This window comes from Rhodococcus sp. IEGM 1305 (assembly GCF_030058635.1).
GTDB classification, from domain to species: Bacteria; Actinomycetota; Actinomycetes; order Mycobacteriales; family Mycobacteriaceae; genus Rhodococcus_F; species Rhodococcus_F opacus_D.
Map to the genome: position 1 here is coordinate 57,672 of NZ_JASHKX010000022.1, position 54,426 is coordinate 112,097.

Here is a 54,426-nt window from a genome sequence, read left to right on the forward strand (position 1 = left end):
TTTGTTCTTCAGGTCGCGGTCGGCTTGCACTGCGTCGATCGTGTCATCCATCTCGGTACTCCGGTGGGTCGGCTGCATCGGTCGAGATCCAGCCTGGCCGGATGGTGGTGCCCCGAACAGGCACCCTCGGGGTAGGTTCCCGCCACCTCGGCTGTCAGTCCTGGTCGCGGAACTGCGCGGCGAGTTCGCTGCGCGAGCGGATGCCGAGCTTCGCGTAGACCCGGGTCAGGTGGTACTGCACGGTCTTGACGGACAGGAACAGTTCGCCCGCAGCCTCCTTGTTGCTGGCTCCGCCGGCGACGAGTTCGGTCACGGCCCGTTCCTGCGGAGTCAGTTCCTCGAGTGTGAACCGGCTGCGTTTGAGGTTGAGGCCGCCTGCCTTGAGTTCGCGGTCGCACCGCTGCACGTAGGAGGTGGCACCGAGCGCGAAATATCCCTCCCGGGCGGCCTGCATGACGGCGTCCGCTTCGCGCCGCTTGCCTGCCCGGCGCAAAGTCTGGCCGTACGCGAAGTTCACGCGTGCCCGATCGTAGGGGAGGGGAAGTGTGTCGAGGTGCGTCAACGCCGTCTCGAACACGTCCCGGGCGGCATCGATGTCGCCACGCGCGCCGGCGACGCGACCGCGGGCGTAACCGAGGCGAGCCATAGCCGACCGGTGCCCGCGCTCCACGGCGCGTTCCTCGTGCGGGATGAGGAACGCGTCCGCGTCGTCGACGCGACCGGCCATCACGAGAGCGTTCGCGTAGACGTCGGGCCACTGCCAGAAGCCGGGCTCGTCGATGCCCTCCCGCGGTTGCAGGCGGGTGAGAGGCTCGAGCGCCCTGATCACGGCGGCGTAGTCGGCCTGCACTTCGGCGCATTGGGCGCGGGCCAGGGAGGACGGAATGAACATCATCGGGTAGTCGTGCGAACTCGCCGCCGCGAGGCGGAGGTGTTCCTGCGCGGCGGGCCAGTTTCCGCGGAGCGCGTGTGTCTGCGCGCCGGTCCAGTGCACGAGGGGCCGGACGAGGTCGAGCGCGGCGTCCTCGAGTTGGTGTGCGGCACGGTCGACCGTGGCGATCGCGCCGCTCCAGTCACCGAGGGCGAATTGCGTTCGCGCCAGCCAGGCCTGCGCCCACAGCGAGATGCGGGTCGAGCCCATCCGGAAGGCCGTGGGGACGGCGCTCTCGAGTTCCTGACGCGCCGATTCGGGATCGTCCAGCGCCAGGTCGAGCCAGCCTCTGGCCATGTCGAAGCGCTGGGATTGGGCACCGAGGGCGATCTTCGCGGACAGCGTGTCGTAGGCGGCCCGTGCCTCCACGATCTGACCCGTGGCGGCGAGTCCGAGTCCCATGATTGCCGCGGATTCGACGGCCGACGGATCGCCAGGATCGACGAGAGCTACGGCCCGCCCGGCCCATTCGACGAGGTCCGGTCCGTGCCAGCGGACGAGTGAGTCCAGGACGCGGCGCTGGCAGATCAGCGCGGCGGTGGCCGGATCGGTATCCGGGTCGCATGCGGTCCACGACTGGGTGAGCAGCAGATCGGCTTCCGCGGGTCGTCCCCGGAGGATGGCGAGGTAGCCGAGTACGGCGTCGCGTAACGGACTTTCGGGGAAGCTCTCGATCTCCGGCGCGAACGCCAGTGCCTGGGGAAGGTTGCTGGCACCGACGAGGGCGTCGACGGCCCGGATGAGGCGTTGTTCGCGTTCGCCGCGGTCCGCGGTGAGGCGGCTCGACTTGATCAATGCGTCCGCGACAGCCGACCACGCCCCGACGGTTGCCCGCTGCGCAGAGTAGGTGTCCAGTTCGTCCGCGAGCACCGGATCGGCGAACGGCGCCGCGGCGGCGCGATGGTCCAGTCGCCTGCCCTCGTCCTCGACGATCCGTGCGGCATGATCGTGCAGGTCACGCAGCCGGATGGGCCCGAGGCTGCGGTAGACGGCGGCCCGGGTCAGCGGCGACGGGAAGGTCAGCACGGTCACGCCGCGATGCTCACCGACGGTGAGGAGGCCCGCCCGATGGATTTCGTCGAGCGCTTCCACCGGGTGCTCGATGCCCGCGAGCGCGGCGGCGTCGGCGAATCGAGGATTACCGGCGAGTACCGCCGCCGATTCGACGAGCGCCCGGGCAGGCGCCGAGCACCCCGACAGTTGTGACTGCACTTTCGCGGCGAACGTGCGGGGCACCGGGAGCACTGGCTGCCACTGGCTCCACGCGCTCGGGTCGACTTCCTGCAGAAGTTGCGTGAGGTGCCGTGGATTCCCCGCCGTGTGCTGAACGAGCTGGTGCGCCACCGGGGCCGGAAGGTCGAGATGCGCAAGGGTATTCGCAAGTCTTCGGGTGTCGGACGCATCGAGCGGACGGACCTGGATCCGATGCCGGCGATGCCGGTCGAGGAGGTCGAGGACTTCCGCGGGAACACCGTCGGGAGGTTCCGAGTTCGTGACGAGGACGATCATTGCCGGTCGGTCGAGCAGGTGCACGGCGGAGGTCAGCGCCTGCAGTGAGGCGAGGTCTGCCCAGTGCGCATCGTCGAGCACGAAGACGAACGGAACGTCACCAGCAGGCGGATCCACCGCAGCGACGAGTTCGCGGGCGACGTCGACGGGGTCCTCCGACGTCACGGCCGCCCCGAGGAGCTGTTCGGCGACGCCGAAGGGATGGCCGGACGCCCACGGGGCGCAGACCGCGGAGAACGCCGGCAGGTCGGGGTGTGCCGCGAGGAAGTGTTCCATCAGATTGGTCTTGCCGATGCCCGGCACGCCTTCGACGACCACGACGGCGGGCGCGTTCTCGCGCGCCTCACGCAGGATCGACTCTAGTTCGGCGAGTTCGCGGGAACGCCCGACGAGCTCGATGTTCCCTGGGGCACTCACACCACTCACCGTATCGCGACGCCTGATTTCGGCGTGTTCCTGGCGAAAACTGGGAACGCTTGTACCGTGAGGTTAGAAGCTGCTGGTCAGAACGACTACGAGTCGAAGGATTCGGTGCATTCATGACGACGGAGGTTAACTCCACGAAGCTGGAACGGGTGGCGATCCGCTTTGCCGGAGACTCCGGCGACGGCATGCAATTGACCGGCGACCGGTTCACGTCGGAGGCGGCGGCGTTCGGCAACGACCTCGCCACCCAGCCCAACTTCCCCGCCGAGATCCGGGCGCCTCAGGGCACCCTCCCGGGGGTGTCGTCGTTCCAGATCCAGATCGCGGACTACGACATCCTCACCGCCGGCGACCGCCCGGACGTTCTGGTCGCCATGAACCCGGCGGCGTTGAAGGCGAACCTGGACGATCTGCCGCGGGGCGGCATGATCATCGTGAACACGGACGAGTTCACCAAGCGGAATCTCGCGAAGGTCGGATACGCCACGAGCCCCCTCGACGACGACTCCCTCGAGGACTACGTGGTGCATCCGGTGGCGATGTCGACGTTGACGGTCAGCGCGGTCGAACCCGCCGGACTGAGCCGGAAGGACGGCGAGCGGGCGAAGAACATGTTCGCACTCGGACTGTTGTCGTGGATGTACAACCGTCCCACCCACAGCATCGAGCGGTTCCTGCAGACCAAGTTCGCAGCGAAGCCGCAGATCGCGGAGGGCAACCTCCTTGCGTTCAAGGCCGGATGGAATTACGGGGAGACGACGGAGAGTTTCGCGACCACCTACGAGGTGTCCGCGGCGACGCTCCCATCGGCCACGTACCGCCAGGTCACCGGGAACACGGCCCTGGCCTACGGGGTGGTGACGGCGGGACGGCTGGCGTCGCGGGACGTCTTCCTCGGCACCTATCCGATCACCCCGGCATCGGACATCCTGCACGAGCTGAGCAAGCACCGGAATCTCGGCGTCACCACGTTCCAGGCGGAGGACGAGATCGCCGGAATAGGCGCGGCGCTGGGCGCGTCGATCGGGGGCGCGCTCGGCGTGACGAGCACGTCCGGACCCGGACTGGCGTTGAAGAGCGAAGCCATCGGGCTGGCGGTGATGACGGAGGTCCCGCTGCTCGTCATCGACGTCCAGCGTGGTGGCCCGTCCACCGGTCTCCCCACGAAGACCGAACAGTCGGACCTGTTGCAGGCGATGTACGGACGCAACGGCGAGTCGCCGGTCGCGGTGATCGCACCGTGCTCACCCGCGGACTGCTTCGATGCCGCGGTCGACGCCGCCCGGATCGCGTTCACGTACCGCACACCGGTGCTGTTGCTGTCGGACGGCGCCATCGCGAACGGCAGCGAACCGTGGGCCATCCCGGACGTGTCCGAAATGGACCGGATCGACCCCGGCTGCGACACGGCACCACCGGTGGACGGCGAGTTCGCACCGTACGCCCGCGACCGGGAGACGCTCGCCCGTGCCATGGCGATACCGGGAACGCCCGGGCTCGAACACCGCATCGGCGGACTCGAGAAGGCCGACGGCAGCGGCGACATCTCCTACGATCCCGCCAACCACGACCTCATGGTGCGGTTGCGCCAGGCCAAGATCGACGGAATCGCCGTTCCCGACGCGGTCGTCGACGACCCCTCGGGTGAGGCCGACCTGCTGCTCGTCGGGTGGGGCAGCTCATACGGACCCATCGGTGAGGCCTGCCGTCGTGCTCGCCGTGAGGGCAAGAAGGTGGCCCACGTGCACGTGCGCAACCTCAACCCGCTGCCCGCCAATCTCGGTGCGGTGCTGCGCAGCTACGGGACCGTCGTCGCACCGGAGATGAATCTGGGCCAGCTCGCGATGATCCTCCGTGCGAGGTTCCTCGTGGACGTGCACTCGGTGACCAAGGTGCGGGGGCTCGCCTTCCTCGGCGACGAACTGCACGAGGTGATCGATTCCGCGCTGGCCGGAACGTTGCGTGAGCACGAGCTCGCGAAGACCGCCGACGCGCTCGCGTCGGCGACCTACCGATCGACCGGACCCCGGCAGGAGGAATCGGTGTGACACGGATGATCAGTCGTGTCGGTGCGGATCTGGGCCTGAGCGCCACCGCGCACGTGCCGAGGACCGACGAACCGCAGAAGGCCAAGGACTTCACGTCGGACCAGGAGGTCCGTTGGTGTCCGGGGTGCGGCGATTACGTCATCCTCGCCACGATCCGAAGTTTCCTGCCGGAGTTGGGACTCCGACGCGAGAATCTGATGTTCGTCTCCGGTATCGGATGCTCGAGCCGGTTCCCGTACTACCTGGACACGTACGGCCTGCACTCGATCCACGGTCGTGCGCCTGCCATCGCGACGGGTCTCGCGGTGACGCGCCCCGACCTGTCGGTGTGGGTGGTGACCGGCGACGGCGACGCACTGTCGATCGGGGGCAACCATCTCATCCACGCCCTGCGGAGAAACGTCAACATGACGATCCTGTTGTTCAACAACAGGATCTACGGGCTGACCAAGGGGCAGTACTCGCCGACGTCGGAGGTCGGCAAGGTCACCAAGTCGACGCCGCTGGGATCGGTGGACCACCCGTTCAACACGCTGTCCCTCGCGCTGGGAGCCGAGGCCACCTTCGCGGCCCGCGCCATGGACTCGGACCGCAAGGGGCTGACGGAGGTGCTGCGGCAGGCGGCGGCCCACCGCGGCACGTCGTTCGTGGAGATCTACCAGGACTGCCCGATCTTCAACGACGGCTCGTTCGACGTCCTACGCAAGGACGGTTCCGAGCAGCGCCTCATCCCGCTGACCCACGGCGAGCCGATCGTCTTCGGCGGAGCGGGCGAATACTGCGTCGTCCGATCGGGTTTCGGTCTGAAGGTGGTCGCGACCGCAGACGTCGACCTGGACGAGATCGTCGTGCACGACGCCCACACCGACGACCCCGACTACGCGTACGCACTGTCGAGGCTCTCAGACCAGGACCTCACCCACACCGTGACCGGTGTGTTCCGCAGCGTCACACGGGACACGTACGACGACATGGTGCGCCTGCAGAACGAGATCGCGCGGGAGAAGGACCCCGTCGACGACGGCTCGCTGCAGCGACTGCTGACCGGTCACGACACCTGGACGGTGGAGTAGGCGGCCGCAGGCGCGGCGCGGGTGACCCGTGCGCGCGGAACGAAGAACGTCACGATCCCGCCCAGGACGGCGATGCCCGCGAAGACGTAGAACGCCACCTGGCTGCTGATGCCGGCGCTGATCAGTGCGCCGCCGATCAGGGGGCCGAAGATGCCGCCCAGTCGGCCGAAACCGGCGCACCAGGCCACCCCGGCGCCGCGCGCGGACGTCGAGTAGTAGTTGGAGACGAAGCCGTAGATCAGGACCTGCGTGCCGATGGTGCCGACTCCGGCGACGGCGACGGACGCGAGGAGCACGGGCAGCGGGAAGCCGAGCGTCAGGAGGATCAGGGCCAGCGCGGCGAGACCGAACGTCGTGGCGACGACGCGTTGCGGTCCGATGCCGTCGGCGACCTTGGAGGCGATCAGACCGCCGAGGATCGCGCCGCCGTTGAGGACGAGCAGGAACGACAGCGAACCCTTCGCGTTGAAACCGGCGTCTTCCATGATCTTCGGAAGCCACGTGTTGAGGCCGTAGGTGAGCAGGAGGCCGGAGAAGCTCATCATTCCGAGAAGCGCAGTGCCCCAGGCGTAACGGTGGGTCGCGAGTGCGGCGAAGCCGACCTTCTCGACGGAGGCCCGTTCCGCGGCGATCTCGTCGGCGTCGGGCATCGGGATGCCCGTGCGTTCGGAGATGCGGCGTGCCTTGTCCTCGTGGCCGCGGGCGACGAGCCACTTCGGCGACTCGGGCAGTTTCACGAGAGCCAGCGGAAGCAGGATCACGATGGGCAGTGCGCCGATCCAGAAGAGGCCGCGCCAGCCGATCGTGTCGCGCAGAACGATCGCGAGGAGGGAGGCGAGCACCCCGCCGGCGGGGACGCCGCTGTAGACGATGGCGTTGTACAGGTTCCGCTTTCCGGGAGGTGCGAACTCCGCCACCATCGCACCGGCGGTGGCGACGAGGCCACCGACCCCGATGCCGGTGAAGAATCGCAGCAGGCCGAACATGGTGACGTTGGTGGCCAACGCGGCGAGCCCCATTCCGATGGAGAACCACGCGATGTTGACGAGCATCATCCGCCGCCGGCCCAGGTAGTCGCCCACAGCGCCGGCGGTGAGTGCGCCCACCATGACACCGATGAGCGCGTACGAGCCCAATGCACCGGCCTGCTGCGCGGAGATCTCGCCGAGCTGGCCGGGATCGTTCATCAACGTCGGGAGGATGGTGCCGTACACGACCAGGTCGTAGCCGTCGAAGATGATCGCGATCGTGGCGATCGCGACGACCCACGTGACGGCACTACGGTGTCTCGGACTCGCCCAGGTATCGGGGGTGGTGGATGGGTTCATGGTGATCTCCGCTCGGTGGGTGTGACGGGGAACCGTTTCGAGATCTGTGGGCTGCTAGCCGAGGTCGCCACCGGCGACGGGCAGTACCGTCCCGGTGATGTACGTGGCCTCGTCGGAGGCGAGGAAGACGATGGCCGCGGCCTGCTCGTCCAGCGTTCCGTACCGCTTCAGCAGGGACGAGTCGACGGTCTGGTCGACGATCTGCTGGTACCAGGCCTTTTCCTGATCGGTCTCCGCGCCGGGGCCGCGGGGAACGCGGCGAGCGGGCGCCTCGGTGCCGCCGGGTGCGGTGGCGACCACGCGGATTCCGTACTGTGCGGCTTCGAGAGCCAGGGAGGCGGTGAGGGCGTTGACGCCGCCCTTCGACGCCGCGTAGGGCACGCGGTTGACACCCCGCGTGGCCACCGAGGACACGTTGACGATGGTGCCCGACTGCTGCGCGATCAGGTGGGGGAGGACGGCGCGGCACGTCCACAGGGTCGGGAACAGCGACCGCTGCACCTCCGCCTGGATCTGCTCCGCCGTGTAGTGCTCGTACGGCTTGGCCCAGATGGTGCCGCCGACGTTGTTGATCAGCACGTCGAGCCGGCCGTGCTGCTGCCGCGCCTCGTCGATCGCCGCCTCGGCGTCGGCGAACTGTTCCAGATCGGCGGTGATGCTGTGCGCGTCGGTGCCGTTCTCGCGCAACCCCTTCGCGACGTCGTGGACGAGTTCGGCGCGGTCGATCAGGATCAGCGACGCACCCTCGGCCGCGAGTCGGGTCGCGACCGTCAGGCCGATGCCCTGCGCTGCGCCGGTGACCGCGACGACCTTGCCGTCGAAGCGATGCGGAGTGACGAGTCCACTCATGCGACGGCACTCCTCTCGATGGCGCGGCACATGGTGGCCTTCGCGTGCGCGCTGTGGCTGACGATCAGGTCGTGGGCGGCGGCCCGGTCGCCGTTCTCGAACGCGGTGACGATGTCGAGGTGGTCGTGCTGGATGTGTTCGTCCACCCAGTCCGCGGTGCGGAGCACCTTCGTCATGAGCTGCGTGACCTCCAGGCGGTTGTACGCCTCGAGCAGCACGTCGTTGGCGGTGCACCGGAACAGGAATTCGTGGAAGGCGGCGTTGGTGTCGGTGAAGGCGCCTGCGTCCGTGAGGTGGTCGTTCTCGATCGATTCGCAGGAGGTCTCGGCGAGGATCCGGTACTCGGACAGCTGTTCCTTCGTCATCCGGCCGATGGTCAGTTCCATCGCACCGAGTTCGAGCGCCATGCGGGCGTCGAACTGTGCGTCCGACTCGGACAGCGGCTGGTGTTCCTCACCGATCTCGTACTCGGGGGCCGCCTCGACGGCGTCGGCCGGCGGTGCGGACGCGTCGGCGCCACTCGGTGTCGCGGCGTTGTTGAACTTCTCGAAGTAGAAGTTCGCCGGCGTGACGCCCTCCGACTTCAGATGGTCGCGCACCGCCTCGACCATGGGAGGCGGACCGCACAGGTACACGTCCACATCGCCGTCGTTCAGGTGTGCGGGCTCGAACAGTCCGGTGACGTACCCCTTGTTCGGTGCACTGCTCTCCGGGTCGGACACGCAGTAGTCGAACGTGAACTGGGGCAGGGACTTCGTGTATTCCTCGAGCTTGTCCAGTTCCACCAGGTCCGCGTCGGACGAGACTCCGTAGACCAGGTGCACGGGGTGGTCGGCGGCGTCGGTGCGCATCTTGTCGAGGATCGACAGCAGCGGGGCCAGCCCGGTGCCGCCGGCCAGCAGCAGGGCGCGACGCTTCTGCTCACGCAGGAAGAAGCTTCCCATCGGGCCGGTGAACTCGAGCGTGTCGCCGACCTGTGCGCGGCTACGCAGGTACTCCGACATCAGGCCGCCGTCGGTGATCTTGACCAGGAACGACAGTTCCGTCGACGTGGGTCCGGTGCTGAACGAGTACGAGCGCGTCGCTTCGGTCCCGGGAACGGTGATGTTCACGTACTGGCCGGGGAGGAAAACCAGGTCGTCGCGGTTCGCGATCTCGATCGTGAACCCGATGGTCGTGTCGGAGAACTTACGGATCTCGGTGACCGTCGAGGTGAACGTGCCTGCGGCGGTCTTCGCGACGTCGGACGTCGTCGGGATCTGCAGCACCAGATCACTTTCCGGCATCATCTGGCACGGAAGGCAGTAGCCCTGCTCCGCCTCTTCGTCGGTGAGCGCTTCCTCGATGTAGTCGCCGCCGTCGTACGTGCCGGATTCGCAGAGCGACTTGCAGGTGCCGCACGCCCCGTCTCGACAGTCGAGGGGAATGTTGATGCGCGCGCGGTAGGACGCGTCGGCGACCGTCTCGTCGCCGTCACACTTGATGAAGCGGGTGATCCCGTCCTCGAAACTCAGTGCAACTTGGAAAGTCATGGAAAACAGCTCGATTCGCGAAGAATGGGGAAGAAATCAGATGTGGTAGATGTCGACCACGTGGTGGATGTAGTCGTTCTTGAGCACGACCTTCTTCTTCAGGATCAGAGGCTGCTCACCAGAGAAGTCGATGGTGTAGAACGAATTCCCGAAGTACGTGTCGACCGTGTTGTACCGGAAGTAGAGCGTGAACCAGTTGAACCGGACATCTACGACTTCGCCGCGACGGTCGGTGACCTCGACGTTCGAGATGTTGTGACCGGTGCGGGGTTCCGGAAGGCTCGTCGCGCTCGACCGGTCGGTCTTGATGCGGAACACCCGGTCCTCGATGCCACCACGATTGGCGTAGTAGATCAGTGAGATCTCGGTCATCGGGTCGGTGGTCAGGTCACCGTCGTCGGCCCACGCCGGCATCCAGAACTCGGAGTCGGGGTGATAGCACTCGATCCACTTCTCGAACTCGCGGTCGTCGAGGTAGCGGGCCTCACGGTAGAGGAACTGCTCGATGTCGTGCTGGGTGACAGTGCTTTCGGCTACTGCGGTCATGTTTCTCGTCTCCCTCAGCGGTTGTTCGCGGCAACGTCGGCGTCGAGCGCCTTGGTGAGCGCTTGCACCCAGTAGCCGTGCTGGATCGGGTAGAGGCCCTCGTCCTCGGTCTTCACACCACTGGAGATGGGATTGATGCCGATCTTCTTCGCACCCTCGTCGGGGCCCTGGAGTTGGTGGGTGACACCGCGGCTGAGGTCGTTGAACGGTGCGGCGCCGGCCTGGTACGTCTTCTGGCAGGAGCGGAACTCCTCGAGATCGTCCGGGGTGGCCATGCCGGTGGCGTTGAAGAAGTCCTCGTACTGGCGGATGCGGGCGGCGCGTGCCGTGCGGCTCTCACCCTTGGGGGCGATGCAGTAGATGGTGACCTCGGTCTTGTCGACGGAGATCGGACGGAAATGCCGGATCTGCGAACCGAACTGGTCCATCAGGTACACGTTCGGGTACAGGCACAGGTTGCGGGACACACCGATCATCCAATCGGCGCGGTCTTCGCCGTACTGGGCGACGAGTTCGTCACGGCGCTCGTTGAGGGGACGGTTGGCGGGGTCCGCCCACTTGGTCCACAGCAGCAGATGACCGTTGTCGAACGAGTAGTACCCGCCCTGCTGCTTCGACCACTTGCCGGCGTCCATCGCCTTCGTGGCGTTGGTGGACTCGCCGGACTCCCGACGTGACGTGGTCGCGGCGTAGTTCCAGTGGGTAGCGGACACGTGGTAGCCGTCGGCACCGTTCTCGGTCTGCAGCTTCCAGTTGCCGTCATAGGTGTAGGTGGACGCACCGCGCAGGACCTCGAGGCCGTCGGGCGACTGGTCGACGATCATGTCGATGATCTTCGTGGTGTCACCGAGGTGTTCCTCGAGCGGCGGGACGTCGGCGTTGAGGCTGCCGAACAGGAATCCGCGGTAGTTCTCGAACCGCGCGACCTTGGTGAGGTCGTGGGAGCCGTCCTTGTTGAACTGTTCCGGGTAGCCGGCCTCACGCGGGTCCTTGACCTTGAGAAGCTTGCCGGAGTTGTTGAACGTCCAGCCGTGGAATGGGCAGGTGAACGTGGTCCGGTTGTCCGTCTTGCGCCGGCAGAGCATGGCGCCGCGGTGGCTGCACGCGTTCACCAGGGCGTTGAGCTCACCCTCCTTGTTGCGGGAGATCACGATCGGCTGGCGGCCCATGTACGTGGTGAAGTAGTCGCCGACGTTCGGGATCTGGCTCTCGTGGGCCAGGTAGATCCAGTTGCCCTCGAAGATGTGCTTCATCTCGAGTTCGAACAGGTCCTCGTCCGTGAAAACGCTTCGTCGCACCTGGTAGCGACCGGTTTCCGCGTCCTCGACGAGCGCGTCGGCCAGCTTGGCGCGCACGCCGTCGGACGGCGCTGTGTACAGGGTTTCAGTCATGGGATCCTCCAAGATCTCCGGGGGGCTTGCGCCCTGCGAGGGCGCCCGGGTCCGGCAATGAATCCCACTCTTGCAGCCTGTGCGCTGCATCACACTAGGCATTTACCGAGTACTGACTAGGACGTGTTCGGCATGCGCACGCCGAGGCTCGGAGGGCCTCGGCGTGCGCACGCGGGCCGACTTCACACGGCTGGCGTGAACTTCTCCCGGAAGATGCGTCGCGGAGCCATACGCCGGCGCTTGAATGCCTTGACGCCGGCGTCGACCATCGCCGGCGGCCCGCACAGGTACCCGGAGTATCCGCGACAGGTGTCGAAGTCCTCCACGAACGCGTCCGTGACGTAACCGGACCGCCCGGACCACGACTGGTCGCTCAGACACGGCACGTACCGGAAGCCCGGGTGCGCCCGCTCCCACTCCTGGAACAGGTCGACATCGTAGAGGTCGGACTCCTCGCGCACGCCGTGATACAGGTGGATCGCGCGGTCCGGAGCCGACGTGAGTGCCTGGCGGACCATCGATTTCAGCGGGGCGAGCCCGGTTCCGCCGCCCAGCAGGATCATCGGACCCGCGTCCTCCGGATCGAGCCGGAAGTCCCCGAGCGGCCCCGCCATCTCGACGCGCTCGCCGACGGACAGCGTGCCGAAGACCCAACCGTCCGTCGCGACTCCGCCCGGCTGCCTGCGGATGTGGAACTCGAGCTGTTTCGACTCGCCCGGCGTGTTCGCCATCGAGTACTGGCGGCGGTGGTCGGTGCCGGGTACTCGCAGTTCGACGTACTGCCCCGCGGAGAATTCGAGCGGGCTGTCGAGCGTGACGAGAACCCGCCGCGTGTCACGGGCGACGTCCTCGATCGCGCTCACGGTGCCGACGACGTCTCGCAGTGCGTGGACGGTGCCCGCCGGTGCCGTGTCCAGGCGTTCCACCACCGTGTCACTGCACGGGGTCGCCTGGCAGGCCAGCGCAAACCCCTGCTCGCGTTCGGCCCGGGTCAGCGTGTGTTCGGGCGACAGGCCGTGGTCGACCTCCCCCGATACGACCCGCAGCTTGCACGTTCCGCACGTGCCCTGGTTGCAAGAGTTCGGCATCCACACGCTGCCCCGGAGGAAGGCGTCCAGAAGCGGCTGGTCGGGGCGGCATTCCACCCTGTCCGCGGAGACCGAGACGGTGAAGGTCACGGCTACACCTCCCACGTGGTCCGGAGGGCGGTCGGGCCGCGGAAACCCCAGCCCCAGAACTCCACGTCCGCGCCGGAGTCACGTTCGAGGTTCGGGATCGCCTCGAACAGTTCCTCCAGGCCGATGCGGCAGACGTGGTTCGCGAAGTAGATGCCCGCGCACGCGTGATTGCCGGAACCGAACGCCAGGTGGGGGAGCGGGGGACGCGTCATGTCGTAGTCGGAGGGGGCGTCGTAGACGGCGGCGTCGTGGTTGGCCGAACCGTAGGACAACAGGACCACGGATCCCTCGGGAAGGAACACGTCCCCGAGCGTGACGTCCTTGGTGCTGATGCGGGCGGTCGCCGACCAGATCGGGGAGGTCCAGCGCATTCCCTCGGAAATCGCCCGCGGAATCAGCGCGGGCTCGTCGATGACGGCCTCCAGTTGCTCGGGGCGGGTGAACAGGCCCACGAGCGTCGACGCCATGCCGTGGCCGGGTTCCTGCATCGCGCCCAGCAGGTACACGAAGAGCGTGGGGTAGATGTACTCGCGGTCGCGGACCTTCCCTTCGGGCATGCCGTCGTGCAGCCAGTGCGAGATGGCGCTGTCGTCGGGTTCGACGATCCACTTGTCGATGAGCGGATCGACGACGGCCCGGATCTCTGCCTTGGCCTCGTCGCCCTGCACGAATCCCTCCGGGTTCGTGAACTCGCCGTCCGCGTCCACCCCGGCATTGGTGAAGGAGTTCGACAGCCGGTGGAACCAGTCACGCAACGTGTCCGAGCTGACGTCGTTCAACCCCAGCAGGTCACCGAGTGCGCGCACGCTGACGGGTTCGCAGTACTGCGAGACCAGATCGGCCTTGCCGTCGTTCTCGAACTGCTCCACGTAGCGACGCGCGATGGGGCGGACGAGTCCGTCGACCCAGCGGTCCACCTCCGACGGTTGCAGTGCGGGGTCGACCATCGAGCGGAGGTCGCGGTGGATCTCGCCGTTGACGCCGATCACCGCAGGGTGACCGAACGTGCGGCCGCCGGCCTTGGTGATGATTCCCTCGAAGTCGGGGCTGTTGGCGATGGTGCGGCACAAGTCGGCGGTGGTCGCGACGAACGAGCCGAGGACCGGGACGTAGGCCAGCGGCGCCTCGGCACGCAGCCGCTCGTAGACGGGGTACGGGTTGCGCTCGAGTTCCGTCATCGTGATCTCGTCGATCCAAGAGAGGGTGGCGGTCATCTGAATCTCCTCATTCAAAGCAACTGCTCGGAAACAACTTTCGTTGTGTGAGCGGGGTGAGGAAGAAGGTAGGCCGTCGTACGAGGGTGGTCTAGCCACTCTGCGCGGTCTCTGGACCATCTGCGCGACTACTTGTGATTGCGGTCTCAGTTATCCTCGACTGGGCGTGACGACACGGTTTCAATGAGGTCGGAACGATTCTTCAGTGAGGCAGGTGCATGACGATGGCATCGACGATCACCGAAACCCAGGACTGGGATGCGGCGTCGAGGGCGGTGGCCGGTGCGTACTTTCCCCACACGTTGACCGACTTGTCGCCGAATGGAGCGATGAAGCTGTCGATGCGGACCGTCGACCTCGGCCCCGTCACTCTCGGGAGGTTGGGCTGGGGTGCCGACGTGTCGATCGAGTGCGACTATCCGGATGCGTACGAGATCAACATTCCGCTGTCCGGTTCGCTGGAGTCCTGTTCGCAGGGCGACACGGTGCTGTCGCGGCCCGGTCAGGCCACGGTCTTCCGGGCGGACGAGCCGACCTTGATCACCCGGTGGAGCGGCGACTGCTCGGTGCTCGGCGTCAAATTCGACAGCGCCTACCTCGAGCAGGAGGCTGACCGGATCCTCGGCTCCGACCTGCGGCCCGGGCTGCACCTACCGTCGCAGATCGATCTCACCGAGGCCCCGGGACACAGCTGGTTTCGTCTGGTGCGCTCATTGACCGCGCAACTGCGGGAGCCGGCCGACCTCCTGGCCAACCCGGTGGTCGGCCCACAGCTCGCCGGCGCGATCACCTCGGCGTTCGTCCTGGCCGTCACGCCCGACGAGGAGGTGCGCGGGGGCGCACCCCGACCGCGAATCGTCAAGCGAGTGCTCGACGGCCTCAACGACGACCCAGCCCGCGCCTGGACGGCAGCAGACATGGCCGAGTTGGCGGGTACCAGCGTCCGCCGGTTGCAGGAAGGGTTTCGCGAGTACGTCGGGCGCAGCCCGTCGGAATGCCTCCTCGACATCCGCCTGAGTCGCGCCGACGCCGACCTGAGGGCACTGGAACCCGGTGTCACGGTCTCCGAGGTCGCTGCCCGGTGGGGGTTCACCCATGCGGGCCGGTTCTCCGCCGCGTACCGCCGGCGGTACGGCAAATCCCCGTCAGAGCTGATTCGCTTCTGACGGGGATTGCGCGGCTGTGCGGTTACTTGTTGCCGAAGTACGAGACGTCGTCGTTGCCGATGAGGTCGGGGACCGTCCAGCCGTCGAGGTCGTATTCGGACAGGCACTGCTCGGCGAAGCCCTTCATGGAGGCGACGTCGCCACGGTTCTCGGCGGCGAACAGCAGTTCCGCCTTGACGTTTTCGTGGTTGCCGGAGTAGTTGCGCTCGTAGAGTTCGTGGCGGCCACCGAACTCGCTGCCGATCGAATCCCACAGGGCCTTCATGATCTTGACGCGTTCGACGGCGGTCATGCCGTCGGAGCCGCGGACGTACTTGTCCAGGTACGGCCGGACGTCGGGGCTCTTGAAGTCGCGGGCGCTCGAGGGCAGGTAGATCAGGCCGGACGCGACGTCCTGTTCGATGATCTCCTTGATGCGCGGGTAGCCCTGGATCATGAACATGCGGTACGTGAGGCCGTACTCGAGCTTCGGGATGACGGTGTCGCCGATCCACGGCTCGGGGTTGCGTGCCATCGATTCGGTGAGTGACCAGAACAGGTTTCGCCAGCCGATGACCTCACCGACGCGGGTCTGCACGCCGCGGAAACCGCCCGCGCCGGTGGCGTCGAGGGCCTTCATCAGCATGCCGGCGATGAAGTCGAGCTTCACGGCGAGACGGGTGCAGCCCTGGAAGGTGAAGCGGGGCAGGAATCCGGACTGCGGGAAGAAGCCGTTGATCTTGTCGACGTCGCCGTACATGAAGACGTTCTCCCACGGCACGAGCACCTTGTCGAAGATGAAGATGGTGTCGTTCTCGTCCATCCGGCTCGACAGCGGGTAGTCGAACGGGGTGCCCATCACGGCCGCGTTCTGGGTGAACGAGGACCGGCAGATCAGCTTCACGCCCGGTGCGTCCATCGGGACGGTGCAGATCAGGGCGAATTCCTTCTTCTTGATCGGCAGGCCGTAGTGGGCGATGAAGTTGTAGTTGGTGATGGCCGAGCCGGTGGCCACCACCTTGGCGCCGGAGACGATGAGGCCGGCGTCGGTTTCCTTCTCCACCTTCATGAACACGTCGCCGACCTCGTCGGGCGGGAGTTGCCGGTCGACCGGCGGGTTGATGATCGCGTGGTTCCAGTACAGGACCTTTTCCTGCGATTCCTTGTACCAGCGCTCGGCGTTGTCCTGGAACGGCGAGTACAGCTCCTTGTTGGCATGCAGGGTGCCGAGGAAGGAGGCCTTGTAGTCGGGCGACCGGCCCATCCAGCCGTACGTCATGCGCGCCCAGGTGGCGATGGCGTCGCGTTCCTTCAGCAGGTCGTCCGAGGACTTCGGCGCCTTGAAGAACGGCATCGTGACGCCGCCGTTGCCGGTGTCGGTGGGGGTGGTGACCTTGTCGACGTGTTCGCCCGTGTGCATCGAGTCGTAGAGGCGGGCGGTCATCCGGATGGGGTTGCGGAACGCCGGATGGGTGGTGACGTCCTCGACGCGCTCGCCGTGCAACCAGATCTCACGGTCGTCGCGCAGCGACTCGATGTACTCGTCACCGGTCATCGGCCGCGACGCGAAGTTGGCGGTGCGGTTGGCTTCGCAGTCTGCGGCCGGGTTGACCTTCGTCGGGTCGAGCGCGGTCTCGGGAGCGCTTTCGGTGGTGGTCATGGAATGTCCTTTCGGATCGGGCGGTCAGTTGACGGGCTGAAGATGGAACGGGGTGAAGGAGGTGGTGGAGTCGAACCAGCCGTTGTTCGGATCGTCCATCGATCCGTTCCATGCGGCCGACGCGGACGGTGAGCCGAGGTCGTGGAAAGTGCTCCGGTAGAACAGCAGCGGGTCCTTGCCGCTGGATTCGGCCGTGACGATCTCACCGATGAAGATGATGTGATCGCCACCGTCGTACTCGGCCCACGGCCGGCACGACAACGTGGCGGCGGCACCGCAGATGATGGGGGCGGTCGGCCCGTCGGCCCACACGGGTTCGGGGTTCTGCGGTCGCCCGGCGAAATGCATCGCGGTGTCCACCTGGTCGGCGGCGAGAATGTTGACGGCGAAGGGTGCCTTGCTCAAGTAGTTGCAGGCCTTGGACTTTCGGGTCAGGGTGATCTGGCACAGTCTCGGCTCGATCGAGACGGCGGTGAAGGCGGTGACCGTCGCTCCGTGCGGCAGGCCCTCGGAGTTGGCGCACGTGATGACCGTGACTCCGCTGGCAAACTGCCCGAAAATGTTCCGGAGTTCGCGTTGCTCCATGGTCGGAGCCTCCCTTCCTGTCCGGGGCGCTGATGAGGTACGGACGAAAGTACGACCGTGGGAACGGCGCGTCGATCCGCTGAGCGCGGAGGTGATCCGCTTTGCGCGGTGACTTGGATCACGCCGAAAATTGCAATCGAAGGTGTCCGTAGTCACACTGGTGCCATGCAGCCCGCGTCCAAGCTGATTCGCCCCGAAGATTGGGACGAAGCGTCGCACGTGGTGTCGGACGTGTACTTCCCGCACCGGCTGACCCCGCTGAACAGGTCGAACGCGGGCAATACCGTCGCGGAGGCGGTGGAACTCGGGCCTGTGAAGATCACCCACATCGGCTGGGGCGCGGACGTGTCGATCCAGTCGGACCACCCCGGCGCGTATGCGATCAACGTGCCGCTGTCGGGGCATCTGGAATCGGTGACCGGCAAGCACGAGGTGTCGTCCGTGCCCGGGGCGGGAACGATATGCCCGCCCGACACGACGACGCTCATCACCGACTGGAGCAAGGACTGCTCCATCATCGGCGTGCGCGTCGACCGCGACTACCTGCATCGTGAGATGGCGCGGATCCTGGCGCGGCCGGGACTGCGACTGCCCCCGCAGTTGGATCTGACCAGCGAGAACGGTGCCAGCTGGCTGGCTCTGGTGCGGTCGCTGCTCGACCAGATGCTGCGGTCGGACGGCATCTACACCAACCCCCTCGTCGCCGAGCAACTGTCGGGGGCGGTCACCACGGCACTGGTCCTGGCAGCGATCCCGGACGACGAGACGGCCGGTGCCGGTACCCGGCCGCGCATCGTCAAGCGCGTCATCGACGAGATCCACGCCGATCCCGCACGGGCGTGGACGGCGGCCGAGATGGCCGAGATCGCGGGTGTCGGGGTCCGCCGCCTGCAGGAGGGATTCCAGGAGTACGTCGGGGTGAGCCCCCGCGACTACCTGCTGGACGTCCGGCTCGAACGTGTCCACGACGACCTGCTGCGCGCGGACGGTTCACCGACGGTCGCCGAGGTCGCGATGCGCTGGGGTTTCACCCACACCGGTCGGTTCGCGGCGGCGTACCGCCGGAAGTACGGCGTGGCGCCCTCGGAAGCGCTCCGGGGCTGACGGTCCGGCGTCAGCTCACATAGGAGAAGATCGTCGCCATGCCAGCGGCAAGGTGATAGTCGTTGTGGCAGTGTGTGATCCACTGGCCAGGGTTGGTCGTGTCGACGTCGGCGGCGACGGTCTGCCCGGGGAGCACGATCACGGTGTCCTTCCGCGGTCCGGAGCCGTCCGACCGGGCGACGGCGAACGTGTGCCCGTGCAGGTGCATGGGGTGGAACATCATCGTGGGGTTCGTATAGACCAGCCGCACTCGCTGGTCCCGGTGGACGGTCAGCGGGGTGTGGGCGGGATAGGCCTTGCCGTTCACCGTCCACACGTACTGCTTCATGTCGCCGCCGAGCGACGCCTCCAGTGTGACACCCGGGTCGACGACGGGTAGCCGGACGGCGTCGGTGGCACGCAGGTCGGCCACGGTGAGTGGGGGAGCGCCCAGCTCACGGGGCGCCACGGCGGGATCGGGGGCTGCGCCGCCGCCGGTGCGCACCACCGCGAATGCCTGCGCGCCCTTCCCCTCGGCGACCGCGACCAGCGGGAACACCCCGTCCTGCAGGGTGACGACGGCGTCGTACCGCTCGCCCATGCCGATCAGCACCGAGTCGGTGTCGACCGGTTCGACGGGGAAACCGTCCGTGTCAGTGACGGTCAGCCGGTGGCCACCCAGCGCGACCCGGAACGCGGTGTCGTCGCCCGCGTTGATCAGCCGGATACGGGCGCGTTGCCCCGGCCGTGCCGTGAAGACGGCCGGATCGCCGGGGGGTTTCCCGTTCAGGAGGTACACCGGGTACCGGACGTCGCCGGAGTCACCGCCGAGCACGCGCGACGTCATCTCGGGCATGGACGTCATCCGCCCGCCGCGGAGTTCGTCGAAGACCTGCGACGGCGTGCGGTCGGTCAACCAGTCGGAGAGCACGACGACGAACTCGGCGTCGTAGTTCGCGGGAGCCCCGGGATCGTCGATGATCAGAGCCCCGTACAGCCCTCGGCCGCGCTGGAGATCGCCGTGCGTGTGGTACCAGTATGTGCCCGGGTCGGGCGGGATGAAGTCGTAGACGAACTCTGTGTCCGCCGGTATCGGAGCCTGCGTGACATCCGGGACCCCGTCCATGTCGTTGCGGATGGCCAGCCCGTGCCAGTGCACGGTGGTGGAATCCGGCAGCTGGTTGCGAAACCGCACCTGGACCCTGTCCCCGACGTTCGCCCGCAGGATCGGGCCCGGCAGTTGCGTGTTGTACAGCCACGCAGCAGTGCGTTTACCTGCGAGGTCGACATCGGACTGTGTCGCGGAGAGCTCGTAGGCGACCGGCCTCCCGCCGGGAAATCGCCGGGACTCGGCCTCGGCGAACGCGCGCACCTCCGGAGAGTCGGGTCCGATCGGGGCCTCGGTGTCGTCGGTTCGGGCGCAGGCCCCGGTGAGCCCGAGGAGTGCCGCTCCGGCTCCCCACTGCAGCACCCGCCGCCGGGACAACTGCACGTCGAGTGGACGGTTCCCAGGCATCCCCCCGCTCCTTCCGCGGGTAGACCGTTTCCCGTGACGCTACTCGGGCGGATTACGCCAGGGCGCCGATGCGCGCCCGGTCGCGGAGGGCGATGAGTTCGCGGGCGTGCGCCTCCAGCTTGCGGTCCTCGTCGGACTGCGGCACCCACTGCTGTACTGCCGTTGCGGCGCCGTCCTCGTCGACGGCGGCGACGACGGTGAGGCAGTGGGTGGTGAGGTTCATTTCCCGGGTGCGCGGGTCGCCGGATCGCACGTGCACCGAGATGTGCATGGTCTGCGCGCCGGTGTGCAGCAGGCGGGCATCGACCTCGACGACGTGCCCGATCTGGATCGGGCGGTAGAAACGCACCCCGCCGGCGTACACGGACACGCACGGCGTGCCGTTCCACGACGTGCCGCACAGGTAGGCGGCCTCGTCGATCCAGCGCATCACGGTTCCGCCGTGGGTCTTGCCGCCCCAGTTGACGTCGGTGGGCGCTGCGAGGAAGCGGGTGAGCGATTCCGGTGCGGTGCCCGCGTCGGTGTAGTTCTGCTTGCTCATCGCCTCTTCGATGTCGGCCCGCAGGCCGATGCGCATGACCGCCTCCTCGGACTCGGCGCGGTCGGTGGCGGTGACGGGCTGCCACGGCGGCACACTCGTCGGCTTACCGGAGTCGTCGACGGCGACGAAGATGATCAGGCAGTTGCTGGCCTCGGTGAACTGTCCGGTGCGCGGGTCGGCCGATGACACGGTGCACTGGATGTGCATGCTGGAGCGCCCGGTGTGGACGAGCCGGGCTTCGACCTCGACGAGGTGTCCCGACTCGATGGACCGGGTGAACTTGATGTTTCCCACGTAGGCGGTGACGCAGTAGCTTCCGCTCCAGCCGACCGCGCAGGCGTAGGCGGCCTTGTCGATCCATTCGAGGATCCGGCCACCCTGGACGGCCCCTCCGAGCGTCGCCACCTCGGTGGGTGCGGCCAGGAAGCGGAGGGTGATGCTGCGGGGAGGCGTGGTCATCGATGTGATCCTCGGGGATTCGACGTGGCCGGCACGAGGGCGCGAACCGGGGACGGCGAAACGTCGTTGTCCGCCGGTGGCGGGGAAATTATCCCACAGATGCACCGGGCCGACCCGTCCGCGATGTGAACGGGCCGAGGTTGACGAAAGCGTGTGACCACGCGCACACTCGACATCGACCGCACAGCGTTCTCAAAGTACGCACAGCGTACGAGAGTGATCGGATCAGGTGATGACCTCAACGTCGACGACGACCGCACCTCACGTGGACCAGGCAGGCCTCGACCACGTCGACCGGGAGTTCTACCTCCCCGCGCAGCGAGTGCTGCCGTGGAAGGCGAACCTCGCGGCACTTCCCGGCGAGCCGGGAACTCCGCTCCGCATCGCGGGGGTCGTGCGCTCACGCGCCGGCGAACCGCTGTCGGGGGCGGAACTCGAGATCTGGCACGCGGACGCCGGCGGCTGCTACTCCGGGTACTCCGTCGAGATTCTGCGCAACAACCTGCGCGGCATCGTCGTCACATGCGCCGGGGGCCGCTTCGACATCTCGACCGTGCAGCCGGCGCCGTGCGAATTCTCGAGCGCCCGAGGCGAAGCCGATGTCGGGCATGTCAACGTCGTCGTGCATGCGCGTGGCTTCCGGCCGCTCGAGACGCGCCTGGTGCCGACACCGGGCGCATCGCGAGAAGTGGACGCGTCCGCCGTCGAGTCGCTCGTCGACGTCGGGCTCGGCGGAGAGGTCTCCTGCGACTTCGTGCTCGACCCGATCTGACCGACGTGATGCCGTCAGCCGGCGAAGCCCATGTCCGTGCTCAGGGCGGCCGCGGCGGCGAGGACGCACGGAACGGCCTGTTCGCGGAACTGTGCCGGAGTGTTCCGCGCGGACGACGTGGAGCACGCGACCACGCCGACCACTGTGCCGCCGGCGTCGCGGACGGGGGCGGCCAGCGAGATCAGACCCTTCTCCAGCTCCTCGGACGTCAGGGCGAACCCCTGCTCGCGGACCTTGGCGAGTTCCCGTTCGAGTTCGGCTGCAGTGCCGATGGTTTCGGGCCCGAGTTTCTCGAATGTGGACTCGGCGACCACCCGCTCGACCACGTCGGCGGGAGCCCAGGCCAGGAGCGCGCGACCCATGGACGTGGCGTACGCGGGGACGCGGGTGCCGACGGAGACGTTGATGCTCATGATCCGGCGGACGGGAACGCGCGCCGCGTAGACCACGTCGGCGCCGTCGAGCACGCCGAGCGACGCGGACTCCTGGGTCTTCTCGGCCACCTCGAGCAGCCGGGGCATCGCGGCCTCGATCAGTGCGTGCGACTCCGAGTAGTGCTGTCCGATGCTGAGCACGCGGGGGGTGAGCGACCACCGGCCTCCCGAGCCGGCGACGTACCCCAGCTTCTGCAGGGTGAGCAGGATCCGGCGGACCGCGGGACGCGACAGTCCCGCTTCTGTGGCGAGTTCGGCGAGCGTCGGGTTCGGACGCTGCGCGTCGAATGCGAGGAGCACTGCGAACCCGCGCTCGATGCTCTGGATGTAATCGCGATCGCTCTCGGTCATTGCGGCCTCCACCAGCGATTCGTGTGCGTATTCGGACTTGGGGTTGACATTTCAATGTGACTGCGCGCACAGTAGTGGTGTACGCACAGCGTGATGTTAGTACGCATAGCGTACAGGATGCAAGACCCCTCGGCGCGTGAACACCCACCGCGTCGCCCAAAACTCGATATCAGCCCAATCCGATCCCCTCCCAGCCCAAGGAGAAACAGATGACCACCACCGAGAGCCCCACCGCCGCCGGATCCGGCTCCGCCGCCACCGACAAGTTCAAGGCCGAGCGCGTCACCGCCGACACCTCGCCGGAGCGGCTCGCGGCCATCGCCAAGGACGCGCTCGGCGCACTCAACGACGTGATCCTGAAGCACGGCGTCACCTACCCCGAGTACCGCGTGTTCAAGCAGTGGCTGATCGACGTCGGCGAGGGCGGCGAATGGCCGCTGTTCCTCGACGTGTTCATCGAGCACTCCGTCGAAGAAGTCCTCGCTCGCAGCCGCAAGGGCACCAAGGGCAGCATCGAGGGCCCGTACTACATCGAGAACGCCCCCGAGCTGCCGTCGAAGTGCACCCTGCCGATGCGGGAAGAGGACGAGAAGATCACCCCGCTCGTCTTCTCCGGCCAGGTCACCGATCTCGACGGCAACGGTCTCGCCGGCGCGAAGGTCGAACTGTGGCACGCCGACAACGACGGCTACTACTCGCAGTTCGCCCCGCACCTGCCCGAGTGGAACCTGCGCGGCACCATCATCGCCGACGAGAACGGCCGCTACGAGATCACCACGATCCAGCCGGCGCCCTACCAGATCCCGACCGACGGCCCGACCGGTCAGTTCATCGAGGCGCAGAACGGTCACCCGTGGCGTCCCGCGCACCTGCACCTCATCGTGTCGGCGCCGGGCAAGGAGTCGGTGACCACGCAGCTGTACTTCAAGGGCGGCGACTGGATCGACAGCGACGTCGCGTCGGCGACCAAGCCGGAACTCATCCTCGACCCGAAGACCGGTGACGACGGCAAGAACTACGTCACCTACAACTTCGTGCTCGACCCCGCGTGACCCGTTCCACCCGTAGAGAAAGTGATCCGATGACCGACCTGTCGATCGTCTCCGTCGAAACGACGATCCTCGATGTGCCGTTGGTGCGTCCCCACAAGTTCGCCACCACGTCGATGACGGCGCAGCCGCTACTGCTCGTCGCCGTCACGACCGCGGGCGGCGTGACCGGCTACGGCGAGGGCGTCGTCCCCGGCGGCCCGTGGTGGGGCGGCGAATCGGTGGAGACGATGCAGGCGATCGTCGAGAAGTACATCGGCCCGGTGCTGCTGGGCCGGGGTGTCGACGAGATCACCGGCATCATGCCGGACATCGAACGAGTCGTCGCCAATGCACGTTTCGCGAAGGCCGCCGTCGACGTCGCGTTGCACGACGCCTGGGCCCGCAGCCTGGGCGTGCCCGTGCACACGCTGCTCGGCGGCGCCTTCCGGAAGAGCGTCGACGTCACGTGGGCCCTCGGCGCCGCACCCGCCGAGGAGATCATCGAGGAGGCCCTCGGTCTCGTCGAGTCGAAGCGGCACTTCAGTTTCAAGCTGAAGATGGGTGCGCTCGATCCCGCCGTCGACACTGCCCGGGTGGTCCAGATCGCGCAGGCTCTGCGGGGCAAGGCCGGCGTCCGCATCGACGTCAACGCCCGCTGGGACAGGCTCACCGCGCTGAAGTACGTGCCCCGCCTCGTCGAAGGCGGCGTCGAACTGATCGAGCAGCCCACACCCGGTGAGCAACTCGAGGTCCTCGCCGAGCTCAACCGCCTCGTCCCCGTCCCGGTGATGGCGGACGAGAGCGTGCAGACTCCGCACGACGCCCTCGAGGTCGCACGCCGCGGCGCCGCGGACGTCATCGCCCTCAAGACCACCAAGTGCGGCGGCCTGAAGAAGAGCCGCGAGGTGGTCGCGATCGCCAAGGCAGCCGGAATCGCCTGCCACGGAGCCACGTCCATCGAAGGCCCGATCGGAACCGCGGCGTCCATCCACTTCGCGTGCGCGGAACCCGGCATCGACTTCGGCACCGAACTGTTCGGACCGCTGCTGTTCAGCGAGGAGTTGCTGCAGGAACCGATCCGCTACGCCGACGGCCAGGTGTTCCTGCCCGAAGGTCCCGGACTCGGAATCGAGCTCAACATGGACGCAGTCAAGACCTGGACCAGGAACTAAAGGAGCACACCACCCGATGGCACTCTTTCACGTCCGCATGGACGTCGCCATTCCCCGTGACCTCGACCCGACGGTCCGGGACGAGACCATCGCCAAGGAGAAGGCGTATTCGCAGGAGCTCCAACGCTCCGGCAAGTGGCCCGAGATCTGGCGGATCGTCGGCCAGTACAGCAACATCAGCATCTTCGACGTCGAGTCGGCCGACGAACTGCACGAGATCCTGTGGAACCTTCCACTGTTCCCGTACATGACGATCGAGATCATGCCGCTCACCAAGCACGGTTCCGACGTCAAGTAGGCGGCTTCGCCGCCCGTGCGCGGTGAGCGAGTCTCTGGACTCGTCAACCGCTCACGGGCGCGGAGCGCCTGCGAGCAGCTGGTCCACCGCGCGCACGCTGAGGACGTGGTCGAGCGCCATGGTGGCGCTGCCGACGACTCCCGACAGTTCCCCGTGCGTCCAGGGGAGGATCTGAAGCTGTTGGGTGGCAACGGCGATCGCGTTGCCGTAGAGGGTTTCGCGTAGCCCGGCGACGAACGTGTCGTAGGCCTGCGCCATGTCGCCGCCGACGATCACGACCTCCGGGTTGAGGAGGTTGATCGCGCCCGACAGCACTTCGCCGATCTGCCGTCCGCTCTCACGGATCATCCGCCGGGCCTCGGCGTCCCCGGCCAGGGCGAGGGTGATGACGTCGCGAATGTGGGTGACTTCGCGTCCCTGCTCCTGCAGATTGCGGACCAGCGCCCACCCGCCGGCCACGGCCTCGATACAACCCACATCACCGCAGCGGCACACCACACCTTGTGCCGCTGCGGTTTTCGTGTGCCCGATTTCGCCCGCCGCGCCGAGGGCGCCCCGCTGGAGCACACCACCGGACACGAGTCCGGCGCCCAGCCCGGTCGACGCCTTGATGAGCAGCATGTCGGCGAAGTCGCGGCGTTCTCCGCGCCGCTCCGCCAGCACCATGACGTTGGCGTCGTTGTCGACGAAGACGGGCGCGTCGGTGACGTCGGCGAGGAACGGCTGGAGGGGGACGCCGTCCCAGCCCGACATCATGGGGGAGTTCAGGCTGCACCCGCGTTCGGTGTCGACGGTCCCGGGGAGGCTGATCCCGATCCCGACCGTCCGTCCCGCGGTCTCGCCCAGACTCTCGCGCAGCGCGATGAGACGTTGCGCGATGACGGGCATCAGCTCGGCCGGGCTGGTGCCGATCTCCTGCTCCACGTCCTCGGCGACGATGACGTCGCCGGCGAGGTCGCAGATGGCCAGCTGGGTGCGGCTCCGGCCGATGGCCGCCGACAGCACGACACCGGCCTGTACGTGAAACGAGAGCTTCACCGGCGGGCGACCCCCGGTCGAGACGCCCTCCTCGCGCTCGACGACGAGCCCCGACGCCTGCAGCGAGGAGACCCGCGCCGCGACCGCGGTGCGGGAGAGGCCGGTGAGGGTGCCGATCTCGGTGCGCGTCGTTGCTTGCCCTGCGCGAATGAGGGCGAAGACGTCGCCACCCGTCGCCGGGGAGGTCGTCGAGCGAGGCGTCCGCATGCAGGCCATTCAACCAACCGGACACGCGTCTGACAACGTAAGCCCCTGATCTTTGTTCGCAGAAATACTTAAGTCTGTATTGATCGAAAGCCAAAGGTCGCCTACTGTCGTCTGTGACGGCCCACACATCCGGCTTTCAGAGGGAGATGACATGTCACCAGCGACCACCGTGGAACCGTGCGATTTCGTCGTGTTCGGCGGGACCGGCGACCTGGCGGTTCGTAAGCTGCTTCCTGCGCTCTACCTGCGCGACAGGGACGGCCAGCTGCCCGCAGAAACCCGCGTGATCGGTGCCTCGCGAGCCGGTCTCGACACCGACGGCTACCGCGACAAGGTGCGAGGAGAACTCGCGCGGTTCGTCTCCGGCGATCAGCTGGATTCGGACACCTGTGAGCGATTTCTCAATCGCCTCGAATACGTCTCCGTCGACGCCGCGGACCCCGCGAACTGGGCGGGCCTCAGCGAGTGCCTCGCCGCGCGGGAAGGTTCGATCCGGGTCTTCTACCTGGCCTGCGCTCCCAGTCTGTTCGGGCCGATCTGTGACAACCTCGCCCTGAACGGTCTCGCCGACGCACAGTCCCGCGTCGTGCTGGAGAAGCCGATCGGACACGACCTCGCCTCGGCCCGCGCCGTCAACGACGCGGTCGGCGCCGTGTTCGAGGAATCGCAGATCTTCCGCATCGACCACTACCTCGGCAAAGAGAGCGTCCAGAACCTTCTGGTCACGCGATTCGCCAACACGTTCCTCGAACCGCTGTGGAACTCCTCGTCGATCGACCACGTGCAGATCAACGTCGCCGAGTCGCTCGGAGTCGGCAGTCGCGGCGGCTACTACGAGTCGGCGGGTGCCCTGCGCGACATGCTGCAGAACCACCTCCTGCAGATGCTCTGCCTCGTCGCGATGGAACCGCCCACCTACGTCGACCGCGAGACCGTGCGAGACGAGAAGCTCAAGGTCCTCCAGGCCCTCAAGCCGATGAGCCCGAAGGACGTCGAAAGCTGCACCGTCGCAGGCCAGTACGGCCCCGGCCTGGCCGACGGGATCGCCGTCCCCGGATACCAGGAGGACGTCGAGAACCCGGAGAGCACCACCGAGACGTTTATCGCCGTCAAGGCCGAGATCCAGAACTGGCGTTGGGCCGGCGTTCCGTTCTACCTGCGCACCGGCAAGCGCATGGACCGGCGCTGCTCGGAGATCGTGGTGCAGTTCAAGCCCGTCCCGCACCCCATGTTCCCCGGCAGCGAGGGCCACAGCGAACCCAACCGCCTGGTGATCCAGTTGCAGCCCCACGAGGGCATGCGGCTGCACATGACGGCGAAGGAACCTGGCCCCGGCGGTATCCGACTCAAGCCGGTGTCGTTGGACCTCAACTACATCGAAACGTTCAAGCGTCCGTCACCCGACGCCTACGAGCGGCTGCTGATGGACGTGGTCCGGGGTAACCCGACCCTGTTCATGCGCCGCGACGAGGTCGAGGCCGCCTGGGAGTGGGTCGAGCAGATCCTCGTCGGCTGGGAGATGTCCGAGCGCGCCCCGCGCCGCTACCCGGCCGGCACCAACGGACCCACCGACGCGACCACCCTGATCGAGCGCGACGGCCGCGCCTGGCACGAAGGAGTCACCGCATGACCGACGCACCCACACCGACGGCCGACGTGCACCCCGTCCTCGCCGCCGTCACCGAACGCATCATCGAGCGCAGCAAACCCGAGCGCACGGTCTACCTCGACCGTATCCGGGCGGCGGGGGACCGCGGCCCGGCGCGCGGCAAGCTGGCCTGCGCGAACCTCGCACACGGCTTCGCCGCGTCCGGCCCGGCCGACAAGAAGGCGCTGCGCAGCTTCGTCAAGCCCAATATCGCGATCGTCTCGTCGTACAACGACATGCTGTCGGCGCACCAGCCGTTCGAGCACTTTCCGCGGCAGCTGAAGGCCGCGGTCATGGAGGCCGGTGGCATCGCCCAGTTCGCCGGCGGTGTCCCCGCGATGTGCGACGGCATCACTCAGGGCCGCGACGGCATGCAGCTGTCGCTGTTCAGCCGCGACGTCATCGCGATGGCGACGGCGATCGGACTGTCCCACGACATGTTCGACGGCGCCCTCATGCTCGGAGTGTGCGACAAGATCGTGCCGGGGATGCTCATCGGCGCTCTGGGTTTCGGTCACCTGCCGACGATCTTCGTCCCGGCCGGTCCGATGACGTCCGGTCTGCCCAACAACGAGAAGTCGCGCGTGCGGCAGTTGTACGCGGAGGGTAAGGCCGAACGCGAGGAGCTGCTCGACGCGGAGGCGGCGAGTTACCACGGCGCGGGCACGTGCACGTTCTTCGGCACGGCCAATTCCAACCAGCTCCTCATGGAGGTGATGGGCCTGCACTTGCCCGGGTCGAGCTTCGTGAACCCCGGTACCCCGCTGCGTGACGCACTGACGTCGGAGGCGGGAAGGCGCGTCACCGGTCTCACCGCACTCGGCGACGACTACACGCCGGTCGGCGAGGTCGTCGACGAGAAGGCCGTGGTCAACGGTTGCGTGGCGCTGCTCGCCACCGGCGGTTCGACCAATCACACGATGCACCTCGTGGCGATCGCCCGCGCCGCCGGAATCACGCTCACGTGGGACGACCTGTCCGAGTTGTCCGCGGTGGTGCCGCTGCTCGCCCGGATCTACCCCAACGGCTCGGCCGATGTGAACCACTTCCACGCGGCCGGTGGACTCGGCTACGTCGTGTCCTCGATGCTGGACGCGGGACTGCTGCACGAGGACGTGAAGACCGTCGTCGGCCCCGGGCTCCGCCGCTACACCGAGGAACCGAAGCTGTCGGGCGAGGGCGTCGAATGGCAGCCGGGTACGCGAATCAGCCTCGACACCAGCGTGTTGCGCGGACCGGAAGATCCGTTCGACGTCAACGGCGGGCTCAAGATGCTGACCGGAAACCTCGGTTCCTGCGTGATGAAGACGTCGGCCGTCCACCCGGACCACCGCGTGGTGACCGCTCCGGCCAGGGTCTTCGACGATCAGCTCGACTTCCTCGCCGCGTTCGAGGCGGGCACGTTGACCGGCGATTTCGTGGCCGTACTCCGGTACCAGGGCCCACGCGCCAACGGGATGCCCGAATTGCACAAGCTCACCCCGGTTCTCGGCGTTCTGCAGGACCAGGGCCGGAAGGTCGCGCTGGTCACGGACGGCCGGATGTCCGGTGCCTCCGGGAAGGTTCCGGCGGCCATCCACCTGACCCCCGAGGCGGCCGTGGACGGACCGCTCGCGCGTGTGCGTGACGGTGACGTCCTGACCGTCGACGCCGTCACCGGCTCCGTGAACGTGCACCTCGACGACGAGGAACTGGCCGCCCGCCCGGCGACCGGTCGTGCACTGGGCGCCGACGAATGGGTCGGTACGGGGCGCGAACTCTTCGCCGGCCTGCGCGCCGCTGTCGGACCGGCGACCCAGGGCGCCAGCGTTTTCCACCCCCAACCCGTCTAAGGAGTATTTCAGTGACGAACAGCCCCTCCCTCCTCGACCGCGTCCCGGTCATCCCCGTCGTCGTCGTGGACGACCTCGGCGACGCAGTGCCGGTGGCTCGCGCGCTGGTGGCCGGCGGCATCCCGATGATCGAACTGACCCTGCGCACGCCGTGTGCTCTCGACGCCATCAAGGCGATCGCGAGCGAGGTGCCGGAGATCTGCGTCGGCGCGGGCACCATCGTGGAACCGGTGCAGGCTGCGCAGGCGGCCGACGCGGGAGCACAGTTCCTGGTGTCGCCGGGTAGCACCGAAACTCTGCTGAAGGCCATGACGGAGACCGGACTGCCGCACCTCCCGGGCGCGGCGACGGTCTCCGAGGTGCTCTTCCTGCTCGAGCACGGCTATCGCGAACTCAAGTTCTTCCCCGCCGAGGCGTCGGGTGGCGCGAAGTTCCTCGGCTCGATCCACTCACCCGTTCCGGCGGCACGGTTCTGCCCCACCGGCGGCATCTCGACGTCGAACGTCGGCGACTACCTGTCGCTGCCCAACGTCGGCTGCGTCGGCGGATCCTGGCTCACGCCCGCCGACGCCGTGAAGAAGAAGGACTGGGACCGGATCAGCGGCCTCGCGCGTGAGGCGGCGGCACTCGCCCGGTAGCAGGAGAAGCGGCGCGGTACGGTGAATTCGTGCGCGACAGTGACAACGGTGACTCCCAGAGGCCGGGTTCTCAGTCCTCGCTGAAGTCCGCCAACCAGCACCGCGTGGTCCGCGCGCTCCAGACGTCGGGTGAGCTCACCCAGGCGGAGATCGCGCGTCGCACCGGGTTGGCTCCCGCCACCGTGTCCAACATGGTCAAGGAATTGACCGCGGCCGGGATGGTCGCCGTGCCGGGCGGCGACCACCCCGGCCAGCGGGGCCGCGCGGTGCGACTGACCCGCAAGCTGGGGCTCGCGGTCGGGATCGACTTCGGGCACCGGCATCTCACCGTGGCCGTCGCCGACATGGCACACGAGGTGCTCGCCGAGGAGCGCGTCGAACTCGGTGCCGGGCACCGCGCCGAGGATGGCGTGGTGCAGGCGGGCGCTCTTCTCGACGCGGCCCTCGATCGACTCGGCTGCGACCGTACGTCCGTCCTCGCGGTCGGAATGGGTCTGCCCGCGCCGCTCGAGACCGACACCGGCGAGGTCGGCGGCCCGTCGATCCTGCCCGGGTGGGTCGGTGTCGACGCGGCCGCCATCGCGTCGGAGTATCTCGGCACCGCGGTGCACGTCGACAACGACGCGAACCTCGGCGTGCTCGCCGAACACATGTGGGGAGCGGGCCGGGGAACCACCGATCTCGCCTACATCAAACTGTCCGACGGTGTGGGAGCCGGGCTCGTCCTCGACGGCCGGCTGTACCGCGGAAGAGGCGGCACCGCAGGCGAAATCGGCCACCTGACACTCGACGAGTTCGGTCAGGTATGCCGCTGCGGCAACCGCGGCTGCCTCGAGACCCTCGTCGCCTCGCACGTCGTGATCGGACTGCTCGCACCGAGTCGCGGCCCCGATCTCACCATCGCCGACATCGTCGCGATGGCCGAGGGCGGCGACGCCGCCTGCATCCGGGTGCTCGCCGACACGGGGCGGCACGTCGGGGTCGCGGTGGCGAGCCTGTGCAACCTCGTCAATCCCGAACGACTCGTCATCGGCGGCGAACTCGCGCTGGCCGGCGAACTGTTGCTCGGGCCGATGCGCGAGGTCGTCGGCCGCTACGCGGTGCCCAGCGCGGTCCGTTCCCTGGACATCCGCGTCGCCGAACTCGGCCCCCGGGCGCAGGTGCTCGGCGCCGTCGCGCTGGGTCTGCGATCCGCGCTTCCGGCCTGACTGTTCGCCGCTGAAGTCTCCCGCCAGCTTGTGGGGTGAACTCTGCGCACGTCACGGTAGCCTCGTTCATTTATGAACATATCTCCGGTGAAGGTCGCCTATTTGTGTTCATATCTTGACGGTTCCCTGTTTCGTTGCTTACTGTGTTCCGCACCACAACGAATGCGCTCTCGCGCAGGCCTCGGCTCGATCCGAGACTCGATCACCCCCTTGCTCACGAGGAGTCCCATGACTGAAAACGTCCTGTTGCCCGGTGCGGAATCGCCCGGCGACACAGCAGAGGGCACTTCGGTTCCCGTCCGTATCGCGGTCGTCGCCGCACTCGGCGGGTTGCTCTTCGGCTACGACAGCGCAGTCATCAACGGCGCGGTGTCGGCGATCGAGGGCAAGTTCCAGGTCGATTCCGCTCTCCTCGGATTCGCGATCGCCTCGGCACTGCTGGGCGCCGCGGCGGGAGCGATGCTGGCCGGGCGGATCGCCGACCGGTACGGACGCCTCGTCACCATGCGGGCCGCTGCGGTGATGTTCCTGCTGAGCGCCATCGGCACCGGATTCGCGGCCAACGTCGAGATGCTGGTGACGTTCCGGATCGTCGGCGGCATCGGTGTGGGTCTGGCCTCGGTCATCGCACCCGCCTACATCGCCGAGATCTCGCCCGCCCGGGTGCGCGGACGTCTCGGGTCGCTGCAGCAACTCGCGATCGTCACGGGCATCTTCGTCTCGCTCCTGGTCGACTACGCCCTCGCGGCCCTCGCCGGCGGGTCGCAGGAAGAACTCTGGTTCGGGCTCGAGGCTTGGCGCTGGATGTTCCTCGCGATGTGCGTGCCCGCACTGGCCTACGGACTGCTGTCGCTGACGATTCCCGAATCTCCCCGCTACCTGATCGCCCAGGGCCGCCTCGGTGAGGCCCGCGGCATCCTCGCGGTCCTGCTCGGCGAGAAGGGCCTGGACCTCAAGATCGAGAGCATCCGCTCGACGCTGGCCCGCGAGACGCAACCGTCGATCCGTGATCTGAAGGGCTCCGCGTTCGGCCTGATGCCGATCGTCTGGATCGGTATCGGACTCTCCGTCTTTCAGCAGTTCGTCGGTATCAACGTGATCTTCTACTACTCCAGCGTCCTGTGGCAGGCAGTCGGCTTCGACGAGGGCAGCTCACTGCAGATCACGGTCATCACGTCGGTGGTCAACATCGCCACCACCCTCATCGCCGTCGCCTACATCGACCGGGTGGGCCGGCGGCCGCTGCTGATCATCGGCTCCGCCGGTATGGCCGTGACGCTCGCGACCATGGCGTTCATCTTCGGCACCGCGTCCACCACCGTGGTGGACGGCGTCACGACGCCGCAGCTGACCGGACTGCAGGGTCCTATCGCCCTCGTCGCCGCCAACCTCTTCGTGGTGGCCTTCGGAATGTCGTGGGGCCCCGTGGTGTGGGTCTTGCTCGGCGAGGCGTTCCCCAACCGCATCCGGGCCGCCGCCCTGTCGCTCGCCGCGGGCGCCCAGTGGGCGGCGAACTGGCTGATCACCGTGACGTTCCCGTCCATGAAGGACTTCTCGCTGGGAATCTCGTACGGCTTCTACGCCGTGTGCGCGGTGCTGTCCCTCGTCTTCGTGTTGCGCTGGGTCAAGGAGACGAAGGGCGTGGAACTCGAAGCCATGCATTCGGATTCGGTCGCGTAGGACTTACCGCGCTGCGAAGAAGGCACCCGCGAGTAGCTCACTCGTGGGTGTCTTCTTCGTCCTTCATCTGCTCGACTGCCGTCGCGGATTCGCTCACGATCGCGCGCATGGCCGCCTCCGCCGCGTCGGCGTCGCCCATCTGAATGGACGACGCCACGACGCCGTGGAGGCGGATTGCTTCCGTCTCGGCGACGTGCGGCATCAGTGAGTGCCGGGTGCGGCCCTCGAGCACTTCCACGACGATCTGCGACATCGCGCGCAACAGGGGATTCCCCGACGCGGTCAGCAGCGTGCGGTGAAAATCGGAGTCGTGGGCCAGGTAGGCGTCCGTGTCCGCGGCGCGGGACGTCGACGACATTCCGATGACGGCGGCCGTCAGCGCCCCGCACTGTTCGGGTGTCGCGCGTGTCGCCGCGAGACGCGCGGCGAGCGGTTCGATGCCCGACCGTAGCTCGCTCAGGCTCGACAGCTGTTCGAACCGCTGCGGGCCGGCCAGCTTCCACCGAATCACGCTCGGATCCAGTGAATTCCAGTGCTCCTCGCCCAGGACGGTGATCCCGACGCGACGTCGCACGGCCAGCAGTCCGAGGGATTCGAGAACCCGGACCACCTCGCGGACGACGGTTCGGGAGACGGAGTACTGGGTGACCACGTCGTCGGCGGAGATCCGGGTGCCGGGTGCCACGACGCCGGCCACGATGTCGCTACCCAGCCGATCGAGCACCGTTTCGTGCAATTGCCGGTACTCGCCGCCGTCTGCGTTGGTCATCCGCCGATGTTCCCACGGTTGCCTCCATTGAACACACGTTGGCACGACATCCAACCTCTAAGTAGTACTTAATAAGTCCGGGGCTTGAAATCATATGGTTTATGGGGCACAGTGACGTGAGTCACGAATAAGGGTAATTCCATCACCGATCTCCCTGGAGCAACAGAATGAGTACCGCGTCACTACTCGCAGCGGCCGACAGTGCCGGTCACGACGCGCGGCTGATCACGGCTGCCGTCGTCGGCGTCGCCGTCATCATCGCGCTGATCACCTGGCTCAAACTCCACCCGTTCCTCGCGCTGTCGATCGGCGCCGTCGGCGTCGGTATCGCCGCAGGTCTGGGCGGGCAAGACTCGGTGAAGGCGTTCGTCGAGGGCTTCGGGGCCACGATGGGCAGCGTCGGAATCCTGATCGGATTCGGTGCCATGTTCGGCAAGTTGCTCGCCGATTCCGGTGGTGCCGACCGCGTCGTCGACACCCTCGTCGGACGGGCAGGCCCGCGGACGCTGCCGTGGATGATGGCGCTGGTCGGCGCCGTGATCGGCCTGCCGATGTTCTTCGAGATCGGCCTCGTGCTGCTGATGCCCGTCATCATCCTGGTCGCGCGGCGTTCGGGGTTGTCGTTGATGCGGATCGCGATTCCCACGCTGGCAGGTCTGTCGGCCATGCACGGTCTCGTTCCGCCGCACCCCGGGCCCCTGGTCGCGGTGGCGGCCCTGAACGCCAATCTCGGACTCACCCTCGCCCTCGGCGTCCTCGTCGCGATTCCCACCGTCGTCATCGCCGGGCCGCTGTTCAGCAAGCTGGCGGCACGCTGGGTGGACGTCCCCGTCCCCGAGCTCTACGTGACCGTCGAGGACCGGGAAGGCGCCGAAGCCGCCGCCGAGCGTCGCCGGCCCAGCTTCGCCGCAACACTGTCCGCCATCCTGTTGCCTGTCGTCCTGATGCTGGGCAAGGCGGTCGCCGACGTCATCGCCGCCGACTCGGAGTCGCCCGCGAAGGCGCTGCTCGACTTCCTCGGAACGCCGGTCGTGGCCCTCGGGCTCGCGGTGCTCGCCGGGATGGCGCTTCTCGGCCGCGGTGGCGGCATGGACCGCAAGGCCATCGCCGTCTCGCTGGAGAGTTCACTGCCCCCGATCGCCGGAATCCTCCTCATCGTCGGCGCCGGCGGCGGATTCAAGCAGGTCCTGATCGACACCGGCATCGCCGACGTGATCGCCGACGCGATCAAGGACAGCGCCCTTCCCGTGCTGTTCCTCGCCTGGCTCGTGGCCGTGCTCATCCGCGTCGCCACCGGATCAGCCACCGTCGCGACCGTCACCGCTTCCGGCATCCTCGCACCCGTCGCCGCCGAACTGACCTCCACGCACGTCTCGCTGATGGTGCTGGCGATCGGCTCCGGCTCGCTGTTCCTGTCGCACGTCAACGACGCGGGATTCTGGTTGGTGAAGGAATACCTCGGCGTCACGGTGGTACAGAACCTGAAGACGTGGACGGTGATGGAATGCATCATCTCCGTCACCGGTCTCGCCGGGGTCCTCGCACTGAGCGTATTCATCTAAAGGGGGCTGAGAAATGTCGAGTGAGGTTGGTGAGATGCACGTGAGTACGCGCGAACCTGCAGGACGCACGCCGCAGACGGTAGATCCGGTCCTGGTGCTGATGGGGGTGTCTGGGTCCGGGAAGTCGACGGTCGCGGGAATCATCGCCGGCGCCATGGGCTGGGACCTCCAGGAGGGAGACGCCCTGCACCCACCCGCGAATGTCGCGAAGATGGCGTCGGGGCAGCCGTTGACCGACGAGGACCGCTGGCCGTGGCTCGATGTCGTCGCGGGGTGGATTCGAGAACACACCGAGAACGGTCTTCCCGGGGTCATCACCTGCTCGGCGCTGAAGCGCAGCTACCGCGACGTGTTGCGGGGCGACAACGTCGTCTTCGTGCATCTCGCCGGGTCGCGGGCGCAGATCGGGGAACGGCTGACCGCCCGGCTCGACCACTTCATGCCCCCGTCGTTGCTGGACACGCAGATCTCGACGCTCGAACCGATCGAGCCGGACGAGGACGCGATCGTGGTGGACGTGGGCGGATCGCCCACCCAGGTTGCGACCGAGATCATCGCTCGGCTGGAGGAGCGACTGGCTCGGTGAACCTCCCGCAATCGGACGGAAATCGGTCGAAGTCGCTCGGCAACGGGCGACTTCGACTTACCGTGGCGGGAGGTCTCGGAGAGCGGACGTGAGAAGTTTCGCGTGCGTTTCTCTCCGGATCGCCCTAGGGTGTCCACTTGGCTGGACAAGCGTCCGATACAACGGAGGGCAGTATGCGAACGCGTGAATCGATCGTGTGGCACTGGGATGTCAGTCGCCGGGCGCGCATGACGTTCTGGTTTGCCAGGGCTTTCGTCAAACCGCTGTTCACGATATGGCCGACGACGGACCGCGGCATCGAATTGCTGGCGACCCTCGACGAGCTGATCGACCGGCTTCCCAAGCCGAAGGGCCTCGACATCGAGGCGATCTCGCTCGGCGGGGTGCCGTGCGAGAAGATCACCCATCCGCGACCCACGGTCACGTCGATGGACGGCGCCACCATCCTCTACTTCCACGGCGGCGGATTCGTGTTCTGCGGGCTCGCCACCCACCGGGCACTGTGCGGACTGCTCGCCGCACGTTCGGGTGCGCCCGTCGTCTCGGTCGAATACCGGCAGCTTCCCAAGGGTGCGATCGGGGCGTCGCTGGTGGACGCCATGACCGCGTACACCGAGGTGCTGAAGGTCTGCGACGACCCCAGCAGGGTGATCGTCGCGGGGGACTCGGCGGGTGGATATCTCGCGATGAAGGTCGCGGAAGTTGCCGCGTTGCGGGGCCTCACCCGCCCGGCGGCCGTCATCGGGTACTCCCCGCTGCTCAACCTCGACCTCGAGGATCACGACCCCGATTTCATGAAACGTGACGCCTACCTGCCGATGTCGCAGGTGGCCAAGCTGAAGGATCGCTGGCTGGCCGGGCCCGATCAGATTCCGGGCGCCCAGTCCCCGGTGAACGCGGACCCGGCACTGTTCCCGCCTGTTTTCCTCACCGCCGCCGAATACGAGATCATGCGGCCCGACGTGGAGATCATCACGGACCGGTTCGATCGGGAGGGGCGGCAGATCGAGACCCACATCTGGAGTGGGCAGATCCACGCGTTCCCTGTGATCGGCAAGGTGCTGCGGGAGAGTCGCACGATCATCGGACTCACCGTCGACTTCGCGTCCCGCGCGCTCACGGAGTCGAAGCGGCACTCGGCCTGAACGATGTGAACGGCAGAACGGGTGGGCCTGTGCCCACCCGTTCTGCCGTTCGGGTCTCACGCGGGGTTGAGCACCCTGCGCAGCAGCGGTGACACCGTGATCAGCAGTCCCAGCAGTGCGACTCCCGTGACGAGCACGAGGCCGGAGTGGAACTGGTGGAACCCGGCGCCACTGATCCCGGCGGCCGTGTGCGAGCCGGCGGTGACGAGTGCGGTGGTGAGTGCCAGCACGAGCGCGGCACCGACCTGCGCGGACGTCTGCACGAGGCCTGACGCCAACCCCTGCTCGGAGTCGTCGACGCCCGACGTGGCCTGGGCCATGATCGACGTGAAGCCCAGTGCGAAACCGACGCCCAGCAGCAGCACGCTCGGCAGGATCGCGACCGCGTAGTGGGGCTGGTCGCTCCCTGCGAAGAGGAACCACAGGTAGCCGAGGCTCAACGAGGTCAGTGCCGCGATGATCATGCGTGCCGTGCCGAACGCGTCGATCAGGCGTCCGACGAACGGCGACCCGAAGGCCACGATGATGCCGGCGGGCAGGAGACCCAGCGCCATCTCCAGCGGCGACCATCCGAGCACCGACTGCAGGAAGATGGTCATCATGAACTGGAAGCTCAGGTAGGAGCCGAACAGCGCGATGATGCTGAGGTTCGCCCGCACGATCGAGCCGACCCGGAGGATGCTCAGACGCACCAGCGGGTGCGCCACCCGGTTCTCCACGACGAAGAACGACGCCAGCAGGGCTGCGGCCAGAGCGAACGAGCCCAGCGTGAGCGGATCGGCCCAGCCGCGGGCCGGTGCCGACACGACGGTGTAGACGGCGAGCAGCATTCCCGACACCAGCGTGGCGGCGCCCACGATGTCGTGTCCGCCGTTGTCGGCGGCGCGGTCGCGGGGGATCAGGACGGCGCCCGCGACCAGGGCGAGGACCGCGAACGGCACCGGCATCAGGAAGGTCCAGCGCCACCCGGCGCTGGTCAGCAGTCCGCCCAGGATCAGGCCGGACGAGTAGCCGCTGGCTCCGAAGACGGAGAAGATCGACAGCGCCCGGTTGCGGGCGGGCCCCTCCTTGAACGTGGTGGTGAGGATGGACATCGCGGTCGGTGCGGTGAACGCCGCGGCGAGACCCTTCACGAAGCGGCTCGCGATGAGCAGCGTGCCGTTGTCGACGAGTCCGCCGACCAGGGACGCGATTGCGAACACGGTGAGTGCGATCAGGAAGACGCGGCGGCGGCCGAGGAGGTCGGCAGTGCGTCCGCCCAGCAGCAGCAGACCACCGAATCCGAGTACGTATCCGTTGATGATCCATTGGAGTGAGGTGGTGGACAGCCCCAACTCGGTTCCGATGGAGGGCAACGCAACACCCACCATCGAGACGTCGAGACCGTCGAGGAACATGACGAGGCACAGCACGGCCAGGACGCCCCAGAGGCGGGGTGTCCAGGCCTGGTCGGTCGACGGGGTGGCGGTGGCGCCCGACGAGATGGCGAGGTCCGGGGTGGCGTCGCTGATAGTCACAGGGAGAATGTAGATGCATGTGCAATCAGTGCGCAAGCACTAATTTCGTTTGCATTTAATTCGCTTGCACCTTTTGCGGACGCGCGCTAAGGTGCGGAGCATGAGCTCTGAAGCAGACCTGCGCGGCACGTGGCGGCTGCTCGCGAGCAGATACAACTCCATCGCCTGCGAGTTGGATCGTGAGATGCAACACGCCCACGGTCTGAGCATGAGCGATTTCGAGACGCTCGACCGACTCATGGACGCCACCTGCGAGCGGCCCCGGATGCAGGACCTCGCGGCCGAGATGTACCTCAGCCCCAGCGCCCTGTCCCGGAGCGTGGCCCGGCTGGAAAAGGCGGGCCTGGTCGCGAGGGCGCTGTGCGAGGCGGACCGGCGAGGTGTGTTCGTCGACGTCACCGACGCCGGCCGTGAGGTGCACGCCGACGCCAAGAAGATTCAGGTGGGCGTGCTCACCGAAAGGCTCTCGGACGCAACCTGACCCGTCAGGTCAGTGAGGTGGGTGTCGCATAGTCGTCATACGGGAACTCGCCGTCGACGACGGCAGTCACCACGGTGTTTTCGAGCGTGATCGCCCCGCCGTGATTGTCCAGGAATGCCGTGTCCGCGGCGTCGCGACCCGTCGCGATCCGCAGGAGTGCCGAACGCGGCGCCAGTCGGGTCGCGTCGACCACACGCCATTCGTCATCGACGAACGCCTCGACGACAGCATGGAAGTCCATCGGATCGCACCCCGGCGCGTACACGGCCACCAGCCGCGCCGGAATGGTGACGGCCCGCAGAAGCGCTACCGTGAGGTGGGCGAAGTCACGGCACACGCCCGCCCCGGACAGCATCGTGTCGACGGCGCTGTCGGTGGATCTGCTCGAACCCGCCTGGTACAGCAGTCGCGATCCCACCCAGGTGGTGATGTCCTGCAGCAGTTCCGAGTGCGGCTTGGACAGATTGAATTCGCCGCCGGTGAAGCCGAAGAACTTGTCCGCCTCCGCATATCGGCTCGGGCGCAGATACTTCGACAGGTCGTAGTCGGTGACCGGAGGCGAATCGGCCTTACCCAGAACGGAAGCCGAGTACTCGACGTGCAGCGAGCCGGGTGCGCTGTCCAGGAGGTGGACGCGAGTACCGTGCTCCGCCACCATCTCTCGTGCCTCGACACGGTTACCGTCGAGGGCGAACGTCAACGATTCCGACAACTCCGAACCGGGCGTCCGGGCCACCGCGATCTTGAATTCGAGACTGGTGGCGTCGGTGACCTCGATGTCGAGAGTGGCGCTGACGTGACGTTTCATCAGCCCATCCTGGCATCCATCGTCCGGGGGTGCAGAACACCCCCGACGAAGTCAGGCCTGTACGCGCGGCCGCAACCACTCGACGAGGTCGTCGAGTACCTCCTCGTTCTCCGGTTCGTTGAACACCTCGTGGAACAGGTTTTCGTAGATTTCCACCGTGAGATCCTCCGAACCGACGTACTCCGCGATCAGTTCCGTGCCGTGCACACTCGCGAGTCCGTCGTCCTGGCCGTGCTGGAGAAGCAGGGGAATCGTCAGCGACGGCAGACGTTCCGGCAACCGTTCGGCGGCGAGGATCATTCCGCGCGCAATCCCGGCAGGCACCTTCCCGTGGTGGACGAGGGGATCGTCCTCGTAAGCCGACACGACCGCAGGATCGCGGGAGACCAGTTTCGCGTCGAGCGACTCGACGGGCACTCCGGGAAGGAAGCGACCCACCAGCTTGCCGATCTCGACCACGATGCGCGGCGTGCCGCTCGTCACGTCGACCGCAGGCCCGGACAGCATGAGTGCCTTCAGGTCCTGCTGGTGGTCGAGTGCGTAGGTCAGCGCGATGGAACCGCCCATGCTGTGCCCGATGAGGAACCGGTCGGTGCCGGGCCAGTCCGTCGACGCGATGCCGAACAACTGGTGCAGGTCGTCGGTGAACTCGCTCCAGTCCTTGAGATGGACCCGTTTGCCGCCCGACCGCCCGTGCCCACGGTGGTCGGGCGCGTAGATCGCGAGGTCGAGTTCCCCGAGCCGTTCGATCACATGGTCGTAGCGCCGGGCATGCTCCCCGAAGCCGTGGCACAGAACCAGCACGCCGCGCGGGCGCCGCTCGGGGAGCCACACGTCGTAGACGATGGGAATTCCGCCGACGCCGGCGAAGGATGATTCTCGATGCTGCATGATGCCCCTTCGTGGTCCGAATTCGACGACTCAGATCATTGCACGGTGTGGTACCCCGGCACGGGACAAATTAGGGTATCGGTCCCTTCGACAACAGGTCGATCACGGCGCGCGACGTGCGCCGCCGCAGCCACCCGCGCGGTCCGCCCTCGCCCAGCGCGGCGCGGGCGGCGTTCAGGCCCGACACCCCGTGTACGCCGCCACCCGGGTGCGCGGAGGCGCTTCCCAGGTACAGGCCCTGAACCGGCGTCTCCGAACGGGACGTGCCCGGCCCCGGGCGGAAGATCAGCTGCTGATGGAGTTGCGCCGTCCCGCCGTTGACGGCACCGCCCACGAGATTCGCGTCGGCCGCCTCGAGATCCGACGGGCGCTGGACGACCCGTCCGACGACCCGCTCCGAGAAACCCGGTGCGTGCGCCTCGAGGACCTCGTCGACTCGCGCGGCCAGCAGATCGGCGGACGCGTCGTCGGTGATGTCGCGCGGTAGATGCGTGTACGCCCAGGCGCTTTCGGTGCCCTCCGCCGACCTGGTGGGATCCGCGGTCGTCATCTGCCCGAACAGCAGGAACGGGCTGGACGGGACGGTGCCGGTGGTCAGGTCGGCCATCCAGTGGACGAGTCCGTTGTCGTCGGCGCCCAGGTGGACGGTGCCCGCACCGCGCAGGCTGGGCGAACGCCACGGAATCTTCTGCGACAAGGCGTAATTGACCTTCAGGACCGGCGTGTCCCACTCGAAGTGCGCGAGGTCGGCCCGCACGCGGGCGGGGACGGCGTGGTCGGGAAGCAGCGACCCGTACAGCGCGGGCGCAGAGACGTCGGCGATCACCGCCCGACGTGCCGTGTAACGGCCACCCGACGCCGTCCGCACCCCCACGGCGCGACCCGACCGGACGTCGATGCCGGTCACGGCGTCGCCGTAATAGAAGCGCGCACCCGCGTGCTCGGCCCGGCGCACCATCGCGGCCGACAACTCGCCCGCGCCGCCCACCGGAACGGGGTAACCGCCGTCCTGGGCGAGCATCGTCAGGATGTAACCCATGACACCGCTGCCCGGTGCGTCCGGAGGGGTGTCGGCGTGCATCGCGTTACCCAGCAACAGAAGTCGTGCCGCCTCGCTGCGGAACAGTTCATGGGCCATCCGCCGTGCGGGCAGGAGGAGGAATCGGGCCAGCCGCAACGACTCGGCGGTCCCCAGCTGTCGCAGCAGTCGGCTCGGGCCACGCACGGGCGGGAACGGGCTGAACAGGGTGCTCAGCAGCGGTTCCTTGATGTCGTGCCACTGCTCGACGAGCGCCGTCCACGCGGCGCCGTCACCAGGTTGACGGCGTTCGAGGTCGGCGGCCGTATCCGCGGGGTCGGGATGGATCACCGGCGCGTCCTCGTCGGCGGCCGAGCGGGCGTGCCCGAGCGCGCTGGGCGCGTGACTCCACCGAAGACCGTGCGACTCGAGATCGAGACCGCGGAGCGCCGGCGACACGGTGGACAGGGGATAGAACGCGCTGAACAGGTCCGACGTGAAGCCCGGGACGAGTTCCGCCGACCTCACCGCACCGCCGGGCGTCGGCTGCGCCTCCACGACCGCGACGTCCCAGCCCGCATCCGCCAGGGTCGCGGCAGCGACGAGTCCGTTGGGACCGGATCCGATGACCACTGCGTCGACGTTGTTCACCCGACCAGGCTGTCAGAAAAGGCGGCGCTCCGCTCAGAGGGACGAGGGCGTGAACGACACCGGCAGGTGCTTGAGCCCGTTGATGAAGTTGGAGCGCAGGCGCTGCGCCGGTGCCGTCTGTTCCATATCGGGCATACGACGCAGAATCTCGCTCAGCATCACCTTCATCTCCGCGCGAGCAAGGTTGGCGCCGAGGCAGAAATGGTGACCACCGCCGCCGAACGCAATGTGCTGGGAATAGTGGCCGGTGGGCCGGTCGATGTCGAACGTGTAGGGGTCGTCGAACACGGCCTCGTCGCGGTTTCCCGACATGTGCCAGATGACCACGCGGTCTCCCTCGGAGATCTCGACGTCGTGCAGCACGGTGTCCGTGGTCGCGGTCCGGCGGAACTGCATGACGGGTGTGGCCCAGCGCAACCCCTCCTCGATCAGAGCGTCGAGCTTGGACGGATCCTCGAGAACCTTCCTGCGCTCCTCGGGATTCTCCATCAGTGCCAGCTGGGTGTGTGAGATGGCGTTGCGGGTGGTCTCGTTACCCGCGACCGCGAGGAGCATGAAGAACATGTTGAAATCCAGTTCGCCCAGCTTCTCGCCGTGTACATCGGCCTGGATGAGAGCTGTCGCGATGTCGTCGCGCGGGTGCTTCTTGCGGTCCTCGAACATCTCCAGGCTGTACGCGAACATCTGGGCCGCCGCCGCCCGTTCCTGCCCTTCCTCGAGATGGAATTCCGGGTCGGACGAGCCGATCATCTGATTAGTTAGATCGAAGATCAGCTTGCGATCTTCCTGGGGCACCCCCAGGAAATCGGCGATCGCCTGAAGTGGGAGTTCGGAGGCGACATCGACGACGAAGTCGCACTCGCCGCGCTCGATCACCGCGTCGACGATGGTCGTGGCCCGACGCGCGAGAATCTCGTGCAGCTGGCCGATGCGGCGGGGCGTGAAACCCTTGCTCACGATCTTCCGCAGCACCGTGTGGTCCGGTGGGTCCATGTTCAGCATCATCAGCTGCTGACCCGCCAGGTCGTCCGAGCTCAGGTCGTCGATGTAGGTGGCACCCCGCCACGACGAGTACGTCTCGGCGTCCCGGTTCACCGTCACGATGTCGGCATGCCGGGTGACGCACCAGAACGGGTCGCCGCGCTCGTCGAGGTGCCGGTAGACCGGGGCCTCCCGCCGCAATACGGCGAACATCTCGTGGGGCACGCCCTTCGCGAAGGTGTCCGGGTTGTAGAGATCGACGTCGGCGAGCTGCACTGTCCCTCCTGAGGCCTCACGTACGAGAATACGTTCTAGTCCTGGAGGATGTGGAACAACGAAAAACGGCTCCGGAGAATTGAATCTCCGGAGCCGTTTCCAGTGGTAGCGGGGACAGGATTTGAACCTGCGACCTCTGGGTTATGAGCCCAGCGAGCTACCGAGCTGCTCCACCCCGCGTTGCATTGACAACACTACACCCTTCCCGGAGTGCTCTTGACCAACCCCGGGGAGGGCTAGGTCACATCAGCCGGAACTGGACCATTTCGATGGCGTTCTCGATCGCCTCGGACACCTCCCGCAGGCGTTCGTCCGCGCCGGCCGCAGCGAGGATCTGCAGGCGGTCGGCGTCCCCCATCGGAATGTAGGTGGCGATCTCGTAGAGCCTCGTGCCGAGCGACCCGCGGAAACCGCCGATGACGGGAACGTCGGGCGGGACGTTGCCGGTCTCCGTCGCGAGACGGCGGAGGAGGCCGTACAGGAATTCGAGTCTCTCGATGAGGGACGGGAATTCGTAATCCGCTGTCTGGGTGCCGGTGTTCTCGTCCGGCCACACATCCACCTCGGCGATCGGATACGGGTTGTCGGGCAACCACTTCGACACCTTGATCCGTTCCTCCGTGCGGCAGAACAGCTCGTACCGCCCGTCGCCGATCGACGCGTGCGACTCGATCCGCGCGATGGTACCGACGTCGTGGCGGACATCGCCGCCGCCCACCTCGTTGCCGCGGGCAATGAGAACGACCCCGAAACGGGGACCGTCCGGTGCGTCCAGGCAGTCGCGGACCAGTTCCTGGTAGCGGGGTTCGAACACGTGGAGGGGGAGCTGCTGACCGGGCAGCATCGTCGAGCCCAGCGGGAACATGGGAAGCAGAGTCATCAGGGGATTCTCAATCGGGGTACGGGCGTCGCCGGCAGCGGGTCGACGCGATCGATCTCGTCCGTGAGGTGTTCCGACCACGTCAGGAGGCCGGCGATGTCGAGGCCGTGCGGCGCCTCCACCTCGTAATGCCGGATCCGGTCGTGGCCTTGGCGCAGCAGTGACCGCGCACCGGTCTTGTTGCCCCGCATCAGATGGGTGAGACCCACCGCGAGCTGGGCGAGCCCCTGCCACAGTTCCCGCTCGTCCTCGGGGGCGATCTTCCACGTGCCCTCGAGGATCTCGTGGGCATGGAACGGCATGCCGTGGTCGAGTAGCCGCTGAGCCTCGGTGATCGCCTCGTCGGGTGGTAATCGGAGGTCGTCGGGGATACGCGGCACCCCCTCGGCGTCGTGCGGCAGGGGTCGGCCGAGCTCATCGCGGGGGCGCGCGTTGAGGGGTTTCCCAGTCCCGTCCCTGTCCCGATCGGTCATGGGACAAGGGTAACGCTCAGCCGCGGGTCGGCGAAGGGTTGGCGAGGGCCGCCGACACGCGTTTCGACAGCTCGTCGCGAACCAACCGGACTGTCGCGGACCGCAGGTGAACGCGGTCGTCCTGGTGATAGAGGTACCGGCCGTCCGCTTCGACGTCGATCCAGGTCAGTTCACCCAGAACGGGCTCGTCGAGCCCGTTGCGAGCACCCCGGATGCAGATATACCCGATTCCGGTCCGTGGCCGGCCCACGATCCTTCGCAGAAGAGTGCCGTCGGAGGCTCGGGCGTTCTGCAGGACGGAAGTACCGCTGCTTCGGTTCTCGAGGTCGTCGGGGTGCGCGGTCAGCGACGGGGTCCGTCCGGGCGCGCAGCCGGGCAGGTCTTTCAGGAGTTGGGTGGTCAGCCAATCGACGCCCGCGGTGCCGGCGTCGATCCGGATGTCGCCGCGGCCCGGTGCGCCGCGCAACTGTTCGGCGACGACAGCGACCCTGCCACGGATGCTGCCCCTCCGGCGAAGCCCCGACTCGAGTTCGGGGGAGGGGGCGAGCACCGTGACGGACAAGTGCGGATCCCGGAGCGCCTGGATCGCGGCGACCAGTTTCGGTTCGTCGAGCGCGGTCCGCCACTGCTCCAACTCGCGTTGCTGGAGGGCGTACTGGTCTTCCGTCGCGGCCGCGGACCGGTATTGCAGCGGGTACGGCATCCGGTCGAGATCGGTTGCCTCCCAAAGGCACATGAACTGGGCTGACGTCAGCCGCCAGTTCATGCGCCGATCACCGGGGGTGCGACGGGGTCGAGTGTGCCGATCAGTTCGTTGCCGTTGTCGACGGTGATGAGGTAGCTCGGCGTCTGATGCTCCGTGTCGCCATCGCCGTTGCCGCCTGCTCGACCGGGTGCACCCATCATCCCGGGTGCCATACCCATTCCGGGACGACTCATGCTCGGTTTCACCGGGGTCGCCGCTGCAGCAGCGGCAGCCGCCCCTGCGCCGGCCGCGGCGCCACCGGACGGGATCGGGCCACCCGGAACCACACCGCTCGAGTTGGACTCGGACTCGCGCTTGTCATTCTTCCGGCGCGCGCTCGACGCCGAACCCCCCACGCCCGATCCGCCGGCACCGGACCCCGAACCTCCGACGAGTCCGCCGCCATAACCCGCGGCGCCCGCGCCCGTGCCCGACTGCGAACCCGCGCCGGCCGCATTCTGCGCATTCGCAGCGGCAGTCTGTGCGGCCGAGCCGGATCCAGCCCCGGCGCCCATACTGGCAGCGGCTTCGGCATTCGCTGCGGACGTAGCCGCGGCATCATCCCCTGCGGAATCCATGTCCGCCGGGTTCTCCCCGTTCGCCGACGAATCGCCCTCGCCCGACGCAGAGGAGGTATTGCTGTCGGTTGTGCCCCAGGAACCGGGACTGCCCGAGTTCGGCACAGTGAAGTTCGGATCGACGGAATCGATCCTGCCGTTGGGTGAGTGTGGCGCAGGAAGGACCGGCACATTCGTGCCCACGTCTTGGTAATTCGGGACGTAGATGTTCTGCAGCTTCCGAATGGCCTCTTCCCTCGCCGCATCCCGCGCTGCTTCCTGAGCCTCTGCGGCAGTAGGTGTGAGGGGAAGAAGGCTGAGGGGTTGCTCCGACATCGGTGCGGGGATGCTGTTTTTCACGTCCTGCGCAGCACTGCTGAGAATGTCGAGCTTCACGCCAATTGCTTGAACGCCCGAGGTCAACTGGTCACTCGCACCCGCTAGGGTATCCGTCGCCGCGAGTGCCGCGTCGGCGGCCGCGCCCTCCCACTTTTCGGCAATCGTGTTCTTGAGCAGGGCAAACCCGAACCCGATGGGTAGTGAGCCGACGATGGCATGGCAAGCCTGAGCGAGATCCCCGATGATGCTCGGATCCATATCCCGGGTCTTCGCATAAATCTCCGAGTGTTGCCAGCCCTCGAAACTCTCCATCGTGGTGATGTAAGGCGGATCGATCGCATCCGATCCAAGCTGCTCCGCCGACCTCTGCAGCTTGCTGCGGTGCTGATCGCCGGCCCCATTGGGCAGCACGGCATCGAAGAAGGGGGCGAGGGGGTCCTGCGGTGCCATCGGTCAATCCCCCTTCGGGATAAACGGCTCAATGATCCGGGCGGTGTCCTCGAGTCCTGCGCACCATTCCGTCTGTGGGGAGGGCCCTGGGGTGTCTTTGAGAATTAGACGCGAGACGATTAGGACTCCGTCGGGGGTCTCCACGGAAACTGCGCATTCGTCACTTTTTTGGGGTTCCCACTCGAGTAGCGCTCGCCGCCCGTGGATCTCGGTAGTGGTCGCGTAGGACTTTGTCTTTTCTCGTTCTTCATCGAAGGTGATGTTTCCCGAGAGGACGTTCAAGCCGTAGCGCCTTTGCGGTGTGTCGTAGCTACAGCCCAGGAAGGTGTAGGAGTCGGGCGTGAAGTCGGCGTTCTGTTCGCTCTTCGGGTCATAACCCGCCTCGATAAGCGCGGCATCGGGAACGTCGAGGCAAGGGTCAAATGAAACTTGAGGTCGGTCGGATTTGTCGATGTGTCTCGGTACTCGCGTGGTCGTCGACGCGGAACCTGTATGTTCGGTTTGCCCGGTCTCAGCCTGACTGCTGCAGCCGGCCAATGCGATAGCTGCCAGCGCGACCGTGATCCGAATAGCCGACGGGGCCATCAGCTGACCTCTCCTTGAACCGAACTAAGGGCAGTCCGGATTGCGCTATCGGTGTCCGCAAACGCATCACCACCGGCCGCGAAGGTGTCGCGCACTACCATTACGGTGTCGCGGAATTGTCGGAGCCTCTCGACTACCGAGCCCGATCCAGTGCCGCCGTTGAGCTTGTCTTGGTACTTGCCTTGCAGTTCGACTGCAGAGTCGAACCCACCGAAGCCCGAGACTTTGCTCAGTTGGTTTGCCTTCTTGAGCGCGTCATCGAGCTGCTCGATCATCGTGTTGCAGATGCCCACGCATCGTTGGATTGCGTCATCTTCCAGACGCAGTGTTTTGCTCATCCCCATCCCCCCAGTACTCGACAGGACCCCCACGGCCGCGTGCGGAGATGCTACCGCACGGGTGTGTCACTCGGTCTAGTGTGCAGCGACCCGATGTTCAGGCCGCGTGGAGGTATTCGATCAGGATGCGTTCCACTGGTGAGCTGATTTGAACCTCACGGAACGGCAACGGTTTCGGTAGTGGTGGTGCGGTTGATCGGTACCGGTGTCCGGTGGGGGTGTGGATCTCGATCTTGTGCAGTCCGCCGGGCAGTTGGTGGGGCTTGGCGTTCCACCCTGCGCCTTGTTTGGCGTAGTTGCAGGCCGCGCACAGGCCAGCGCCGTTGTGTGCGGTGGTGGGGCCCTCGTATTCGCGGGGTTGGATGTGGTCGTGATGCCGGATCGGCGCATCGCACCACGGTGTCCGGCACGTTCGATCGCGCAGATCGATCATCCTCGCCAACCCGGCGGGGAAGCAGCGGGCCTGGGACTCGGTTGCGGTCAGGGCTCCGGAGTGCAGGTTCGCGTACAGGCGGCGCAGGGTCACCCGCGCCTCGTCCCCGGTTTCCGGATCGATCGTGGCCTGGACCGCCTCATGTATCCAGTGCCCCGCGAGTGCCGCGGGGACGGGACCGTACCCCTGCACGTAGGCGGGCTCGGACCCTCGGTCGAGGAGCGCGCGGTCGGATATCACGAGGTTGACGGTGATCGGAGGTGTCGTCGCGGTGTGGGGCGTGCCGGTCACTCGGGAGACGAGGAGGTCGGCCATGATTTGCGACCGCGTTCGCTCGTCACCGGCGGCGAGGATGGAATCGGCGTCACGGGCGAGAGTCGCGTGCACCGCGACCCCCTGTGCCACCGGCAGCAGAGCGCTGACGTACGCCATGGTGTCCGGTGCGGGCCGGGAGGTGACCCTCCTGTCCGATACCGCCTTGCGGGCCCGTCGCACCATGGCCTCGGCGTCGACTTCTGCAGCGGCCGCGCGAACTTTCGCGCACACCGCCTGGTCGCCGAGCCCGTCCAATGTTGCCGGGTCGGCGCACAGCAGGTAATCGAGTGCGGTGCGGTCTTCTCGGGTGAGGCACGCGGTTTCGCGGACGAGGATCGTTGCCCGCCACTCGCTGAGGACCCCTCGTTCGAGCAGCGCCAAGGTGCGGGGCATCTCGTGGACAAGAGCGGTGGCCATGCCGAGATGACGGCCACCTCGAAACGGTGAGTCCCGTCGTGCCAACGCCACCTGGTTGGCGATACCGCGCCCTCGATGTGCGAATGGCACTTGGCGGTCTGCTCGTGCGGTGCGGATGGAGGCGTCGAGGTCTGCGGTCACCCGGGCTTGCACGCCCGCACAGGCGGCTTTCACCTCTTCGAGTGTGCGAAGTACGTCGATGCGCGTCGCATCGTCGATATCCCGGTCGAGTTTCGGTAACTCGACCAGAAATGCGGTTACCGCTGCTGCATCCACCCCGACCCCCTGGCTGCCGTTCGATTCCCCCGAATCGAACGTATGTTCTAGTTTAGCCGACCCCGCGGGACCTTGGCAATACCTAGCCAGCACCCACCATGCGCATGGCGAGGTCGGCGTAGAGGTCCGCGACGGCCTCGGGCTCGGTGTAGGCGCCGGCCGGGAACCAGCGGCAGATGTCGACGCACAGAGACATGAGGGCGAGGGTGACGCCTTCGCCGTCGGGGACCGTGAATTCGCCGGATGCTGCCCCTGCGTCGACGACGGCGCGGACGATGTGGGTGATGTCACGGCGCAGTTTGACCACGTCGCGATAGTGCTCGGGCGTGAGGGCGTTGAGCTCGTACTGCACGACACGAGCCTGTGCGTGGTGCGTGGCCTGCCAGCTCGCGAACGCGCCGATCAGCGCCTGCAGCCTCGTCGAGGGTGCCTCGTCGGGGAGGTCTGCGCTCACGACAACGTCGAGTGCCGCGGTGTGGCCTTCGTAACTGATCGCGAAGAGCAGCTCTTCTTTGGATCGGTAGTGCGGGTACATCGCGGCGGGGCTCATGTCGAGGCGGGCGGCGATCTCGCGGGTAGTGGTGCCCCCGTAACCGCTGGTCGCGAATGCGTCGACGGCTGCGGCTCGGATGCGGGCGGCAGCCTTGGAAGGGCTGATCACCTGGTTCGGTGATTCGCTCATGTCTTTCTCCATCCTCGGCTGCGCGGCTGTTGACAATACCGCGCCGCGCCATCAGTATAAGCAAGCGCTTAGAAAATAAGCACACGCTTACATGCTGGAAAGCGTGGACACAGTCATCTGGATTTCGACAAAGGAGCGGTCATGCGACGCACCCTGTACGGCCCCGATCACGAGGCATTCCGCGAATCGGCCCGGGAGTTCGTGAACCGCAACCTCCTGCCGGTGGCCGACAAGCTCATCGAGCAGCGCTTCATCGACCGCGAGATCTGGCTCGAAGCGGGCCGCAACGGATTCCTCGGCCTCGAGGTCCCCGAGGCATACGGCGGAAGCGAGGCCGGCGACTACCGGTTCAACGCGGTTCTCGCCGAGGAGCTTTCGCGGGCGAGTGCCGCCGTGTCGTCGAGTTTCGGCATTCACGCCGACGTCGTCGCGCCGTACCTCGTGCAGCTCACGACCGAGGAGCAGAAGCAGCGCTGGCTGCCCAAGTTCTGCACCGGTGAACTGCTCACCGCGATCGGCATGACAGAGCCTTCCGGCGGTTCCGACCTCGCCTCGCTCAAGACCACCGCGGTCAAGGACGGCGACGACTGGATCATCAACGGTTCCAAGACGTTCATCACCAACGGCTACAACGCCGACCTCGTGATCGTCGCGGCGCGCACCAGTCCCGAGAAGAAGTCCAAGGGCATCACCCTGTTCGCCGTCGAGACGGGCATGGAGGGCTTCGAGCGCGGCCGCAAGCTCGACAAGGTCGGCCAGCACGAGTCGGACACCGCCGAGCTGTTCTTCGAGAACGTGCGTGTGCCGTCGACGAACATCATCGGTGAGATCGACCGCGGATTCATCCACATGATGGAGATGCTGCCGCAGGAGCGTGTCGGTGCAGCCGTCTCGAACATCGCGCACGCCGCGCCGATCCTCGAGGAGACGATCCAGTACGCCAAGGACCGCAAGGCATTCGGCCAGTCCATCGGCTCGCTGCAGTGGAACAAGTTCCTCCTCGCCGACCTCGTCACCCGTGTGGAGGTCACCCAGGCCTACGTCGACAACTGCGTCGCCGCACACGCCGACGGTGAGCTCACCGCAGTGGACGCAGCCAAGGCCAAGTGGTGGACTGCTCAGGTGCAGAACGAGGTCCTCGACCACTGCGTGCAGCTGCACGGTGGCTACGGATTCATGACCGAGTACCGTGCCGCCCGTGCATGGATGGATGCCCGTGTCACCAAGATCTGGGCCGGTTCCAACGAGATCATGAAGGAACTGATCGGCCGCGACCTCGGCCTCTGAACCCGTACCCCTTAGCCCGACGACAAAGGAGTCGCTTCGTATGTCCGTTCTCGACAAGTTCAGCTTGACCGATCGGGTGGTCGTCGTGACCGGGGCGTCGTCGGGCCTCGGGGTGGCGTTCGCGCAGGCCGCGGCGGAGGCCGGCGCCGACGTGGTGCTGGCGGCGCGCCGAACCGACCGTCTCGAGAAGACCGCCGAACTGGTGCGGGCCGCCGGACGTCAGGCGCTGTGCGTTGCGACGGATATCGCCGACCCGGCTCAGGCGCAGAACATGATCGACGCGGCCATGGAGAAGTTCGGCCGCGTGGACGTGCTCGTCAACAACGCCGGCGTCGGTACGGCAGTCCCCGCGACGCGGGAGACGCCGGAGCAGTTCCGGCAGGTCGTCGACATCAACCTGAACGGTTCCTACTGGGCGGCGCAGGCGGCGGGCAAGGTCATGAAGCCGGGCAGCGCGATCGTGAACATCGCGAGCGTGCTCGGTCTCACCACCGCGGGACTTCCGCAGGCCGCGTACGCCGCGAGCAAGGCTGGGGTCATCGGTCTCACCCGCGACCTGGCGCAGCAGTGGGGTGCCCGCAAGGGCATCCGGGTGAATGCGATCGCTCCCGGATTCTTCGAGACGGAGATGACGGACCAGTACCAGGACGGGTACCTCGAATCGATGAAATCGCGGCTCGTTCTCGGTCGCCTCGGTGACCCGGAGGAGCTGGCCGCGACCGTCGTCTGGCTCGCTTCGGACGCTGCCGCGTACGTCACCGGTCAGACGATCGCGGTGGACGGCGGCATCACCATCACCTGAGCGTCGGGTTGGGCGGGGCTGCTGTGCTGGCGTATAAGTAGGAAATGACCACGCGCACCGTCCATGAAGAGTGGGACGACCAGCCCGCCCCGTCGATGGCGGCCACCGATCTGTTGCGGGAGCCTCCGGCGACCCCGCGTGGTGCACGCACGCGCGCGGCGTTGGTGGCGGCCGCGCGGACGGTGTTCGAGCGGTCCGGGTACCTCGATGCCAGGCTCACCGATATCACGAAGGAAGCCAACTGCTCGACGGGGTCGTTCTACACATACTTCGACAACAAGGAGCAGGTGTTCGCCGCCGTACTGGAGGTGGCGCAGGAAGAAATGATGCACCCGGGCATGAAACGGGTGCAGGACACCGACGACCCATACGCCGTCCTGGAGGCGAGTAACCGCGCCTACCTGGAGGCCTACCGGCGTAACGCCAAGTTGATGGGGCTGCTGGAGCAGGTCGCGCACATCGACCCAGCGTTCGCGGACCTGCGGCGTCAGCGGGCCGACGCGTTCATCGCGCGCAACGCGCGGGGCATCGCGGAACTGCAGGCGCGGGGCATCGCAGATAAGGAACTCGACCCGATGCTGGCGTCGCGGGCGTTGTCGGGGATGGTCAGCCGGCTGGCGTACAACGTGTTCGTGGCCAGCGTGAACGGGACCGACGGCACTCCCGTCGACTTCGACGACGTCGTGTTCACCACGACGCGCATCTGGGCAAACGGGCTGAGGTTCCCCGAGCGGAGCTGAGCTCTCTCCGACGGCGTGCGCGCGTGGGGTACCCAGGTCGACGAAACTGAATCCGACACCGGGTTCAGGTGTTTTCTGTGGAAGACTGGGGCCACGTCCGTGTCCCCTCGAGGGAGGAATCTCGTGCAGGTTGCGCAGAAGGTCGCCATCGTCACCGGTGGCGGAGGTGGAATCGGCGGTGCGCTCGCGGAGCGGCTTGCCGCCGAGCGGGCCCGGGTAGTCGTCACCGATCTCGATGCCGCATCGGCCCAGGCGGTGTCGGACCGGATCAACGCGACGCGTCCGGGGGCCTCGATCGCCCGCGGTGCCGATGCGTCCGAGGACGCGCAGATCGGCTCGGTCATCGACGCCGCGGAGGAGGCGTTCGGCCCCGTCGACCTCTACTTCGCCAACGCGGGTGTCGCGGCCGGGGAGGGCCTCGAACCCGACGATGCGGTGTGGGACCTTGCCCTCGACGTGAACGTCCGAGCGCACATCCGGGCCGCACGCCGCCTGGTCCCCGGCTGGATCGAGCGCGGTGAGGGTTACTTCGTCAGCACGGCCTCGGCCGCCGGGCTGCTTACCCAGATCGGTTCCGCCCCCTACTCGGTGACCAAACATGCCGCCGTCGGATTCGCTGAATGGCTGTCCGTCACGTACGGCGACAAGGGCGTCCGCGTCAGTTGCCTGTGCCCGATGGGCGTCAACACCAAGCTGCTCACCGACGACGCCGCCCTGTCGGCCACCGCCGCACGCGCCGTCATCACCGCGGGTTCGGTGCTCGAACCGTCCGAGGTGGCCGAATGCGTGCTCGCCGCAATGGAAGCCGAACAGTTCCTGATCCTTCCGCACCCCGAAGTGCTGGAGATGTATCGGCACAAGGGCACCGACTACGACCGATGGATCCGGGGAATGCGCCGCTACCAGGCCTCGCTCCTCGCCCAGCCGTCCTGACCCGACCGCACGAGGAGTCCGCATGTCGCTGTTCGACTTATCCGATCGCGCCCGGCAATACCAGACCGATCTGCTGGAGTTCATGGATTCGCATGTGTATCCGGCGGAGGCGGTGTACGAGGAGCAGATGCGGGAGTCGGGGGATCCGCATTTCCAGCCGCCGGTG

Annotated in this window: 50 protein-coding genes, 1 tRNA gene and 1 pseudogene (1 of these 52 cut by a window edge); 22 read left to right on the forward strand and 30 right to left on the reverse strand. The window is 67.0% G+C overall.

Features of this window, described 5'->3' with window-relative positions; all coding sequences use genetic code 11:
- Window positions 1-51, reverse strand: partial view of a class I SAM-dependent methyltransferase gene (locus QM693_RS25305; protein WP_280780454.1) — the 5' portion only. The gene continues 786 nt to the left of window position 1, outside the view; 51 of the gene's 837 nt are visible here — the first part of the coding sequence; the start codon lies at window positions 49-51; its stop codon lies off the left edge, out of view.
- A gap of 103 nt (window positions 52-154) precedes the next feature.
- On the reverse strand, window positions 155-2,857 hold the full coding sequence (locus QM693_RS25310) for a helix-turn-helix transcriptional regulator (RefSeq protein WP_283353728.1): 2,703 nt from the start codon (window positions 2,855-2,857) through the stop codon (window positions 155-157).
- A gap of 122 nt (window positions 2,858-2,979) precedes the next feature.
- Here QM693_RS25310 and QM693_RS25315 point away from each other — a divergent pair, with 122 nt between their 5' ends.
- Window positions 2,980-4,914, forward strand: coding sequence for a 2-oxoacid:acceptor oxidoreductase subunit alpha (locus QM693_RS25315; protein WP_283353729.1), 1,935 nt, complete (start codon window positions 2,980-2,982; stop codon window positions 4,912-4,914).
- A 5-nt stretch (window positions 4,915-4,919) separates the two neighbouring features.
- A complete protein-coding gene (locus tag QM693_RS25320) occupies window positions 4,920-5,987 on the forward strand; it encodes a 2-oxoacid:ferredoxin oxidoreductase subunit beta (RefSeq protein ID WP_283353749.1) in 1,068 nt (355 codons plus the stop codon).
- Here QM693_RS25320 and QM693_RS25325 read toward each other — a convergent pair.
- From QM693_RS25325 to QM693_RS25355, 7 genes are all read right to left on the reverse strand, one after another.
- Window positions 5,963-7,315 (reverse strand): MFS transporter, encoded by a 1,353-nt coding sequence (locus QM693_RS25325; protein WP_280780451.1) that lies wholly within the window; start codon window positions 7,313-7,315, stop codon window positions 5,963-5,965. The two genes, QM693_RS25320 and QM693_RS25325, sit on opposite strands and share 25 nt — an antisense overlap.
- Window positions 7,316-7,369: 54 nt before the next feature.
- Complete coding sequence (locus QM693_RS25330; RefSeq protein ID WP_007297188.1) at window positions 7,370-8,164, reverse strand: 1,6-dihydroxycyclohexa-2,4-diene-1-carboxylate dehydrogenase; 795 nt, start codon at window positions 8,162-8,164, stop codon at window positions 7,370-7,372.
- Complete coding sequence (gene benC / locus QM693_RS25335) at window positions 8,161-9,696, reverse strand: benzoate 1,2-dioxygenase electron transfer component BenC (protein ID WP_283353730.1); 1,536 nt, start codon at window positions 9,694-9,696, stop codon at window positions 8,161-8,163. The genes QM693_RS25330 and benC overlap by 4 nt, the downstream gene beginning before the upstream one ends.
- Before the next feature lie 36 nt (window positions 9,697-9,732).
- Window positions 9,733-10,242 carry a benzoate 1,2-dioxygenase small subunit gene (gene benB, locus QM693_RS25340; RefSeq protein WP_005258735.1) on the reverse strand — a complete coding sequence of 170 codons (510 nt, stop codon included), beginning with the start codon at window positions 10,240-10,242 and terminating at the stop codon, window positions 9,733-9,735.
- Window positions 10,243-10,256: 14 nt separating this feature from the next.
- Entirely contained in the window at window positions 10,257-11,633 is a 1,377-nt protein-coding gene (gene benA / locus QM693_RS25345; protein WP_283333836.1) for a benzoate 1,2-dioxygenase large subunit, read from the reverse strand.
- Between the two features lie 182 nt (window positions 11,634-11,815).
- On the reverse strand, window positions 11,816-12,811 hold the full coding sequence (locus QM693_RS25350; protein WP_283333837.1) for a 2Fe-2S iron-sulfur cluster-binding protein: 996 nt from the start codon (window positions 12,809-12,811) through the stop codon (window positions 11,816-11,818).
- A 2-nt stretch (window positions 12,812-12,813) separates the two neighbouring features.
- Window positions 12,814-14,025 carry a cytochrome P450 gene (locus QM693_RS25355; RefSeq protein WP_283333838.1) on the reverse strand — a complete coding sequence of 404 codons (1,212 nt, stop codon included), beginning with the start codon at window positions 14,023-14,025 and terminating at the stop codon, window positions 12,814-12,816.
- A 218-nt stretch (window positions 14,026-14,243) separates the two neighbouring features.
- On the opposite strand from QM693_RS25355, the gene QM693_RS25360 reads away from it, so the two are divergent.
- Window positions 14,244-15,191: an AraC family transcriptional regulator gene (locus QM693_RS25360; RefSeq protein WP_005562308.1), complete on the forward strand. Its 948-nt coding sequence runs from the start codon at window positions 14,244-14,246 to the stop codon at window positions 15,189-15,191.
- Between the two features lie 22 nt (window positions 15,192-15,213).
- Here QM693_RS25360 and QM693_RS25365 read toward each other — a convergent pair whose 3' ends face one another.
- Window positions 15,214-16,830, reverse strand: coding sequence for a 4-hydroxyphenylacetate 3-hydroxylase family protein (locus QM693_RS25365; RefSeq protein WP_007297195.1), 1,617 nt, complete (start codon window positions 16,828-16,830; stop codon window positions 15,214-15,216).
- A 24-nt stretch (window positions 16,831-16,854) separates the two neighbouring features.
- Entirely contained in the window at window positions 16,855-17,415 is a 561-nt protein-coding gene (locus tag QM693_RS25370) for a flavin reductase family protein (protein WP_164059868.1), read from the reverse strand.
- A 165-nt stretch (window positions 17,416-17,580) separates the two neighbouring features.
- Between QM693_RS25370 and QM693_RS25375 the strand changes: the two genes are divergently transcribed.
- Window positions 17,581-18,519 (forward strand): AraC family transcriptional regulator, encoded by a 939-nt coding sequence (locus tag QM693_RS25375; RefSeq protein WP_164059869.1) that lies wholly within the window; start codon window positions 17,581-17,583, stop codon window positions 18,517-18,519.
- Between the two features lie 10 nt (window positions 18,520-18,529).
- Here QM693_RS25375 and QM693_RS25380 read toward each other — a convergent pair whose 3' ends face one another.
- Window positions 18,530-20,014, reverse strand: a complete 1,485-nt coding sequence (locus QM693_RS25380) for a multicopper oxidase family protein (protein WP_283333842.1) — start codon at window positions 20,012-20,014, stop codon at window positions 18,530-18,532.
- 52 nt (window positions 20,015-20,066) lie between these two features.
- Entirely contained in the window at window positions 20,067-21,014 is a 948-nt protein-coding gene (locus tag QM693_RS25385; protein ID WP_005573872.1) for an acyl-CoA thioesterase, read from the reverse strand.
- 232 nt (window positions 21,015-21,246) lie between these two features.
- On the opposite strand from QM693_RS25385, the gene QM693_RS25390 reads away from it, so the two are divergent.
- Window positions 21,247-21,786 (forward strand): dioxygenase family protein, encoded by a 540-nt coding sequence (locus QM693_RS25390; RefSeq protein ID WP_283353731.1) that lies wholly within the window; start codon window positions 21,247-21,249, stop codon window positions 21,784-21,786.
- Between the two features lie 14 nt (window positions 21,787-21,800).
- Here the strand turns inward: QM693_RS25390 and QM693_RS25395 are convergent, their stop codons facing one another.
- Complete coding sequence (locus QM693_RS25395; RefSeq protein ID WP_283333846.1) at window positions 21,801-22,571, reverse strand: IclR family transcriptional regulator domain-containing protein; 771 nt, start codon at window positions 22,569-22,571, stop codon at window positions 21,801-21,803.
- A 209-nt stretch (window positions 22,572-22,780) separates the two neighbouring features.
- Here QM693_RS25395 and catA point away from each other — a divergent pair, with 209 nt between their 5' ends.
- From catA to catC, 3 genes are read left to right on the forward strand one after another with little or no spacing between them, the layout of a single operon-like run.
- Complete coding sequence (gene catA, locus QM693_RS25400) at window positions 22,781-23,623, forward strand: catechol 1,2-dioxygenase (protein WP_283333848.1); 843 nt, start codon at window positions 22,781-22,783, stop codon at window positions 23,621-23,623.
- Between the two features lie 29 nt (window positions 23,624-23,652).
- Window positions 23,653-24,774 carry a muconate/chloromuconate family cycloisomerase gene (locus QM693_RS25405; protein ID WP_283353732.1) on the forward strand — a complete coding sequence of 374 codons (1,122 nt, stop codon included), beginning with the start codon at window positions 23,653-23,655 and terminating at the stop codon, window positions 24,772-24,774.
- Window positions 24,775-24,790: 16 nt separating this feature from the next.
- Entirely contained in the window at window positions 24,791-25,072 is a 282-nt protein-coding gene (gene catC / locus QM693_RS25410) for a muconolactone Delta-isomerase (RefSeq protein WP_283333852.1), read from the forward strand.
- Window positions 25,073-25,123: 51 nt separating this feature from the next.
- On the opposite strand, the gene QM693_RS25415 is transcribed toward catC, so the two are convergent.
- On the reverse strand, window positions 25,124-26,317 hold the full coding sequence (locus QM693_RS25415; RefSeq protein ID WP_005264060.1) for an ROK family transcriptional regulator: 1,194 nt from the start codon (window positions 26,315-26,317) through the stop codon (window positions 25,124-25,126).
- 151 nt (window positions 26,318-26,468) lie between these two features.
- Between QM693_RS25415 and zwf the strand changes: the two genes are divergently transcribed.
- The 5 genes from zwf (at window position 26,469) to QM693_RS25440 (ending at window position 33,323) form a co-directional block, all read left to right on the forward strand.
- On the forward strand, window positions 26,469-27,947 hold the full coding sequence (gene zwf, locus QM693_RS25420; protein ID WP_283353733.1) for a glucose-6-phosphate dehydrogenase: 1,479 nt from the start codon (window positions 26,469-26,471) through the stop codon (window positions 27,945-27,947).
- Window positions 27,944-29,797: a phosphogluconate dehydratase gene (gene edd, locus QM693_RS25425; protein ID WP_280780438.1), complete on the forward strand. Its 1,854-nt coding sequence runs from the start codon at window positions 27,944-27,946 to the stop codon at window positions 29,795-29,797. The genes zwf and edd overlap by 4 nt, the downstream gene beginning before the upstream one ends.
- Window positions 29,798-29,808: 11 nt before the next feature.
- Window positions 29,809-30,435 (forward strand): bifunctional 4-hydroxy-2-oxoglutarate aldolase/2-dehydro-3-deoxy-phosphogluconate aldolase, encoded by a 627-nt coding sequence (eda, locus tag QM693_RS25430; protein WP_283333858.1) that lies wholly within the window; start codon window positions 29,809-29,811, stop codon window positions 30,433-30,435.
- A gap of 29 nt (window positions 30,436-30,464) precedes the next feature.
- Entirely contained in the window at window positions 30,465-31,643 is a 1,179-nt protein-coding gene (locus QM693_RS25435; protein ID WP_283353734.1) for an ROK family transcriptional regulator, read from the forward strand.
- Between the two features lie 228 nt (window positions 31,644-31,871).
- Complete coding sequence (locus QM693_RS25440) at window positions 31,872-33,323, forward strand: sugar porter family MFS transporter (RefSeq protein WP_283353735.1); 1,452 nt, start codon at window positions 31,872-31,874, stop codon at window positions 33,321-33,323.
- Between the two features lie 37 nt (window positions 33,324-33,360).
- Here QM693_RS25440 and QM693_RS25445 read toward each other — a convergent pair whose 3' ends face one another.
- Window positions 33,361-34,092 (reverse strand): FadR/GntR family transcriptional regulator, encoded by a 732-nt coding sequence (locus QM693_RS25445; RefSeq protein ID WP_005251406.1) that lies wholly within the window; start codon window positions 34,090-34,092, stop codon window positions 33,361-33,363.
- Window positions 34,093-34,259: 167 nt separating this feature from the next.
- Here QM693_RS25445 and QM693_RS25450 point away from each other — a divergent pair, with 167 nt between their 5' ends.
- The 3 genes from QM693_RS25450 to QM693_RS25460 all read left to right on the forward strand — a co-directional run bounded on the left by QM693_RS25450 (window position 34,260) and on the right by QM693_RS25460 (window position 37,385).
- Entirely contained in the window at window positions 34,260-35,654 is a 1,395-nt protein-coding gene (locus QM693_RS25450) for a GntP family permease (protein WP_283353736.1), read from the forward strand.
- Between the two features lie 34 nt (window positions 35,655-35,688).
- Complete coding sequence (locus tag QM693_RS25455) at window positions 35,689-36,240, forward strand: gluconokinase (RefSeq protein ID WP_105415478.1); 552 nt, start codon at window positions 35,689-35,691, stop codon at window positions 36,238-36,240.
- 173 nt (window positions 36,241-36,413) lie between these two features.
- Window positions 36,414-37,385, forward strand: coding sequence for an alpha/beta hydrolase (locus QM693_RS25460; protein WP_061041955.1), 972 nt, complete (start codon window positions 36,414-36,416; stop codon window positions 37,383-37,385).
- Window positions 37,386-37,441: 56 nt separating this feature from the next.
- On the opposite strand, the gene QM693_RS25465 is transcribed toward QM693_RS25460, so the two are convergent.
- On the reverse strand, window positions 37,442-38,902 hold the full coding sequence (locus tag QM693_RS25465) for an MFS transporter (RefSeq protein ID WP_502942672.1): 1,461 nt from the start codon (window positions 38,900-38,902) through the stop codon (window positions 37,442-37,444).
- A gap of 100 nt (window positions 38,903-39,002) precedes the next feature.
- On the opposite strand from QM693_RS25465, the gene QM693_RS25470 reads away from it, so the two are divergent.
- The gene (locus tag QM693_RS25470; RefSeq protein WP_009475022.1) at window positions 39,003-39,383 is read left to right on the forward strand and encodes a MarR family winged helix-turn-helix transcriptional regulator; all 381 of its coding nucleotides are present in this window, start codon (window positions 39,003-39,005) and stop codon (window positions 39,381-39,383) included.
- 4 nt (window positions 39,384-39,387) lie between these two features.
- On the opposite strand, the gene QM693_RS25475 is transcribed toward QM693_RS25470, so the two are convergent.
- The 13 genes from QM693_RS25475 to QM693_RS25535 all read right to left on the reverse strand — a co-directional run bounded on the left by QM693_RS25475 (window position 39,388) and on the right by QM693_RS25535 (window position 50,498).
- Complete coding sequence (locus QM693_RS25475; protein WP_283353738.1) at window positions 39,388-40,191, reverse strand: transglutaminase-like domain-containing protein; 804 nt, start codon at window positions 40,189-40,191, stop codon at window positions 39,388-39,390.
- A 51-nt stretch (window positions 40,192-40,242) separates the two neighbouring features.
- On the reverse strand, window positions 40,243-41,082 hold the full coding sequence (locus QM693_RS25480) for an alpha/beta hydrolase (protein WP_283353739.1): 840 nt from the start codon (window positions 41,080-41,082) through the stop codon (window positions 40,243-40,245).
- A gap of 70 nt (window positions 41,083-41,152) precedes the next feature.
- A complete protein-coding gene (locus QM693_RS25485) occupies window positions 41,153-42,751 on the reverse strand; it encodes a phytoene desaturase family protein (RefSeq protein ID WP_283353740.1) in 1,599 nt (532 codons plus the stop codon).
- 33 nt (window positions 42,752-42,784) lie between these two features.
- Window positions 42,785-44,008 (reverse strand): cytochrome P450, encoded by a 1,224-nt coding sequence (locus QM693_RS25490; protein ID WP_283353741.1) that lies wholly within the window; start codon window positions 44,006-44,008, stop codon window positions 42,785-42,787.
- Between the two features lie 103 nt (window positions 44,009-44,111).
- Window positions 44,112-44,188 (reverse strand) — tRNA-Met (locus QM693_RS25495).
- Between the two features lie 61 nt (window positions 44,189-44,249).
- Complete coding sequence (locus QM693_RS25500) at window positions 44,250-44,888, reverse strand: LON peptidase substrate-binding domain-containing protein (protein ID WP_037230959.1); 639 nt, start codon at window positions 44,886-44,888, stop codon at window positions 44,250-44,252.
- Window positions 44,888-45,361 (reverse strand): DUF309 domain-containing protein, encoded by a 474-nt coding sequence (locus tag QM693_RS25505; RefSeq protein ID WP_007297214.1) that lies wholly within the window; start codon window positions 45,359-45,361, stop codon window positions 44,888-44,890. The genes QM693_RS25500 and QM693_RS25505 overlap by 1 nt, the downstream gene beginning before the upstream one ends.
- A gap of 16 nt (window positions 45,362-45,377) precedes the next feature.
- Window positions 45,378-46,127 (reverse strand): ESX secretion-associated protein EspG, encoded by a 750-nt coding sequence (locus QM693_RS25510; RefSeq protein WP_283353742.1) that lies wholly within the window; start codon window positions 46,125-46,127, stop codon window positions 45,378-45,380.
- Window positions 46,124-47,452 (reverse strand): hypothetical protein, encoded by a 1,329-nt coding sequence (locus QM693_RS25515; protein ID WP_283353743.1) that lies wholly within the window; start codon window positions 47,450-47,452, stop codon window positions 46,124-46,126. The genes QM693_RS25510 and QM693_RS25515 overlap by 4 nt, the downstream gene beginning before the upstream one ends.
- Before the next feature lie 3 nt (window positions 47,453-47,455).
- Window positions 47,456-48,037, reverse strand: a complete 582-nt coding sequence (locus QM693_RS25520; protein WP_283353744.1) for a DUF3558 domain-containing protein — start codon at window positions 48,035-48,037, stop codon at window positions 47,456-47,458.
- A complete protein-coding gene (locus QM693_RS25525; protein WP_349307521.1) occupies window positions 48,037-48,375 on the reverse strand; it encodes a hypothetical protein in 339 nt (112 codons plus the stop codon). The genes QM693_RS25520 and QM693_RS25525 overlap by 1 nt, the downstream gene beginning before the upstream one ends.
- 97 nt (window positions 48,376-48,472) lie before the next feature.
- A complete protein-coding gene (locus QM693_RS25530; protein ID WP_283353746.1) occupies window positions 48,473-49,816 on the reverse strand; it encodes an HNH endonuclease signature motif containing protein in 1,344 nt (447 codons plus the stop codon).
- Window positions 49,817-49,898: 82 nt separating this feature from the next.
- Window positions 49,899-50,498, reverse strand: a complete 600-nt coding sequence (locus tag QM693_RS25535) for a TetR/AcrR family transcriptional regulator (RefSeq protein ID WP_037182564.1) — start codon at window positions 50,496-50,498, stop codon at window positions 49,899-49,901.
- Window positions 50,499-50,639: 141 nt separating this feature from the next.
- On the opposite strand from QM693_RS25535, the gene QM693_RS25540 reads away from it, so the two are divergent.
- The 5 genes and pseudogenes from QM693_RS25540 to QM693_RS25560 form a co-directional block, all read left to right on the forward strand.
- Entirely contained in the window at window positions 50,640-51,785 is a 1,146-nt protein-coding gene (locus QM693_RS25540) for an acyl-CoA dehydrogenase family protein (protein WP_283333885.1), read from the forward strand.
- A gap of 40 nt (window positions 51,786-51,825) precedes the next feature.
- On the forward strand, window positions 51,826-52,587 hold the full coding sequence (locus tag QM693_RS25545; protein WP_005251443.1) for an SDR family NAD(P)-dependent oxidoreductase: 762 nt from the start codon (window positions 51,826-51,828) through the stop codon (window positions 52,585-52,587).
- A 44-nt stretch (window positions 52,588-52,631) separates the two neighbouring features.
- Window positions 52,632-53,327 (forward strand): TetR/AcrR family transcriptional regulator, encoded by a 696-nt coding sequence (locus QM693_RS25550; RefSeq protein ID WP_283353747.1) that lies wholly within the window; start codon window positions 52,632-52,634, stop codon window positions 53,325-53,327.
- Window positions 53,328-53,450: 123 nt separating this feature from the next.
- Window positions 53,451-54,260: an SDR family oxidoreductase gene (locus QM693_RS25555; RefSeq protein WP_283353748.1), complete on the forward strand. Its 810-nt coding sequence runs from the start codon at window positions 53,451-53,453 to the stop codon at window positions 54,258-54,260.
- 22 nt (window positions 54,261-54,282) lie between these two features.
- Window positions 54,283-54,426: pseudogene (locus QM693_RS25560) on the forward strand (acyl-CoA dehydrogenase); the annotation flags it as partial.

What these genes read in the sequence shown, in the direction of transcription:
- QM693_RS25455 (WP_105415478.1), top strand. Translation starts at nt 35,689, where the DNA reads ATGCACGTGAGTACGCGCGAACCTGCAGGACGCACGCCGCAGACGGTA.
- QM693_RS25510 (WP_283353742.1), bottom strand. Translation starts at nt 46,127, where the DNA reads ATGAACTGGCGGCTGACGTCAGCCCAGTTCATGTGCCTTTGGGAGGCA.
- edd (WP_280780438.1), top strand. Translation starts at nt 27,944, where the DNA reads ATGACCGACGCACCCACACCGACGGCCGACGTGCACCCCGTCCTCGCC.
- QM693_RS25415 (WP_005264060.1), bottom strand. Translation starts at nt 26,317, where the DNA reads ATGCGGACGCCTCGCTCGACGACCTCCCCGGCGACGGGTGGCGACGTC.
- catC (WP_283333852.1), top strand. Translation starts at nt 24,791, where the DNA reads ATGGCACTCTTTCACGTCCGCATGGACGTCGCCATTCCCCGTGACCTC.
- QM693_RS25470 (WP_009475022.1), top strand. Translation starts at nt 39,003, where the DNA reads ATGAGCTCTGAAGCAGACCTGCGCGGCACGTGGCGGCTGCTCGCGAGC.
- QM693_RS25445 (WP_005251406.1), bottom strand. Translation starts at nt 34,092, where the DNA reads ATGACCAACGCAGACGGCGGCGAGTACCGGCAATTGCACGAAACGGTG.
- QM693_RS25330 (WP_007297188.1), bottom strand. Translation starts at nt 8,164, where the DNA reads ATGAGTGGACTCGTCACTCCGCATCGCTTCGACGGCAAGGTCGTCGCG.
- QM693_RS25365 (WP_007297195.1), bottom strand. Translation starts at nt 16,830, where the DNA reads ATGACCACCACCGAAAGCGCTCCCGAGACCGCGCTCGACCCGACGAAG.
- QM693_RS25355 (WP_283333838.1), bottom strand. Translation starts at nt 14,025, where the DNA reads ATGACCGCCACCCTCTCTTGGATCGACGAGATCACGATGACGGAACTC.
- QM693_RS25380 (WP_283333842.1), bottom strand. Translation starts at nt 20,014, where the DNA reads ATGCCTGGGAACCGTCCACTCGACGTGCAGTTGTCCCGGCGGCGGGTG.
- QM693_RS25525 (WP_349307521.1), bottom strand. Translation starts at nt 48,375, where the DNA reads ATGAGCAAAACACTGCGTCTGGAAGATGACGCAATCCAACGATGCGTG.
- benC (WP_283353730.1), bottom strand. Translation starts at nt 9,696, where the DNA reads ATGACTTTCCAAGTTGCACTGAGTTTCGAGGACGGGATCACCCGCTTC.
- QM693_RS25475 (WP_283353738.1), bottom strand. Translation starts at nt 40,191, where the DNA reads ATGAAACGTCACGTCAGCGCCACTCTCGACATCGAGGTCACCGACGCC.
- QM693_RS25320 (WP_283353749.1), top strand. Translation starts at nt 4,920, where the DNA reads ATGATCAGTCGTGTCGGTGCGGATCTGGGCCTGAGCGCCACCGCGCAC.
- QM693_RS25550 (WP_283353747.1), top strand. Translation starts at nt 52,632, where the DNA reads ATGACCACGCGCACCGTCCATGAAGAGTGGGACGACCAGCCCGCCCCG.
- QM693_RS25520 (WP_283353744.1), bottom strand. Translation starts at nt 48,037, where the DNA reads ATGGCCCCGTCGGCTATTCGGATCACGGTCGCGCTGGCAGCTATCGCA.
- QM693_RS25405 (WP_283353732.1), top strand. Translation starts at nt 23,653, where the DNA reads ATGACCGACCTGTCGATCGTCTCCGTCGAAACGACGATCCTCGATGTG.
- QM693_RS25500 (WP_037230959.1), bottom strand. Translation starts at nt 44,888, where the DNA reads ATGACTCTGCTTCCCATGTTCCCGCTGGGCTCGACGATGCTGCCCGGT.
- benA (WP_283333836.1), bottom strand. Translation starts at nt 11,633, where the DNA reads ATGACTGAAACCCTGTACACAGCGCCGTCCGACGGCGTGCGCGCCAAG.
- QM693_RS25315 (WP_283353729.1), top strand. Translation starts at nt 2,980, where the DNA reads ATGACGACGGAGGTTAACTCCACGAAGCTGGAACGGGTGGCGATCCGC.
- QM693_RS25545 (WP_005251443.1), top strand. Translation starts at nt 51,826, where the DNA reads ATGTCCGTTCTCGACAAGTTCAGCTTGACCGATCGGGTGGTCGTCGTG.
- catA (WP_283333848.1), top strand. Translation starts at nt 22,781, where the DNA reads ATGACCACCACCGAGAGCCCCACCGCCGCCGGATCCGGCTCCGCCGCC.
- QM693_RS25535 (WP_037182564.1), bottom strand. Translation starts at nt 50,498, where the DNA reads ATGAGCGAATCACCGAACCAGGTGATCAGCCCTTCCAAGGCTGCCGCC.
- QM693_RS25480 (WP_283353739.1), bottom strand. Translation starts at nt 41,082, where the DNA reads ATGCAGCATCGAGAATCATCCTTCGCCGGCGTCGGCGGAATTCCCATC.
- QM693_RS25440 (WP_283353735.1), top strand. Translation starts at nt 31,872, where the DNA reads ATGACTGAAAACGTCCTGTTGCCCGGTGCGGAATCGCCCGGCGACACA.
- QM693_RS25325 (WP_280780451.1), bottom strand. Translation starts at nt 7,315, where the DNA reads ATGAACCCATCCACCACCCCCGATACCTGGGCGAGTCCGAGACACCGT.
- zwf (WP_283353733.1), top strand. Translation starts at nt 26,469, where the DNA reads ATGTCACCAGCGACCACCGTGGAACCGTGCGATTTCGTCGTGTTCGGC.
- QM693_RS25460 (WP_061041955.1), top strand. Translation starts at nt 36,414, where the DNA reads ATGCGAACGCGTGAATCGATCGTGTGGCACTGGGATGTCAGTCGCCGG.
- QM693_RS25360 (WP_005562308.1), top strand. Translation starts at nt 14,244, where the DNA reads ATGACGATGGCATCGACGATCACCGAAACCCAGGACTGGGATGCGGCG.
- benB (WP_005258735.1), bottom strand. Translation starts at nt 10,242, where the DNA reads ATGACCGCAGTAGCCGAAAGCACTGTCACCCAGCACGACATCGAGCAG.
- QM693_RS25505 (WP_007297214.1), bottom strand. Translation starts at nt 45,361, where the DNA reads ATGACCGATCGGGACAGGGACGGGACTGGGAAACCCCTCAACGCGCGC.
- QM693_RS25540 (WP_283333885.1), top strand. Translation starts at nt 50,640, where the DNA reads ATGCGACGCACCCTGTACGGCCCCGATCACGAGGCATTCCGCGAATCG.
- QM693_RS25515 (WP_283353743.1), bottom strand. Translation starts at nt 47,452, where the DNA reads ATGGCACCGCAGGACCCCCTCGCCCCCTTCTTCGATGCCGTGCTGCCC.
- QM693_RS25390 (WP_283353731.1), top strand. Translation starts at nt 21,247, where the DNA reads ATGACCTCAACGTCGACGACGACCGCACCTCACGTGGACCAGGCAGGC.
- QM693_RS25375 (WP_164059869.1), top strand. Translation starts at nt 17,581, where the DNA reads ATGCAGCCCGCGTCCAAGCTGATTCGCCCCGAAGATTGGGACGAAGCG.
- QM693_RS25385 (WP_005573872.1), bottom strand. Translation starts at nt 21,014, where the DNA reads ATGACCACGCCTCCCCGCAGCATCACCCTCCGCTTCCTGGCCGCACCC.
- QM693_RS25370 (WP_164059868.1), bottom strand. Translation starts at nt 17,415, where the DNA reads ATGGAGCAACGCGAACTCCGGAACATTTTCGGGCAGTTTGCCAGCGGA.
- QM693_RS25395 (WP_283333846.1), bottom strand. Translation starts at nt 22,571, where the DNA reads ATGACCGAGAGCGATCGCGATTACATCCAGAGCATCGAGCGCGGGTTC.
- QM693_RS25450 (WP_283353736.1), top strand. Translation starts at nt 34,260, where the DNA reads ATGAGTACCGCGTCACTACTCGCAGCGGCCGACAGTGCCGGTCACGAC.